58 protein-coding genes, 1 pseudogene and 1 riboswitch (1 of these 60 running past the window's edge) are annotated in these 57671 nt (G+C 37.2%); of the genes and pseudogenes, 22 read left to right on the forward strand and 37 right to left on the reverse strand.

What is annotated here, in order from left to right:
• Window positions 1-433 precede the first annotated feature (433 nt).
• Window positions 434-613 carry a hypothetical protein gene (locus tag MKY49_RS12730; RefSeq protein ID WP_274793339.1) on the forward strand — a complete coding sequence of 60 codons (180 nt, stop codon included), beginning with the start codon at window positions 434-436 and terminating at the stop codon, window positions 611-613.
• 51 nt (window positions 614-664) lie between these two features.
• On the opposite strand, the gene MKY49_RS12735 is transcribed toward MKY49_RS12730, so the two are convergent.
• The 3 genes from MKY49_RS12735 to MKY49_RS12745 all read right to left on the reverse strand — a co-directional run bounded on the left by MKY49_RS12735 (window position 665) and on the right by MKY49_RS12745 (window position 3147).
• A complete protein-coding gene (locus MKY49_RS12735; RefSeq protein WP_312506436.1) occupies window positions 665-2059 on the reverse strand; it encodes a spore germination protein in 1395 nt (464 codons plus the stop codon).
• 248 nt (window positions 2060-2307) lie between these two features.
• On the reverse strand, window positions 2308-2508 hold the full coding sequence (locus MKY49_RS12740) for a cold-shock protein (protein ID WP_004225195.1): 201 nt from the start codon (window positions 2506-2508) through the stop codon (window positions 2308-2310).
• A gap of 474 nt (window positions 2509-2982) precedes the next feature.
• Entirely contained in the window at window positions 2983-3147 is a 165-nt protein-coding gene (locus MKY49_RS12745; protein ID WP_274793341.1) for a hypothetical protein, read from the reverse strand.
• Window positions 3148-3569: 422 nt separating this feature from the next.
• Between MKY49_RS12745 and MKY49_RS12750 the strand changes: the two genes are divergently transcribed.
• The gene (locus MKY49_RS12750) at window positions 3570-4991 is read left to right on the forward strand and encodes a VanZ family protein (RefSeq protein WP_274793342.1); all 1422 of its coding nucleotides are present in this window, start codon (window positions 3570-3572) and stop codon (window positions 4989-4991) included.
• 83 nt (window positions 4992-5074) lie between these two features.
• Here the strand turns inward: MKY49_RS12750 and MKY49_RS12755 are convergent, their stop codons facing one another.
• Together MKY49_RS12755 and MKY49_RS12760 are read right to left on the reverse strand one after the other, a co-directional pair.
• The gene (locus MKY49_RS12755; RefSeq protein ID WP_313470737.1) at window positions 5075-6310 is read right to left on the reverse strand and encodes a Na+/H+ antiporter NhaC family protein; all 1236 of its coding nucleotides are present in this window, start codon (window positions 6308-6310) and stop codon (window positions 5075-5077) included.
• Window positions 6311-6449: 139 nt separating this feature from the next.
• Window positions 6450-6557: riboswitch (SAM riboswitch) on the reverse strand.
• A 626-nt stretch (window positions 6558-7183) separates the two neighbouring features.
• Entirely contained in the window at window positions 7184-8068 is an 885-nt protein-coding gene (locus MKY49_RS12760; protein ID WP_322610666.1) for a LysR family transcriptional regulator, read from the reverse strand.
• Window positions 8069-8198: 130 nt separating this feature from the next.
• Between MKY49_RS12760 and MKY49_RS12765 the strand changes: the two genes are divergently transcribed.
• The 4 genes from MKY49_RS12765 to MKY49_RS12780 all read left to right on the forward strand — a co-directional run bounded on the left by MKY49_RS12765 (window position 8199) and on the right by MKY49_RS12780 (window position 13191).
• A complete protein-coding gene (locus MKY49_RS12765; RefSeq protein ID WP_322610665.1) occupies window positions 8199-8939 on the forward strand; it encodes an acetoacetate decarboxylase in 741 nt (246 codons plus the stop codon).
• Window positions 8940-9080: 141 nt separating this feature from the next.
• Complete coding sequence (locus MKY49_RS12770; RefSeq protein ID WP_341386416.1) at window positions 9081-10112, forward strand: ketopantoate reductase family protein; 1032 nt, start codon at window positions 9081-9083, stop codon at window positions 10110-10112.
• 576 nt (window positions 10113-10688) lie between these two features.
• Window positions 10689-11603 carry a class I SAM-dependent methyltransferase gene (locus MKY49_RS12775; RefSeq protein WP_341386418.1) on the forward strand — a complete coding sequence of 305 codons (915 nt, stop codon included), beginning with the start codon at window positions 10689-10691 and terminating at the stop codon, window positions 11601-11603.
• Window positions 11604-11991: 388 nt separating this feature from the next.
• Window positions 11992-13191 (forward strand): Ger(x)C family spore germination protein, encoded by a 1200-nt coding sequence (locus MKY49_RS12780; RefSeq protein WP_341386419.1) that lies wholly within the window; start codon window positions 11992-11994, stop codon window positions 13189-13191.
• A gap of 31 nt (window positions 13192-13222) precedes the next feature.
• On the opposite strand, the gene MKY49_RS12785 is transcribed toward MKY49_RS12780, so the two are convergent.
• Window positions 13223-13978, reverse strand: a complete 756-nt coding sequence (locus tag MKY49_RS12785) for a class I SAM-dependent methyltransferase (RefSeq protein WP_322606566.1) — start codon at window positions 13976-13978, stop codon at window positions 13223-13225.
• Between the two features lie 261 nt (window positions 13979-14239).
• Between MKY49_RS12785 and MKY49_RS12790 the strand changes: the two genes are divergently transcribed.
• The 3 genes from MKY49_RS12790 (at window position 14240) to MKY49_RS12800 (ending at window position 16239) form a co-directional block, all read left to right on the forward strand.
• Window positions 14240-15115 (forward strand): AraC family transcriptional regulator, encoded by an 876-nt coding sequence (locus MKY49_RS12790; RefSeq protein ID WP_341386420.1) that lies wholly within the window; start codon window positions 14240-14242, stop codon window positions 15113-15115.
• Window positions 15112-15687 (forward strand): GNAT family N-acetyltransferase, encoded by a 576-nt coding sequence (locus tag MKY49_RS12795; RefSeq protein WP_274793349.1) that lies wholly within the window; start codon window positions 15112-15114, stop codon window positions 15685-15687. The genes MKY49_RS12790 and MKY49_RS12795 overlap by 4 nt, the downstream gene beginning before the upstream one ends.
• 123 nt (window positions 15688-15810) lie before the next feature.
• Window positions 15811-16239, forward strand: a complete 429-nt coding sequence (locus MKY49_RS12800; protein WP_274793350.1) for a hypothetical protein — start codon at window positions 15811-15813, stop codon at window positions 16237-16239.
• A gap of 97 nt (window positions 16240-16336) precedes the next feature.
• Here MKY49_RS12800 and MKY49_RS12805 read toward each other — a convergent pair whose 3' ends face one another.
• Complete coding sequence (locus MKY49_RS12805; protein ID WP_341386421.1) at window positions 16337-17182, reverse strand: alpha/beta fold hydrolase; 846 nt, start codon at window positions 17180-17182, stop codon at window positions 16337-16339.
• A gap of 435 nt (window positions 17183-17617) precedes the next feature.
• Here MKY49_RS12805 and MKY49_RS12810 point away from each other — a divergent pair, with 435 nt between their 5' ends.
• Window positions 17618-18103 carry a tetratricopeptide repeat protein gene (locus MKY49_RS12810; protein WP_274793353.1) on the forward strand — a complete coding sequence of 162 codons (486 nt, stop codon included), beginning with the start codon at window positions 17618-17620 and terminating at the stop codon, window positions 18101-18103.
• Window positions 18104-18362: 259 nt separating this feature from the next.
• On the opposite strand, the gene MKY49_RS12815 is transcribed toward MKY49_RS12810, so the two are convergent.
• From MKY49_RS12815 to MKY49_RS12830, 4 genes are all read right to left on the reverse strand, one after another.
• Complete coding sequence (locus tag MKY49_RS12815) at window positions 18363-19406, reverse strand: phosphotransferase family protein (protein ID WP_341386422.1); 1044 nt, start codon at window positions 19404-19406, stop codon at window positions 18363-18365.
• A 13-nt stretch (window positions 19407-19419) separates the two neighbouring features.
• On the reverse strand, window positions 19420-20196 hold the full coding sequence (locus tag MKY49_RS12820; protein ID WP_322606573.1) for an SDR family oxidoreductase: 777 nt from the start codon (window positions 20194-20196) through the stop codon (window positions 19420-19422).
• Window positions 20193-21428, reverse strand: a complete 1236-nt coding sequence (locus MKY49_RS12825; protein ID WP_341386423.1) for an acyl-CoA dehydrogenase family protein — start codon at window positions 21426-21428, stop codon at window positions 20193-20195. Before MKY49_RS12825 ends, MKY49_RS12820 begins: the two co-directional genes overlap by 4 nt.
• A gap of 137 nt (window positions 21429-21565) precedes the next feature.
• Entirely contained in the window at window positions 21566-22459 is an 894-nt protein-coding gene (locus MKY49_RS12830) for a LysR family transcriptional regulator (protein ID WP_274793357.1), read from the reverse strand.
• 140 nt (window positions 22460-22599) lie between these two features.
• Here MKY49_RS12830 and hutG point away from each other — a divergent pair, with 140 nt between their 5' ends.
• Both hutG and gltS read left to right on the forward strand, forming a co-directional pair.
• On the forward strand, window positions 22600-23565 hold the full coding sequence (gene hutG, locus MKY49_RS12835; RefSeq protein ID WP_274793358.1) for a formimidoylglutamase: 966 nt from the start codon (window positions 22600-22602) through the stop codon (window positions 23563-23565).
• Window positions 23562-24746, forward strand: coding sequence for a sodium/glutamate symporter (gene gltS / locus MKY49_RS12840; RefSeq protein ID WP_274793359.1), 1185 nt, complete (start codon window positions 23562-23564; stop codon window positions 24744-24746). The genes hutG and gltS overlap by 4 nt, the downstream gene beginning before the upstream one ends.
• Window positions 24747-24795: 49 nt before the next feature.
• On the opposite strand, the gene MKY49_RS12845 is transcribed toward gltS, so the two are convergent.
• The 7 genes from MKY49_RS12845 to MKY49_RS12875 form a co-directional block, all read right to left on the reverse strand.
• Window positions 24796-26058, reverse strand: a complete 1263-nt coding sequence (locus MKY49_RS12845) for a polysaccharide deacetylase family protein (protein WP_341386425.1) — start codon at window positions 26056-26058, stop codon at window positions 24796-24798.
• Between the two features lie 564 nt (window positions 26059-26622).
• Entirely contained in the window at window positions 26623-26793 is a 171-nt protein-coding gene (locus tag MKY49_RS12850; protein ID WP_341386426.1) for a hypothetical protein, read from the reverse strand.
• A 503-nt stretch (window positions 26794-27296) separates the two neighbouring features.
• Window positions 27297-28133 (reverse strand): D-alanyl-D-alanine carboxypeptidase family protein, encoded by an 837-nt coding sequence (locus MKY49_RS12855; RefSeq protein ID WP_341386427.1) that lies wholly within the window; start codon window positions 28131-28133, stop codon window positions 27297-27299.
• Between the two features lie 77 nt (window positions 28134-28210).
• Window positions 28211-28828 (reverse strand): histidine phosphatase family protein, encoded by a 618-nt coding sequence (locus MKY49_RS12860; RefSeq protein WP_341386428.1) that lies wholly within the window; start codon window positions 28826-28828, stop codon window positions 28211-28213.
• A 45-nt stretch (window positions 28829-28873) separates the two neighbouring features.
• Window positions 28874-29293, reverse strand: coding sequence for a DUF3995 domain-containing protein (locus tag MKY49_RS12865; protein ID WP_396631797.1), 420 nt, complete (start codon window positions 29291-29293; stop codon window positions 28874-28876).
• A 99-nt stretch (window positions 29294-29392) separates the two neighbouring features.
• Complete coding sequence (locus MKY49_RS12870) at window positions 29393-29902, reverse strand: TetR/AcrR family transcriptional regulator (RefSeq protein WP_341386429.1); 510 nt, start codon at window positions 29900-29902, stop codon at window positions 29393-29395.
• Window positions 29903-30098: 196 nt separating this feature from the next.
• Window positions 30099-31787 (reverse strand): AAA family ATPase, encoded by a 1689-nt coding sequence (locus tag MKY49_RS12875; RefSeq protein WP_312506454.1) that lies wholly within the window; start codon window positions 31785-31787, stop codon window positions 30099-30101.
• A gap of 93 nt (window positions 31788-31880) precedes the next feature.
• Between MKY49_RS12875 and MKY49_RS12880 the strand changes: the two genes are divergently transcribed.
• The gene (locus MKY49_RS12880) at window positions 31881-32315 is read left to right on the forward strand and encodes a hypothetical protein (RefSeq protein WP_274793368.1); all 435 of its coding nucleotides are present in this window, start codon (window positions 31881-31883) and stop codon (window positions 32313-32315) included.
• A gap of 28 nt (window positions 32316-32343) precedes the next feature.
• On the opposite strand, the gene MKY49_RS12885 is transcribed toward MKY49_RS12880, so the two are convergent.
• The 4 genes and pseudogenes from MKY49_RS12885 to MKY49_RS12900 form a co-directional block, all read right to left on the reverse strand.
• Window positions 32344-33312, reverse strand: a complete 969-nt coding sequence (locus MKY49_RS12885) for a helix-turn-helix transcriptional regulator (RefSeq protein ID WP_274797340.1) — start codon at window positions 33310-33312, stop codon at window positions 32344-32346.
• A gap of 200 nt (window positions 33313-33512) precedes the next feature.
• Window positions 33513-33828, reverse strand: a pseudogene (locus MKY49_RS12890) (YbjQ family protein).
• Window positions 33829-33830: 2 nt separating this feature from the next.
• Window positions 33831-34319 (reverse strand): nucleoside 2-deoxyribosyltransferase, encoded by a 489-nt coding sequence (locus tag MKY49_RS12895; protein ID WP_274793370.1) that lies wholly within the window; start codon window positions 34317-34319, stop codon window positions 33831-33833.
• Window positions 34320-34332: 13 nt separating this feature from the next.
• Entirely contained in the window at window positions 34333-34764 is a 432-nt protein-coding gene (locus tag MKY49_RS12900; protein ID WP_322606580.1) for a GNAT family N-acetyltransferase, read from the reverse strand.
• 183 nt (window positions 34765-34947) lie between these two features.
• Between MKY49_RS12900 and MKY49_RS12905 the strand changes: the two genes are divergently transcribed.
• Window positions 34948-36120: an immunity 26/phosphotriesterase HocA family protein gene (locus MKY49_RS12905; RefSeq protein WP_341386431.1), complete on the forward strand. Its 1173-nt coding sequence runs from the start codon at window positions 34948-34950 to the stop codon at window positions 36118-36120.
• Window positions 36121-36232: 112 nt separating this feature from the next.
• Window positions 36233-37267 (forward strand): YdcF family protein, encoded by a 1035-nt coding sequence (locus MKY49_RS12910; RefSeq protein ID WP_312506458.1) that lies wholly within the window; start codon window positions 36233-36235, stop codon window positions 37265-37267.
• Between the two features lie 45 nt (window positions 37268-37312).
• Here MKY49_RS12910 and MKY49_RS12915 read toward each other — a convergent pair whose 3' ends face one another.
• The 8 genes from MKY49_RS12915 to MKY49_RS12950 form a co-directional block, all read right to left on the reverse strand.
• Entirely contained in the window at window positions 37313-37795 is a 483-nt protein-coding gene (locus MKY49_RS12915; protein ID WP_341386432.1) for a hypothetical protein, read from the reverse strand.
• Window positions 37786-38268: a DUF4259 domain-containing protein gene (locus MKY49_RS12920; protein WP_322610647.1), complete on the reverse strand. Its 483-nt coding sequence runs from the start codon at window positions 38266-38268 to the stop codon at window positions 37786-37788. Before MKY49_RS12920 ends, MKY49_RS12915 begins: the two co-directional genes overlap by 10 nt.
• 28 nt (window positions 38269-38296) lie before the next feature.
• The gene (locus tag MKY49_RS12925; RefSeq protein WP_341386433.1) at window positions 38297-39121 is read right to left on the reverse strand and encodes a metallophosphoesterase; all 825 of its coding nucleotides are present in this window, start codon (window positions 39119-39121) and stop codon (window positions 38297-38299) included.
• A gap of 17 nt (window positions 39122-39138) precedes the next feature.
• The gene (locus MKY49_RS12930) at window positions 39139-39939 is read right to left on the reverse strand and encodes a hypothetical protein (protein ID WP_312506462.1); all 801 of its coding nucleotides are present in this window, start codon (window positions 39937-39939) and stop codon (window positions 39139-39141) included.
• A gap of 20 nt (window positions 39940-39959) precedes the next feature.
• Window positions 39960-40658 (reverse strand): DUF4274 domain-containing protein, encoded by a 699-nt coding sequence (locus MKY49_RS12935; RefSeq protein WP_322606585.1) that lies wholly within the window; start codon window positions 40656-40658, stop codon window positions 39960-39962.
• A gap of 18 nt (window positions 40659-40676) precedes the next feature.
• Window positions 40677-42332: a DUF6138 family protein gene (locus MKY49_RS12940; protein ID WP_341386434.1), complete on the reverse strand. Its 1656-nt coding sequence runs from the start codon at window positions 42330-42332 to the stop codon at window positions 40677-40679.
• Between the two features lie 67 nt (window positions 42333-42399).
• Window positions 42400-43461, reverse strand: a complete 1062-nt coding sequence (locus MKY49_RS12945) for a suppressor of fused domain protein (protein ID WP_322606587.1) — start codon at window positions 43459-43461, stop codon at window positions 42400-42402.
• 260 nt (window positions 43462-43721) lie between these two features.
• Window positions 43722-44270, reverse strand: coding sequence for a hypothetical protein (locus MKY49_RS12950; RefSeq protein WP_274793380.1), 549 nt, complete (start codon window positions 44268-44270; stop codon window positions 43722-43724).
• 420 nt (window positions 44271-44690) lie between these two features.
• Between MKY49_RS12950 and MKY49_RS12955 the strand changes: the two genes are divergently transcribed.
• Window positions 44691-45200, forward strand: a complete 510-nt coding sequence (locus tag MKY49_RS12955) for a hypothetical protein (protein WP_341386435.1) — start codon at window positions 44691-44693, stop codon at window positions 45198-45200.
• A 103-nt stretch (window positions 45201-45303) separates the two neighbouring features.
• Here MKY49_RS12955 and MKY49_RS12960 read toward each other — a convergent pair whose 3' ends face one another.
• The 3 genes from MKY49_RS12960 to MKY49_RS12970 form a co-directional block, all read right to left on the reverse strand.
• Entirely contained in the window at window positions 45304-45822 is a 519-nt protein-coding gene (locus tag MKY49_RS12960; protein ID WP_274793382.1) for a GNAT family N-acetyltransferase, read from the reverse strand.
• A gap of 580 nt (window positions 45823-46402) precedes the next feature.
• Window positions 46403-47005 (reverse strand): CPBP family intramembrane glutamic endopeptidase, encoded by a 603-nt coding sequence (locus tag MKY49_RS12965; RefSeq protein WP_274793383.1) that lies wholly within the window; start codon window positions 47003-47005, stop codon window positions 46403-46405.
• A gap of 165 nt (window positions 47006-47170) precedes the next feature.
• Window positions 47171-47335, reverse strand: coding sequence for a hypothetical protein (locus MKY49_RS12970; RefSeq protein ID WP_341386436.1), 165 nt, complete (start codon window positions 47333-47335; stop codon window positions 47171-47173).
• Between the two features lie 148 nt (window positions 47336-47483).
• Between MKY49_RS12970 and MKY49_RS12975 the strand changes: the two genes are divergently transcribed.
• Window positions 47484-48425 (forward strand): SDR family oxidoreductase, encoded by a 942-nt coding sequence (locus tag MKY49_RS12975; protein WP_407135934.1) that lies wholly within the window; start codon window positions 47484-47486, stop codon window positions 48423-48425.
• A gap of 2 nt (window positions 48426-48427) precedes the next feature.
• On the opposite strand, the gene MKY49_RS12980 is transcribed toward MKY49_RS12975, so the two are convergent.
• Entirely contained in the window at window positions 48428-49309 is an 882-nt protein-coding gene (locus MKY49_RS12980; RefSeq protein ID WP_312506469.1) for a LysR family transcriptional regulator, read from the reverse strand.
• A 135-nt stretch (window positions 49310-49444) separates the two neighbouring features.
• On the opposite strand from MKY49_RS12980, the gene MKY49_RS12985 reads away from it, so the two are divergent.
• Window positions 49445-50203, forward strand: coding sequence for an SDR family NAD(P)-dependent oxidoreductase (locus MKY49_RS12985; protein WP_274793387.1), 759 nt, complete (start codon window positions 49445-49447; stop codon window positions 50201-50203).
• A gap of 227 nt (window positions 50204-50430) precedes the next feature.
• Here MKY49_RS12985 and MKY49_RS12990 read toward each other — a convergent pair whose 3' ends face one another.
• Entirely contained in the window at window positions 50431-51273 is an 843-nt protein-coding gene (locus tag MKY49_RS12990; RefSeq protein ID WP_341386437.1) for an MBL fold metallo-hydrolase, read from the reverse strand.
• Between the two features lie 270 nt (window positions 51274-51543).
• Here MKY49_RS12990 and MKY49_RS12995 point away from each other — a divergent pair, with 270 nt between their 5' ends.
• On the forward strand, window positions 51544-51768 hold the full coding sequence (locus MKY49_RS12995; RefSeq protein ID WP_312506471.1) for a hypothetical protein: 225 nt from the start codon (window positions 51544-51546) through the stop codon (window positions 51766-51768).
• A gap of 729 nt (window positions 51769-52497) precedes the next feature.
• Window positions 52498-52974: a GNAT family N-acetyltransferase gene (locus tag MKY49_RS13000; RefSeq protein ID WP_341386438.1), complete on the forward strand. Its 477-nt coding sequence runs from the start codon at window positions 52498-52500 to the stop codon at window positions 52972-52974.
• A gap of 334 nt (window positions 52975-53308) precedes the next feature.
• On the opposite strand, the gene MKY49_RS13005 is transcribed toward MKY49_RS13000, so the two are convergent.
• Window positions 53309-53644 carry a YolD-like family protein gene (locus tag MKY49_RS13005; protein ID WP_312506473.1) on the reverse strand — a complete coding sequence of 112 codons (336 nt, stop codon included), beginning with the start codon at window positions 53642-53644 and terminating at the stop codon, window positions 53309-53311.
• A gap of 340 nt (window positions 53645-53984) precedes the next feature.
• Between MKY49_RS13005 and MKY49_RS13010 the strand changes: the two genes are divergently transcribed.
• A complete protein-coding gene (locus tag MKY49_RS13010) occupies window positions 53985-54680 on the forward strand; it encodes a cupin domain-containing protein (protein WP_445928405.1) in 696 nt (231 codons plus the stop codon).
• A gap of 97 nt (window positions 54681-54777) precedes the next feature.
• The gene (locus MKY49_RS13015) at window positions 54778-55254 is read left to right on the forward strand and encodes a DUF3231 family protein (RefSeq protein ID WP_274793395.1); all 477 of its coding nucleotides are present in this window, start codon (window positions 54778-54780) and stop codon (window positions 55252-55254) included.
• Window positions 55255-55302: 48 nt separating this feature from the next.
• Here MKY49_RS13015 and MKY49_RS13020 read toward each other — a convergent pair whose 3' ends face one another.
• On the reverse strand, window positions 55303-57671 hold the 3' portion of the coding sequence (locus tag MKY49_RS13020; RefSeq protein WP_322606594.1) for a cation-translocating P-type ATPase. It continues 238 nt past the right edge of the window; the window shows 2369 of its 2607 coding nt (coding positions 239-2607); the start codon falls outside the window, past its right edge — the gene reads right to left on this strand; it ends in the stop codon at window positions 55303-55305.

Here is a 57671-nt window from a genome sequence, read left to right on the forward strand (position 1 = left end):
AAACCATTTGAGTAAGGGCTTCGATTCCCCTGATTAATTTTCATAAAAAAACCTATATGTTAACTTAAATAATAATTCATGTTAACATATTATATATCATTATTTTGGGGGTGTTTTTTTGTCTGACAAGAATAAATCATTGCTTGGCTCGGTTACTTGTTTGGCTTTACTTACTTTAGGAGGATATCGAATCTTTACAAACAACTTAGAAGCTATGTCCATTCTCGTAGCCTATGTTTTCTTTATTTGCGGACTGATAGGCTTTATTTTTAATGTAATAAAGTTATCTAAAATTCCTAGAACCTAACGTTGTCATATTACAACCTTTCAAATTTAAATCGAGTACCGTTCCCTTTCTTTTTTCTAACAGGCCCAGAAATACTTCATGGGTTTACATATGTTAAGTCTAGAGCACAAAGAAGGGCGGAATGAAATGGATCCACGGTTAGCACAATTGCTTCAAAAAGTAAGTTTATATGGTACGTTAGCGAAATACTATGAACATATTGATCCAGAGAAACATATGTATTTTTACGAACAACATTTTAAGTATGAAACACAACTTGTTCAACTGTATTGGCAACTTCATAGAGAAAATCCATATGCCTATTAATTCAAAAAAGACCAGTAGCTCCTTTTTTAGAGAGCCTGGTCTTTGTTTTGCTCAATTTTTCTTTGTTCCTGAAATACCTTTCTTGTCCCTTATATAGTCTATTGGAGCTCGAATAATACTATCGAATAAATCAGTTGGTTTACGTGGTATAGCAGGTGTCATGAAATTAGTGCCTAAAGATTTTAAGCTTAGTAAATGATGGATTAGCCATGCAAGGGCGAGCATTTGTCCAAACAAGCCAAACAGTCCGGCAGATAAGATAAAAATATATCGTACAAATCGACTTGCATTACTCATTAAAAATATAGGGGGAAGAAAGGATAGTAACGCTGATGTAGCTACTAATACAATAAGAATATTACTTAAAAGACCAGCTTGCACTGCAGCTGTTCCAATAACTATACCGCCAACGATACCGATTGTTTGCCCTACCTTTGTAGGCATTCGAGAACCCGCTTCTCGTAAAACTTCAACAATCAGTTCAATAAACAACACTTCTATAAGAGGCGGAAATGGAACTTTACTCCTCGATTCCTGAAGATTTAATAATAATTCATATGGTAAAATTTCCGGATGAAAAGTTAAGGCTGATATATACATCGGCGTAATCATGATTGTAAGGAAAAAGCCAAAAAAGCGTAACATTCTTAATAATGAAGCCGTCGTCCATCGATTATAATAATCCTCAACCGACACAAACATCTCAAAAAATGATGTTGGACAAACAATCGCAGTTTGGCTATTGTCTAGAAAAACAATAATTCTGCCGTCAATTAAATAGCGACAAACACTATCGGGTCTAACGGTCATGTAATATTGTGGAAATGGTGAAAAAGGATTGTCTTCAATTAGTTGTTTTAAGACTGAGACATCAGTAAATAAAGGATAATCAATTTGATCGATTCGATTTCTTAAATTCTCTAAATTTTTTTCATTGATTATGTTTTCCATATACATAATAGAAATTTTTATATTTGCCTCGGAACCAATAATACGGTTTTCATTTTTTAGCATAGGGCTTTGAATGCGCCTACGAAGTAAAGAAATATTCGTTTCTAACGATTCAGTAAAGGCATCCTGTGGACCAATAACAGTTGATTCTGTTTCTGTGTTAGCAATTGCCCTGGTCGGTGCACTATAAGTATCAACACTTACTAATCCGTTCGTTTCATGAAAATATAAAAGCGTTTGCCCCGCATTTAATTTTTTGACAGCTTCACTAATTTTCTTTGAATCCACATATTCAGAAATTTGATGTATTTGTTTAATATTATTGGCTAAAGGGATATAAACCATCGTTTGAATGGTCATCTTTTCCACTAAAGAAGAAAAGTAAATAACCGTCACATCTCCTTCTTCAGTAGAAGTCATTTTAAATTTAACATCATCTACTTCGTAAGTTTCCTGTTTTAGTTTAGCAATTATTTGCCAAGCTGCTTCGTCCATCCAAACGATCCCCCTTTGCTCAATTTTCTTTTTAGTTTATCTGTTCTTCATGTAATTATGCTAAAAAATGAAAGCTATATATATAAATAAAATAAGAAAACCCATTGCCAATTAAGGCAACGGGCTTGAATTACGATGACATTTAAAATTTAACACATCTTACTAAACAATTTCTGAACAAATTTCTCTGAAATAAAAAAGAAAACCACTCTATAACAAGTGGTTTTCTTTCTTCATTCATTTAAGAATTAAAGTTTTACGATGTTAGCAGCTTGAGGTCCGCGTTGGCCTTCTTCTACTGTGAATTCAACTTTTTGGCCTTCTTCAAGTGATTTGAAACCTTCACCTTGGATTGCTGAGAAGTGAGCGAATACGTCTTGTCCGCCTTCTACTTCGATGAAGCCAAAACCTTTTTCTGCATTAAACCATTTTACTGTACCTTGTGTCATAATCAATGACCTCCATTTTAAACTTATTAAATAAAATCATAATACTTTAAAAAAAAACACATACTACAAAAAGTATTAATCAAAAAACGAATACTCTTTGTAATATGTGAATTCATTGTTTGTTTACGCACGATTTTATTAACTTAACTATATAACAAAAAATTATATTTGTCTAGTCCAAACGTAAATTTTTTTAAAATTGGTCTTGGAAACCAATTTGGTTAAAACCTTTGATCTTGTCTAATTAAAGTGATTTACTAAAAATTCACAACATAAAAGGGACATTTTTTTGTATAAGTAGCCTTTTTTTACACAAATTAATAGGGAGTGTATCGCACGCACTTATTTGGTTGTGACGCTAGTTGACCGTCACAGCCTCCCCATTTGTTACTTAGGGTCACTTTAAAGCCCGGTGACCCTAAATTATTTCTTCACCTGTTGAAGCAAAGAAAAAAGCATCTCTTTTAAAGATGCTTATTGAGACAATTCTTCAGATGAAGTTTTTTCAAACTCTAATATATGTCCATCTATTTTTGCTTTTTCTTGTTCCTCGATAAATTCTTCTTTTAGTTCATCAAGTCTGGAATTATGTGTTTTTTGATAACCCGGAAATAGATTGTAATCTACTGGTTTCCCCATAAGTTCACCTCTTATCTCAGTTTTTATTTTATTATAGGGTATATTGATATTTTCTGACAATTGTTTATACTCTTTTTGATTATATGGACTGACAAGACACTACAACTGAAGCCTTATAAATCATTGATAAATATACATAATGGCCTAGGAAAATATTATTTGAATACTATGATTTCATTAAACCTTTATTAATATAAATGTCACTATTAAAATAAAAACACTCATTTGACGTTTCTATAAAATAGGTGTTCGATTACCCCTCTCCCCTCTCCCCATATATGATGAAAAAATCTTAAGAAATCTTCATAAATATTCTCAATAATTATTAATAATTGCCATTTACAATAATGAAGGTCGACAGTCAACACATGTTTTATGTGTGTGGACCATGAACAGAATCAATTAGTTGGGAGCGTTTTATCTTGGGAGTAACAGAAATTATTATTAATATTCGAATTTTAATGTTGCCCGTCATCATTATTATTGGCATTGAGTTTTTGCTTATTGCCCTCTATTATTTCGTTTATTATAAAAAACAACCATCCGAACGAAAAAAACTAAGTATTACTAAAATGATGCTTGGCGCACTCTTCATTGGGTATATCGTATTTGTATGTGAGCTAACGATTATTGGACGTGGTTCTTCTCATTTCCTAGAGATGAATCTTCAACCATTCAGTGGTTATATCGATGCCTGGAAAAAATACTCGTTACGTGATCTTCAAAATTGTATTTTTAATATATTAATGTTTGTGCCGCTTGGGATTTTCTTACCCTTACTTTTCTCTAAATTTAAAGCTTTTAAGAGGCTTTTCCTTGTAGTCGTATGTGCTACACTTTCAATTGAAACATACCAAACACTTACAGGAGCAGGGATTTTCGAGCTTGATGACTTATTCAACAACTCACTTGGTGGGGTTATCGGATACCAATTATACAGACTAGGGGCTTCTATTGTTCATCACAAAAAAGTAAAAATAAAAAGTCTTGTTGGAACTTTGGCTATCCCTCTTATCATGGGATTGATTTTTATTGGGATGTCATTGGTATATGCTCAACAAGAATTTGGACATCTGCCAATAAACGCTTATACAAAATCCAATATGTCAGGTGTTCATGTATCTACTTCATTGCAATTAGACTCAAACCCTACTGTTGCGCCCGTTTATAAAAAAATTATTTATAATGAAGAAGTTGAAACATTGTTGCAAGATAAATTAGGGTTATCGGAGTTGAGTGCAAAGAATTATAAAGACGACCGAGAAATTTTATTGCAAGACAAAGCAGGTATGCAATATACATTATTTATAAGTTCAATGGGGAATTGGTCGTTAACAGCGAATAATTATTCGCAGCAAGCGACATCGACTGGTCAGGAACACTTGATTGATAAGGCGAAGGCATTGATGGACGAACTTTCTATCCTCCCTCAAGAAGCAGAGTTTTCTGTACTGGAAAACGGGGAATTTGAATGGAATCTTCCAGATCGTCCCGATTTAAATGTCGACTATTGGTATGGGGATGTAGTTCTTGATCTTACACAAGATGGACGTGCATATTCATTAGCCTATAATGTTCAAAGAAATCAATTTACACGGGAAGTAGATATCTTGTCCCCTGCTGAAGTATATGAGCAAATAAAGAATGGAGAATTTCCTCAAATAAAGTATAATGCACTCGTTACAGAAGAAGAGCTGGTTCTAAAAAAAGACGATCAGCTTGAAATTGAATTAATCGAGCTAACGTATATGTATGACACAAAAGGTTTCTATCAGCCAGTATACAACGTTTCTGGAACATTAAACGGAAACAACTGGTTTACACTAATACAGGCAAGAAAGTAATCCTTCTAAATCTAAACCATTACTTTAAGAGATGAAAAAGACCAGCTAAGCTAAAATTTTGCTTTGCTGGTCTTATTTGAGCTTTAGGCTTTCTTTTTTGAAGGGTATCCGATAGAAATAGCTATCATTCCGCAAATACCAATAAGAATGGGATAGATCGAGTATTGCAGCATACTTACTGGTGATATTTTGGCCACGCTTGCGGCAGCAAGGAATTGAGCCCCATACGGCAGAAGCCCTTGGACTGTACAGGAGAAAATATCTAATATACTTGCGGATTTTCTTGGCTCAATGTCATATTGTTCAGCAATATTTTTAGCAAGTGGCCCAGCAATTAATATCGCAATTGTATTATTAGCAGTAGATAAATTCGTTAAACCCACAAGGCTAGCAATGCCGAATTCAGCACCCTTTTTCGATTTAATTCTACTTGTCGCAAGGTGCAGCAAAAAGTCAATGCCTCCGTTAAACTTAATAACCTCTACCATTCCAGCTATTAATATGGCAAGAAAGGCGATTTCATACATACCGGACATGCCTTCTCCAATCGTTTGCAGAAGGCTCATCAAGTGATAGCTACCATCTACTAAGCCAACAGCACCTGCAAGGACAATCCCTAGTGCCAGCACAAGGAAAACATTCATCCCAGATAACGCTAAAATGATCACTAAAACATATGGTACAATTTTAACCCAATTATAGCTTACATGCGCCACTTGTGCTGTTTCACCCATTGAAATGATTGCTAAAATAATGCTCGTTACAATCGCTGCTGGCAATACAATCCAAAAATTAACCTTAAACTTATCCTTCATTTGTGCGCCTTGTGAACGTACGGCAGTAATGGTTGTATCTGAAATAAAGGATAAATTATCACCAAACATTGAGCCACCAACAACAGCCGCCATCACTAAAGCAATAGAAAGGTCTGTAAGATCACTTATTCCAACGCCTATTGGAGCTAATGCAACAATCGTTCCCACGGATGTACCCATTGAGAGGGAAATAAAACAGGCAATGATGAACAAGCCCACAACCAGTAAGTTTTGCGGAACGACCGATAAAGCAAAGTTAACAGTGGAATCTACTGCCCCCATACCTTTTGCAACCTCTGAAAAGGCCCCAGCCAAGAGAAAAATAATAACCATCATCATGACATTTAAATTCCCTGCACCTTGACAAAAAATATCAACTTTTTTCGTAAACGATTCTTTTCGATTCATGGCTAGAGCCACAGCACCTGCAATGGTGATAGCAACAATGACAGGAAAGGCATAAAAATCACCTGTAATAACCCCAGAACCAATAAATAATATCATAAAAACAACAAATGGGATCAGCGCCCATGGATTCTCTTTCTTCACTGTTTTACCTCCAAAAAAATTAAAATCAGCCTTTTTCCATAAAAAAAGGCCTCATCTTGAATGAACAAGAAGAGGCCTTATATTGAAAATACACCTCTTATCTATCAAGTCATTTCTTGCTGGATTTGGCACAGTAACTTAATGACTAAGTTCCGCTGCCGAGATTTCATCGGGCCAGTCCCTCCATCTCTCTTGATAAGAAGAAAAAATATTATTTTTTTGACACAATATTAAAAGATTAAAATAAAAAATTAATATTTGCAACAAGTTTTTTCTTTAACTTCTATACGTACATAGATTTTCCGATTAATCTTAGAAGAAATCTGCTTATTGTAGCTGATTTTGTGTATTACTGAATAACGCCGATAGCGGATATTCCATCTTGCTCCTCGGGTATTCATCCTGCTTCGCGAGTATTTCACCTTACTCCGTGGGTATTTCGCCTTGCTTCGCGGGTATTCAACCTTGCTTCGCGGGTATTCAGCCTTGCTCCGCGGGTATTTCGCCTTGCTTCGCGGGTATTCAACCTTGCTCCGCGGGTATTCAGCCTTGCTCCGCGGGTATTTCACCTTACTCCGCGGGTATTTGCCTGCTAAATAATAGAATATAATCCCAAGTCGCTTATTGTGCAACTAACAAAAAACCAGGTGCTCTTCTAAGAAGAACGCCTGGTTTTATTGTGAAAGTGAATCTTACTAACTTACTTAGTTTTGATTCGTTATAATACTACGCTAAGTTGAGGCAATGAACAAGTTAAAATATTTTCCAACAAAATTTTAGGGAATTTTTATGTTTTTTCGAGCATTTCAGGAACCCGTTTCAAAGGTATTAAATTTTGTAGTGCTCATTATTTTCGTTAAAGTAAGTAATAATAAAGTCCCGTAACTGTTGAACGGCAGCTGACGAAATGGAATTTTTTACCCAGGACAGACCTACTGTATACGTTGGATTCATATTAGCTATTTTTACAAAATGTAAATTGAACTTTCTACAAACCGATATGGGCAACAAGGCTACACCCTGTTCCAGCTGGATAATTTCTGCCAGAAGGGTTGAATCTACTTCATAGTTTTTGATAGGCATAAATCCCGCTCTTTCACAAAGTGACGTTGTAAAACGACTATATTCTGCATTGTTGGCTAAGGAAATAAAGGATTCATTTGCAAACTTAGCTAGAGCAACCTCTGACTGACCAGCCAATGGGTGATTAGAAGGCAACACAAGTACTACATCCTCTGCCACAAGCACACAGGTTTCAATTTCTTCATCAATGATTGGAGGGCCTGCTATGCCCAGATCAATATCCCCTCTCTTTAAATTTATACGTATATCATCCCTTGTCTCAATTCCCTGTTGAATTTTGGCATGAGGAAAATCATTAATATATTGACTAATTAGTCCAACGAGAAATCGTGTATTTGATATGGCTATTTTAACTGTACGAGCATTGATTTCATCAAGTGATTGAATATCCATTTTTGCATTTTCTAGTTCGATAAATACCTTATTAACATGCTTGAGCATAATCTGTCCTGCAGCACTTAATTCAATATTTCTTCCTTTTCTATGAAATAATTTTGTGCCTAGTTCATCCTCCAGACGTTTTATAGTCAAACTTAAGGATGGCTGTGCAATATTTAACTGTTGAGCCGCCTTCGAAATATGCTCTGTATTTGCTACTGTTTGAAAATACTTCAATTGTAAAAGTTCCATTTCGCTTAAGCCCCCTAATTCATTTATCTAAATAAATATATTTATATCTTATTATGTATTAGACACAATGTAAAATCCGCATTAAAGTAGTTATTGTAAGAAGACAAAGTTGAAAGAATGGTGGTTTTTCATGAGAAAAGATGAAGTAATGAGACAATTCACAACACCGTTGGATGCAGGTGCTTATCCCATTGGACCTTATCGCTTTTATAACCGTGAATATTTAAATATCGTCTATAAAACAGATATGGAAAAACTTAAGAAAATTGTTCCAGAACCATTGGAAGTGAAGGAGCCCTTTGTCAAATTTGAAATCATGAAAATGCCAGATGTAACAGGGCTAGGTTCTTATACAGAGTGTGGTCAGGTCATTCCTGTTAGCATGGATGGTGAAGAAGGTGATTATTTACATGCAATGTATGTTGATAGTTTCCCCGCCATTGCCTCTGGTAGAGAAATTGCTGCGTATCCTAAAAAATTAGGTAAGCCTAGTTTATTTGTAGATTCTGATACATTAGTTGGTCTCTTAGATTATGGTTCATTAAGAGTGGCTAATGCAACAATGGGATATAAACATTTCCCACTGGATCATCAAGAGGCACTGAAAGAAATTATCAAACCCAATTATATGTTGAAAAAGATGCCTGGTTATGATGGACGACCAAGAATTTGTGAGCTAGTGAGAAGTGAAATTACCGATATTAAAATACTGGGAGCATGGTCAGGTCCAGCGAGACTTGAACTTTTTGCCCATGCACTTGCCCCAATGGCTGATTTACCAGTGTTAGAAGTTGTATCAGCTTCCCATATTGTCACAGAACTATCGTTGGCATCACCTACTGTTGTCTACGATTATTTAACTGAAAAATAGAAAGAACACTAATCCATACATTATCTAATCAAGCAATGAAGCCGTATGGAACTATGCAGATGAAGCTATTGGAGAAACAACGTGACAAAATACAAATAGCTAAGCTTATTGAATAATTAAATAAACCAAGGAGGCATTTAGATGAGAATCGCCGTTTTAGGAGCAGGATCTTTAGGAACAATCGCTGGTGCATATATTGCTGCCGGTGGACAAGATGTCGAATTAATTGATGTTTATCAAGAACATGTAGACGAATTGAATCAATCAGGGGCAAAAATAACAGGAACTACTGACTTTCAAGTGAAAGTAAAAGCCATTACGCCTAAAAATATGTCAGGAACTTATGATTTAGTTTTACTGTTAACAAAACAATTGTATAATGACTCGGTTTTACAAGGCTTACTACCATTTTTAAATGAAACAAGTGTCGTTCTTTCTTTACAAAATGGGATTCCAGAAGAAAAAGTCGCTGCAATTGTAGGGCGAAATCGTGTGATTGCTGGATCAGTTGAGTTTGGTGCTACATTCATTCAACCGGGCATATCTAGTTTGACAACAGAATATAACCACTTCAAACAATATGCATTTCAAATTGGTGAATTAAATGGAGAAACAACAGAAAGAATTAGACAAATACAAACAATTTTAAATCTTGTAGGTGGCACACACATCTCAGACAATTTAGTTGGCACAAAGTGGTCTAAACTATTAATTAACAATGCTTTTAGTGGTCTTTCTGCCGCGCTCAATACGAATTTTGGTGGCGTTCTTGATCATGAGACGAGTAGTATTAGCGCCGTGCATATTGCGGATGAAACGATAAAAGTGGGGCATGCTGCTGGAGTACAATTTGCCAAAATGAATGGCTTCGATATAGCTTCATTAGAAGTGAAAAAGGCTCATGATATCCCTGAACGTGTCAAAGCCTTCCAACAATTGATGGCATCCTCTAAACTACTTAAAGCAAGTATGCTACAGGATTTAGAGAAAAAACGTAAAACGGAAATAAATTATATTAATGGAGTAGTATCGGAGCTGGGCGAAAAGCTGGGTGTTGCCACACCTTTTAATAACCTTGTCGTTCAATTAGTAAAACAGGCAGAAGATTTACAGACCGTTACTAATTTTGAAACAAACATGCCATTCTTTGCTGAACTAGTTAATCATCATTAAACAAAATGACCAGTCACTCTTCACAGAGTGCTGGTCATTTTGCGTTTAGGTAAAGACTATGAAAATCTTCTTGAATAGACTAACATATTGTTCTGAACAAAATCTGAACAATGATACAAAAAAGACTAGACCCTACAACATGCTGTAAGTCCTAGCCTTTTAAGTGAAAGTGAATCTAACTAAATTTTTGCTTAGTTTTTGATTCACATTATAATACGAATGAACAGCCTAAAGGTTTCATATTTTTTTAATAAAATGGGTCTCCCTACACAAAAAGACCAGGAAATCACGAAAATGTGATCCTGGCCCTTTTGTGAAAAGTGAATATTACTCGTTTACTTTAGTTTTTTTGTATTCTACTAATAAGTTAGACGGCTGTTAGTTAAAAAAGTTACATTTATTTTTAAAATTTTTTATTTAATTTTATAGTATGATCTATCTTCCCCTCTCGTATAATCAAAGTACTGAAAACTTGACAAAAAAATTATTTTATGCTAAAATTTACATTTAAAATATTGTTTTGTATAATAGGATTCTCCTGGCCAGGGGAATCCTATTTTTTTGAGGAGTGTTAATATGAATAAACAGCAATCTAGTATCACTTCATTAATAGCTGCCTTTAGTAGAGCTTATCATAGTCAAATGGATACACCGAAAATTTTTGATGATTATGTAGCAAAAGAGTTAATCTCACCTGAAGAGTTTCAAAGTATTCAAGATCACCTGATACAAGGCATCGACTTCTTTAACAAGGACATGGCTATACCAACTAAAGATAATGTAAAAAATTTAGTAAAATGGATAACGCAAATTCAACTCGCTCCTACTCCCTTGGCACGTGCAGCATACAACGAAAATGTCTTGCATCATGAAATCCGGCTTGGTATCGAGCAATATGTCATTTTAGGCGCTGGCTTGGATACTTTTCCTTATCGTCATCCTCAGTTAGAAACAGTTGTAGAAATTTTTGAGGTTGATCATCCTACAACCCAGGCTTTTAAGAAGAAACGATTACAAGAAGCATCACTTCCACCAATGAAGCATCTTCATTTTGTTTCAATGGATTTTACTAAACAATTTCAATCTCAACCCCTCTTTGAGCAAGGGTTTCAGTATAAAAAGACGTTTTTTAGTCTGTTAGGTGTCTCCTATTATTTAACGAAAGAAGAATTAGCAAGTTTACTCACTCATTTATTTGCTCTTGTTCCATCAGGCAGTTCCATTGTGTTGGATTATGCCGATGAAACTCTCTTTCAGGAAAATGGCCTTTTTAATAGAGTGGACAACATGGTGAAGATGGCTGCTGCAGGTGGCGAGCCGATGAAATCGTGTTTTACTTATAAGGACATGGAGAAGATGTTAGATCCATTGGGTTTACTCATATACGAACATCTTACCCCTCCTGCTATTCAACAGCTTTATTTCCAGAATCGGACGGATTACTTATCAGCTTTTGAAACCATCCATTACATGCATATTGTTAAAAAATAAGTATAGTTAATTTATTTTTATATTATTCTTAATTTTCTTTCTATTTCTCAGGCAATTAACTATTTCAATATATAAATTTAGTATACTATAGTAGTGTAAAGCTAATTAGCCTTACACCTCCTAGATTCGTTACTAGGGTCACTGTGAATGCAGTGGCCCATCTATTATTAACAACAACCCTTAAAAGGGCCCACTTAAAGTTTTTTACTAAAAAATAAGCCTCATCCCAAGTGTATGCACGTTTACTAGCCAGACAAGCGGACATGCTCTGCTTATCCTAATAACAGTTTACAAAAAGAGTTACCTCAATATCACTTTTTGATTATTTTGGCTGTTATTTGCTTATCCTTAATAATGTTGGACTATCTTTGCCCTTTTCCTTGAGGAGGTGCCGATCATCAAGCACACACTGTCATTCATACTATTGCTTTTCATTATTCTTTTGTTAGGTGGATGTTGGAGTAAACGAGAGTTAAACGAATTGGCTATCGTTACGGCCTTTGGGGTCGATAAATCGGACGAGCTTGTTGAAATTTCCGTGCAAATTGTTAACCCTAGTCAGGTAGCCTCAAACAAAGCCTCTAGTTTCCAAGTCCCTGTTTTTACCTACCATGCTAAGGGAAAATCCTTATTTGACGCCATGCGAAAATTAACCACTTTGACGCCAAGGAAACCCTATTATTCCCATGCGCAAATTATAATCATCAGTGAAGAGTTGGCTAAAGAAGGAATGAATAGCATTTTAGATTTACTACAAAGGGATCCAGAGGGTAGAAGCGAATTTAACATTATTATTGCCCATGAATCGACTGCCCAAGAAATTTTGAGTATTTTAACACCATTAGAGGATATTCCAGCTAGTAAATTGTTTAAATCCTTAAAGGATACTGAAGCAACCTGGGGAACGACTGAATCTGTTATTCTCGACGATTTAGTTCAATCTTTGGGTCATATAGATAATAGCGCCGTATTACCTACCATTCAAATTCATGGTGATGCGGATGCTGGAAAATCTAGCAGCAATGTTGAAAAAATTAAGAGCCCCGCACAATTACAATATGGTGGACTGGCTGTTTTTAAAAATTATAAGCTTATTGGCTTTTTGACAGAAGAAGAAAGCAGAAATTATAACTTTTTACACAATAATATTAAGAGTACCTTTGAAACGCTTGCCTGCCCTGAGCAAGGGAAAATATCGACAGAAATTATTCAATCTTCAACAAAAGTGACAGGACGTATTCAGCATGACATTCCCTCGATTACGATTCAACTGGATATTGAACAGAACGTCGCTGAAATAAGCTGCCCTCTAGATTTAACCAAACCCGAAACCATCGATGCTCTAAATAAAGCAACGAGCAAGCAAATTAAGGAAAGTATAGAGCGCACAATCCAAACGATTCAACAAACCTATCAGGCTGATATTTTAAAATTTGGCGAAGTACTACATCGTGAGAATTATAAAGCTTGGAATCGAATAAAAAAAGATTGGTCGACTCTTTATCCAGAGCTAGAGGTTAATCTTGTAGTCGATGTCCAGACAAAAGGAGTAGGTACCGCAACAAAATTAAAACTCAATAAAAAATGACCAGTCGCTACGATGACTGGTCATTTTGTTTTTAGCGAACAGCTTCAAATGTCATGAGTGACGTTTCTTGACTTGGCTGTTTAGTATACATGTAGTTTGCTGAACAAGTGATAGTAGTGAAACCAATACTTTGTAATAGAAATTTAAATTCCTCTACACCATACCAACGCAATGGGAACTTTTGTAGTTCCGTATCCACTAATTTTCCTTGTCGCCATTTTTCATATTTTAATACTGTTAATGTTTTCTGCTCCACCCAGTTCATGGCTATCGATTTTCTTTCAAGTGCAATTCCTTCATCTTCCGAAATTTGAAAATAGGTTGTCGCCATTTCTCCCGTTTTCCAGTCTGTCGGAAATAATAAATCAATGATAATCCGTCCACCAGGAACTAGATGCTGATACATACACGTTAACGCAGAAACAGCCTCCCGATAACTTTCGATTAAACAGAACGAGCCAGTAGGCATAACAATCGCCTCGTATAGCCTACTTAATGAAAAATTACTGACATTGCCCTCATAAAGCACTGGTGTCAGCCCTCTTTCTAGACATTGTTTTCGACAGGAAGCTAGCATTTCCGGAGAATAATCAATCCCCTCTATATCAATGCCTTTTTCCTTAAAAGGAATATAGAATCGACCAGAGCCAACTCCAGCTTCAAGTACCTTACCTGTAATACCCTGCAATCGTTCTAGATAATATTCAATATCCCCACCAAGGGAGTATCCTACTGGTTTTGTAAAATCATAAAGTTCTGTGCTTAACGGTCCGTAATTTTTGTACATTTTTTCTCCTCCGATTGTTGCGGAAGAATCAAATTTTTAATCCCCCCACACCTTCATGTTATTTAGTGTAAATACAGAGCTGACTTTCATTATATATCACTCACTTTCTTGTAAATTTAGTTAAATTATACATTTATTAATTAATTTTCTCAATGTTACTATTGATTTCTAGTTGATGACAATTTAATGTACGAAATAGCACAAATTATCAAAAGCTCATCCACCATAAACGGTAATATAGAGGCAAGAAAGGATGATGGTATGGATTATTTTGAAAGAATTCAAAACGCCATAGAGTTTATTGAGGAAAACCTTCAGGAAAAGTTAATGATTACAGCTATTTCTTCCCAATCTTACTTTTCACCATTTCATTTCCAAAGACTTTTTCAGGCCATTACAGGTTTTTCGGTGCAGCAGTATATTCGGAATAGGAGGCTTTCAGAAGCGGCTTTCCTCTTAAAAACAACCTCACAAACTATACTTGAAATTGCAATCAACTTTCAATATGGTTCTCAAGAGGCATTCACAAGGGCATTTGTACAGTATTTCGGTATTACACCTGCTAAATATCGAAAAGGGGCCTACTCCATACCACTTCAAGCCAAAATGAACTTTTTGGACTATAAATTGGAAGGAGAACTCCCTATGCAGCGACCAGAAATACTTCAATTATCTAAAAAACTAATCGTGGGCTATGAATACAAAACAACATTACAAGACGATCACTATTATGGAGATATTCCAGGCTTTTATTTGAATTTTGGTCAACAAAAATATTATGAGCGCATTTCCTATAAAGTTGCTCCTAATATAGCATATGGAATTTCTTCACACTTTCAGGAGGATGGGCAATTTTCCTTTATTGTTGGAGAGGAAGTTAAAGCATTTAAAGATCATGTAGAGGAAGGTTTTATTCATCTTGAAATTCCAGCTGGTAAATATGCTGAGTTTTCATTGACTAGTACTGCAGAGGGAATACAAAATACGAGACGTTACATTTATGGAGTATGGCTTCCCCATTCTCATTATGAGCGAGATACTGGTCCTGACTTTGAAGTAACTGACGTCATGCACTCTACCTATCCACATGCTTTAAACATGAAAATTTATATTCCCTTAAAGGAGCAACCATCATGATAATTGAAAAAGTATTTAATGAGTTCCCAATCTTAGACTCAACAAATCTAGAACTCAAAAAAATAGAAGACATTCATATACAAGAGATATTCGCTATTTATGATAATGATAAGGTTTTTGAGTACTGTGGAATTATCCCCAAACACAACCTGCAAACTGTTCAAAAAATGATAGGCCATTTTGAACGAGATTATATGAAGAAAAGCAGAATAAAATGGGGAATTTTTGAAAAATCTCAACGCGAAAAATTAGTTGGCATTATCGAAGCAATGGATTTTAATCAAAAAGTAAATATGGTGACAATCGGTTACTATTTAGCTGAAACATCTTGGGGAAAAGGTATTGCAACAGAGGCACTTCAAATCGTTGTAAAATTTTTATTGGAGGAAGTTCATGTTCATCGAATCCAGGCAGAGGTTATGCCTTTAAACGAGCCTTCGAAAAAGGTGCTGCTAAAAAATGGCTTTATAAAAGAAGGTCTATTACGACAAGCTACAGTGTGGTCCGGTAAAGGGGTTGTTGATTTAGAAATATATGGACTATTGAAAGATGATTATAGTAAAAATGACTAGACTCTATTTGTGAGTCTGGTCTTTTCTTTTAATCTTCAGATAAATGGACGTTTTACCATCTTCCAGAAGGCTCTATGACATAGATTAGAAATAGATAAATGACATAAAGGAGCGTTGTATGAAATGGATGACAATAGATATTTAACACGAATAAATTGGGAATTTAATAATTATCATAAATTTGCTAAATGCTATTGTGAATCAAAGAACTATTACTTAGGCCAATATGATGGCAATGATCATTTGGCTGAAGAAGATTCCTATAAAATCAAATATTATAATAGCCCTCAATTTGAAAAAACAGTCCAGGAGAAAGGTCAGAGCAAAAAGCATTGTGAAAATTGTATCTGTCATCATTTAGAATGTTTCGAACCAGGGACATTAGTAGATGTTTTCCTATCTGATGGCACAAGATTTTTACGTATTTATTTCCTCTACTTCGATTCCCAAAACTGCTGTGGGAATTTCCTTCAAATCGAAGGAAATAGACTGCCTGTCATCATTGATTGCCGTAAAATTGAAGCGATTCGTAAAAGCTGTACAGCAAAATAACTCTTTGGCTCTTCCCTTTTTGGAAGTAGCCTTTTTTGCAAAACATAATAAGGAATAAGGCCGGTTATACGCCATATAGCGTAACCAGCCCTCATAATTATTCTTTTTTGATCCATTGTATAAGTTGTTCATCGAAATACGCAGGTTCTTCAAACATTGAATTATGACCGCTTTTTTCAAAAATGACTTTCGTTACGTGGGGAACTTGATCTACTGTTTCCCATAAGGCTACAGGTGCAACTAAGTAATCATACTTGCCTAAACCTACAAAGATTGGCTTATGGAATTGGTGTACAAGTTGACTTAGATTCTGCTGGGCAAAAGCCACACCCCAAAGATAATCAATGATTTCCATATTCGTATCAACGTCTTCCCACATGGATGCGGCATTAAAAGTATAATCATAGAAGCTATGTGCCCCCATACGAATACACATATGAACAAAGCGTCGTTTGGGGTCCTGTTCAATATCCTGCTCCAACAAAGCAATATCTTGCTCAAATTGTTTTTTACGCGCTGCATTTGCATGTGTTTCAAAATAGGAAATGCTTTGCTGCTGTCTCTCTTGGCTATTTGTTGGGGCTGTATTCAATAGGATGACTTTTTCAACATGCTGGGGATAGGCTATAGCATACGCCATCGCCATAAATGCGTGACCTGAGTGTCCTAAAATAATCACATTATCCAGCTTTAGTATTTGCCTAGCTTGTTCAATATCTTCAACTATTTTATCTAAAGTATAATCTTCTTGTTTCATAGGTCGTTTTGTTGATTTCCCAAATCCTCGATGATCTAAAAAAATAAGTTGAAAATGTTGGGATAATTCCTGTGAAAACAGACGTGGATAATAAATACTACTACCCACAATTAAAATGGGCTGACCATGCCCCTTTATACAATAGTTCAATTCAAATCCATCACAAACCATTTTATTATATGTCATATTGGTATCCTCTTTTCTTTTTTGTGCTATCACTCCCTTTCCTCTTGGTGTTCCCATGTCTTTTCCATTGAACGATCTAGCATTCTATTCACCTCAAAGATGGTACTTTTACACAAACAATACCATTTGTAGCGCTTTCTAGCAATTAGTATCATGTATAATGAACAAAAGGAGGAAGTATATGAAGGAAAGTCTAATGGTGCGACTGAAAGCATTCCTTCTCATACTAATTATGTAGAGTTCATCACAACATTGGGGGGCGCCTATGCCGGAATAGCGGTCCATGCTTTTTCTAATGGTTCCAGTATCGGAAATGAAACCGTTGTCTATTTAGCGCTAGATTTTCATCAACAATTCCTCGCGATTATCTACCTCCAAATATTCTGGCTACTAGCTATGTTTATGAATGGGAAAACAACAAAGGGGTTAAATAAAATGGATAAACAATTAGAACCTATTATTACGTTAAGAAAAAATGGCCAGCTTGAGGAAGCTAATCAATTAATGGTAGCTCTACTAAAGGGAAACCCTGAAAATGGCTACTATCAATTTCAATGTGCCTGGACATACGATTCTTTAGGAAAAGAAAAGGAAGCAGTTCCACACTATGAAAAGGCGATTGCATTAGGACTTGAACCTGATGTTTTAGTTGATGCCTACCTCGGATTAGGTAGTACCTATCGTACTCTAGGGCAATATGAACAAGCAAAACAGATACTTGAACAAGCCATGCACGAATTTCCGGAAGCTGAGCATGTCAAAGTCTTTTACGCCATGACACTCTATAATCTTGGCGAGCATAGTAAATCAATGGAAACATTGCTAAATACATTAGTACGGACAACCAGTCATCAAGGTATAATCGATTATAAAAAAGCTATTCACTTCTACAGCGATAAGCTTGATCAAATATGGTCATAATATTAAACGGGTTCTCGAATGAACCTGTTTTTGTTTTGCCACCGCCTTTCTCATAGCCCTTTATAAGTGAGAAAATGTATGATAAAATAAGAACACACATTCGCTCTCTCTTATTTTTTTACGGGCGATGTTAGGTTATGTAAATGGGTCTTCGTGCGAGAAGTCATACATAGATAAAAAACATAGTGTCGGATAATCTGCTATAAATGCCTATAAAAAAACAGCTACTTTTGGTGAAAAGTAACCGTTTTTCTATTCTTTATATCGATTCTGAGGCTTGTTGAATTAATGCAGCCACCATTTTATCCATTCGGGCAAAGCGATCATCCTGTGTTTGCCCTTTCACATAGCGGTAATAAATTTGCTGACAAATGACGGCTAATTTGAAATAAGCAAATGTACAGTAATATTGAATGTTTGAAACGTCTCGCCCGCTTTTCTCTGCGTAGCGTTCAATAAATTGCTGTCGTGTATAAAAACCTGGCATGATGGTTACAGGTGGTTCACCAAGTGCATGTAACAGCATTTTCGGGTCATCCGCCTGCATCCAGTAACTCATCGCCACGCCGACATCTGCTAGTGGATCCCCTACCGTCGTCATTTCCCAATCGAATAGACCAATCATTTCAGCATAATCATTAGAGAACATGGCATTATTCAATTTATAATCATAATGAATAATTGTTGCCTCTTTATTATTTGGAACATGTTTCTTTAACCATTCTGTCAAAGTAGCTACTTCGGCAATCTCTGCCGTTTTCGCCCTTTCATAGCGCTCGATCCAGCCATGGACTTGTCTTTCCATAAATCCATCAGGCTTCACCATATCCTTTAATGATGTATCTTGATAAGGGATGGCATGAAGTGCAACTAAAGAGTCGACCATCATTTCAGACAACTGGCAAGCTAGTTCCTCTGAAGGTACTGTACCTGTTGGAAAATGTGTATCCAGGACAACACCTCTTTTGCGCTCCATTAAAAAGAAATCACTGCCAATAATATCGGAATCCTTCACATAAACATACGGCTGTGGAACCGCTTTGAAGAAAGGATGCAATGCCGATAATATTGTAAATTCTCGCTTCATATCATGTGCCTTCTTGGCAACTGGTCCAAGTGGTGGTCTACGAAGAACGACTTCAAAATCAGCTATTTTTAAACAATACGTTAAATTAGAATGTCCAGCACTAAACTGTGTTATTTCCAGTTTCCCCTTTGGAAGTTCAGGAAAATGATTTGCTAAAAAGGCTTGTAATTTAACAGCATCTAGACGCTCACTTGCCCTTACTTGCATTGTATCCATTTTATTTTCCCCCTTATATAATGGAACTCATGCCTCCATCTACTACAATGACATCACCTGTTACATAGTCTGAAGCTGGGGCCGCTAAAAATAATGCTACTCCCTTAAGATCATTTTCTGAGCCTAAACGTTTTAAAGGTGTAACCCCCATCAAATAGTCTTGTCCACGTTCAATTAAAACATTGGACATTTTTGTTGGGAAAAACCCAGGCGCAATGGCATTGACATGAACACCGTGTGGTCCCCATTTGACCGCTAAATCCTTCGTTAATGTGATAACAGCCCCTTTACTCGCATTATAGGCAATGGTATCCATAAAGGCCGGTAAGGTACCACCCAGTCCTGCAATCGAAGCAATATTAATGATTTTGCCGCTTTTTTGCTCTAACATAATTTTGCCAACTGCTTGACTCATCAAAAAGGTCCCATTAACATTGACATCAAATACTTTTTGCCAGGCTTCATAAGGCATATCAATAGCAGGTGTGCCCCAAGATGCCCCACTGTTATTGACTAAAATATCAATCTTACCGAATGTTGTGATCGTTTTAGCCACTATATTAGCAATATCCTCAGGCTTTGTGACATCACAAGCTAACGCTAATGTTTGGACACCTAATGTTTCAAGTGCTGCTGCAACTTCCTCACAGGCTTCTACTTTTCGTGAGCATAGAACTACATTGGCCCCTGCCTCTGCAAATCCTTGGGCAATTTGCGCACCAAGACCACGGCCACCACCTGTTACAATAGCTGTTTTACCTTGTAAGCTAAATAACTCAAGTACTGTCATTTCACCAGCTCCTCTTGTTTAGTCGCATGTTTTTTTAATTCCAGCTTAGCAATAGTATTTCGATGTACTTCATCTGGTCCGTCTGCTAAGCGCAATGTGCGAGAATTCGCCCACTGTGCCGCAAGCGTTGTATCGGGTCCGACCCCTGCCGCGCCAAATGCTTGGATAGCCCGATCAATGACGCGCAGTGCCATATTAGGTGCAACCACCTTAATCATCGCAATTTCTGCTTTCGCTTCTTTATTCCCCACCGTATCCATCATATAAGCTGCCTTTAAGGTTAAAAGTCTTGCCTGTTCAATATCGATGCGAGATTCAGCAATACGCTCACGCATTACCCCTTGATCTGCTAATGGGCGATGAAAGGCATGTCGCTGTTGTACCCTTCTACACATTTCCTCCAATGCACGTTCAGCTGCGCCAATTAGACGCATACAATGATGTATTCTTCCTGGACCAAGACGACCTTGAGCAATAGCAAAGCCTTTGCCTTCTCCCCACAAAATATTGTCTACTGGTACACGCACATTCGTAAATGTCACCTCACCATGACCCTCTGGCGCATGATCGTAACCAAAAGCCGTCAGCATCCGCTCTACTTTTACCCCTGGTGTGTCCATTGGTACTAGAATCATAGACTGCTGCTCATGGATTGGTGCTGTTGTATCTTTATGCTTTCCCATAAAAATGGCCACTTTACAGCGCGGGTCACCAGCACCTGTTGTCCACCATTTATGGCCATTTAAAATGTATTCATCCCCATCTCGCTCAATGCTTGCCTCAATATTCGTAGCATCACTGGATGCAACAGCAGGCTCGGTCATCGCAAAGCAAGAGCGCATTTCTCCTTTTAGTAACGGTTCAAGCCATTGCTTTTTTTGTTGGGCAGAGCCGTACCGTACAAGCACCTCCATGTTACCTGTGTCAGGCGCATTACAATTGAAAACTTCTGGTGCCAGAAGGGAACGCCCCATAATTTCACATAAAGGCGCGTATTCTAAATTTGTTAAACCTGCCCCATATTCGCTATCTGGTAAAAATAAATTCCATAATCCTGCCTGCTGTGCCTTCTGCTTTAGCTCGTCCATAATCGGTGGAATCGCTCCCCAACGATCCTCCATTGCTTCAACCTGTGCCGTATAAACTTCTTCATTTGGATAAATGTATTGCTCCATAAAATTCGTCAGCTTGTCTTGTAACTCCACCACTTTTTCACTATAAGAAAAATTCATGGAAGATACCCCCTTTGCTTGAATTTTGATAAAATGAATGAATGTTCATTTTCATTCTTACATTAAATGTTACCGCTATATTTTTGGTAAAGCAATGCTTTATTTCGTGAATTTTCTAATATAACAGAAAATTATTTCTATATTGTCTTTGTTTCAAAATACTGCAAAATGTCTTGCAACAATTGACGAATGGCCAAAGGTAAATGACGCTTTTTTAAATACACCAAATAAACATTTCGACTAAGATTTGCCCCTTCAATTTCTTTTTTTATAATGGTTTTAGCTGTCGGGCCTTGTAAATAATTTTCCGGTAAAATAGTTACTCCTAAATTTTCTCGGACAAGGGAAACAGCTGTTTCAAAGCGTTCAATTTCAAATTGAATATGAATATTTTTACCTGCCTGTTCAAAGGTATCTAAAATATCACGTCTTGTTTGAAAGCCTTCCGTACTAATAATAAATGGCTCTTCACTTATATCAGAAATAGTTACTTTTTCTTTTTTGGCTAATGGGTGGTGTAATGGTAACACTGCAACCAATCTCTCTTCATATAAGGTTTTGACTTCCAACTCTGGATCATCCATCAACTGATTGGTAATGATTAAATGAGTTTTATAGCTCTTTAAGGATTTTTTCACACGCTTACTGCCTAAAATGTCAACTAAATGGATGATCATTTCTGGATAATCTTTTTTATAATTGGCAATAACTTTAGGCAACCAATGCTTAATAGATTCCATGACACCTATAGTGATTTCCCTCGTACCGTGGATAATGACTTCATCCATTTCAATTTTTAGCACTTCCATATTTTTTACAATAACTTTTGCACGTTCAAATAACACCTCACCCGCTTCTGTTAACTGCAAATTTCTCGTATTTCTCTCCAATAAAGGTGATCCTATCTCCTCTTCTAATTTTTTGATGGCATTACTTAATGATGGCTGTGAAATATGCAGTCTTTCCGCGGCTTTTGAGAAATTCATATGTTCTGAAACGGCAATAAAATAGTGTAATTGTTTAATATCCAAAAGCAAAATCCCCCTTCATTTATAGCTAAAAGCTATAGATTAATATTAATTATATATTAGTAATTATAATTATGTGAATATATAATGAATTACAACAATACTTTTTCTACAATAATATTAGCAATGGGGTTGATAAGGTTATGTATACACTAACAGATCAAAAACAATGGAAAGGCCGTATAGATTCTACGACAAATAAAAGTAGCTTTCGTTTACATCAAAAAGTACAAAGATTAGCGATTAATGATGTAAGCGCTTCAGCGAAGAAAAGTGCTGCACTAGTTGGGTTTATCTGTGATGAAGGGGTACGTCGAAATCAAGGTCGTGTAGGAGCTGCAAATGGCCCAAATGCACTGCGAGAAGGGCTATCTAGCTTACCGTGGACGTTTGAGGACGAGCAGCAAATTATCGATGTCGGCAATGTCGTTTGTCTCAATCATGCTTTAGAGGAAGCACAGCATGAGCTTGGCGAAGTTGTCGGAACCGTATTGCAAAAGAACTTACAATGTGTGGTGCTTGGTGGTGGACATGAAACACTGTATGGCCATTATTTAGGCGTTCGCTCTGCCTTACCAAAGGAGGCTAAGGTTGGTATCATCAATATCGATGCCCACTTTGATTTACGACCATACGATGAACAACCTTCTTCAGGTACCATGTTCCGTCAAATTTTAGAGCAGGATCCACATACCGATTATTTTGTCGTTGGTATCCAACGCTACGGCAATACAAGAGAATTATTCGAAAAAGCAGATGAATTAAATGTGAAGTATATTTACGAAGATCAAATGACCGTAGCCAACCAACAGCAATTAATGGATGACCTACAACACTATATGGATCAGCATGATTATATTCTTTTAACATTATGTATGGATGTCTTGAATGCAGCATTTGCTCCAGGTGTAAGTGCTCCTTCACCATTTGGACTTGATCCATCCACTGTACGTTCACTACTACAAAAAGTAACGGCACATCCTCATACACACTCATTTGATATTTGTGAGGTCAATCCGTTACTAGATGAAAATGGTCGCACTGTAAAACTAGGGGCATATTTTGTCTATGAAGCATTAAACAACTTACTTGGGGGGCAAGGCTCATGATCGAAATAAATCAAATTACAACTGTGTTTTTAGCCGTTGCACTCTTTGCATTGGGTAGCTTTCTCATTAATAAAATAGGATTTTTAAAACGTTTCTGTATTCCAGCACCAGTTGTGGGTGGCTTGCTATTTGCCGCCCTTGCAACGATTTTAAAGACAACAGGTGTTATAGAAATTTCACTTGATACTTCATTACAAAGCTTATTTATGATTACATTCTTCACTACAATTGGATTAGGGGCAAGCTTTAAACTAGTGAAGCTCGGTGGTAAATTACTTATTATTTACTGGCTAGCATGTGGCTTCCTCGCTTTAATGCAAAATGTGATTGGTGTTTCTCTTGCCTCACTCATGGGCATACATCCTTTAATCGGAATGATGGCTGGCGCAGTTTCAATGGAAGGTGGTCATGGGGCTGCCGCTGCATTTGGACAAACATTAGAGGATTTAGGTATTTCTTCTGCCATGACAATAGGTGCCGCTGCCGCAACATGTGGTTTAGTTGCCGGTGGTTTAATCGGAGGTCCAATTGTAAAATACCTAGTAGGTAAATACAATTTAACACCGGATGAACAAGAGTCTGAAGAAATCGACTATGAAAATAAACAGGAACAAATTACTTCTGAATCGTTCTTTACACAAGTATTATTAATTACTTTCTGTATGGCTGTTGGGACATATGTTGGGACATTATTCTCAGAAGCAACAGGGTTCGTCCTACCAGGTTATGTCGGAGCTATGTTTGTCGCTGTATTAGTGCGTAATATTATGGATAAATTCAAACCTGAAGCCATTAATATGAAAAGTATTTCCTTAATCGGGGACGTGACATTAGGTATTTTCCTTTCAATGGCGCTAATGAGTATCAAATTATGGGAAATTGCTGATTTAGCTCTTCCTTTATTCATCATCGTCTTTGCACAAGTATTCTTTATCGTTGTATTTAGTACTTTCGTGTTGTTTAAATTACTCGGCAAAAATTACGATGCCGCTGTAATGGTTGCCGGTTTTGCAGGACATGGCTTAGGAGCAACCCCAAATGCCATGGCTAATATGTCAGCCGTTGTACAACGTTTTGGTCCATCTAAAAAGGCCTTTCTCGTGGTACCAATTGTCGGCGCATTTTTAATCGATGTGTTTGGTATTCCTATTATTATTACAACGATTAATTTATTTAAATAAACAACAAGCCGTGTATAGGTCTCTACAAGACTATTACACGGCTTTACTATTATTGTAAAATCTCACTTACCGTTACAAAGTCGTAGCCTTGTTTTTGTAAGTATTGCATAACATTTTCTAAACCATTCGCTGTCGTTTGATGAATATCATGCATTAAAATAATGCTACCATCTTTAACAGATGCTTTAACAGAAGCTAAAATCTTATCTGGATTGTGGTGCTTCCAATCCAGCGTATCAATCGACCATAAAATGGACGGAATAGTTATGACGGACCGGACTTGCTCATTCGTCGCTCCATAAGGTGGTCGAAAAACGGTAGGATACTGCCCAATGGCCGAATAAATGGCATTACTTGAGCCATTGACTTCTTGTTTAACACCCGCTATTGATAAAGTCGTTAATTTCTTATGGCTTAACGTATGACTACCAATTTCGTGTCCAGCCTCATAAACCTGCTTGACGATCGTTGCATTTTTTGAGACATTTTTCCCTACCATAAAGAACGTAGCCTTCGCATCATATTTTTCTAAAGTCGCTAAAATTTGTGGTGTCACTTTGGCATCAGGCCCATCATCGAACGTTAAAGCTACACGTTTTTTCGCACCTTTTGCTGCTGGAATTCCTTTATTATATACTTTATTATTCGTTAGTTGAATATTGGCTAGCTCTGAAGCTTTGACATACCCCTTTTGGTCACCCGCTTCCACATAGGACCAGCCAGCAAGTGTTATGTAATACTGAACAGTCGTTTTATTGGCAAGTATACCAAGGACCTCTCCACTTGGGCTAGCTGTTAAACGTAATTCAGCACCATTCACTGCATTAATTCGTTTCTTTGTTGGGACAGGTTTTTTTAAAGCGTTCGTCGCAACATAGCCTGTATCTTCACCATATTGGACGAATGACCAGCCACCCGGTGCTGTACCATATACAAAAACCACGCGTCCTTCATATAACTGTCCAACCTTTTGTGCGTTTTGCCTTGGCGCTGTAAATAACGTCGTGCCACCCTTTTGCATTACTACATAACCCTCAGACTTCAACTTGACTAAAACATCAGACGGCACATAGCCCATCTGCTCTGGCGTTTGAATATGTGTCCAGCCTTTGCTTGCTGCTAGCACAGTAACAAAGCTTCCCTTCGTTAGTTCACCAATTTCTGCACTATTCGAGGAAGGCTCTTCATAGATGATAGTATCCTTGGTAACTTTCTGAATGACCACGGACCCTTCAGCATTGGTAGTTAATGGTCCAATCAATAATGCCAATATAAACGTCAAAAATATAGTATAGGGTAATAATTTTTTCATTGTTCTACACCGCCCTTAGATGTCTTTCCATGTCGTTTGCTAAAAAAATACGAAGATTTAACTTTAATTATAGAGTAATCGTTCATGCCAGAAAATAGTAATAATCAACTAGATTCCATTCTATAAGACCGTTCACATCTGCGCGTTTGTAAACCTTTATACACTGCTTGTTCCCGTTTTTCTACGAACCACAGCATAAAAAACGTTATATAAAGATTTCACCTCCTTTTGCGGGTAATGCTTGGAATGAATGGCGGACCTATTTCTGTGGGGGAATTTCTTTGGGAATGTAGCGCCTTCTTCATCATGATGAGCGACTTTCTCAAGGATTGGAGCATCTCCTTTGCTTTGGTCAGCGCTTTGCTCCCGGAATGGGAGCATTTTTCACTTTGGTGAGCACTTTGATCCTTAATTGGAGCGCTTCCTTCACTTTTATGATCACTTTACTACCTAATTGGAGCGACTCCATTACTTTTATGATCACTTTTCTCCTTATTTGGAGCGACTCCACTACTTTTATGATCAATTTTCTCCTTATTTGGAGCGCCTTCTTCTCCTTTATGATCACTTTACTTCTAATTGGAGCGCTTCCTTCACTTTTATGATCACTTTACTACCTAATTGGAGCGACTCCATTACTTTTATGATCACTTTTCTCCTTATTTGGAGCGACTCCATTACTTTTATGATCACTTTACTCTTTATTTGGAGCGCTTCACTCTCTTTTATGATCACTTTTCTCCTTATTCGGAGCGCTTCACTCACTTTATGATCACTTTACTTCTAATTGGAGCGCTTCCTTCACTTTTATGATCACTTAGAACCTTAATTGGAGCGCTTCCTTCTCCTTTATGATCACTTTACTACCTAATTGGAGCGACTCCATTACTTTTATGATCACTTAGAACCTTAATTAGAGCGCTTCCTTCACTTTTATGATCACCTTTTTATCTAATTGGATCGACTCCATTACTTTTATGATCACTTTACTCTTTATTTGGAGCGCCTTCTTCTCCTTTATGATCACTTTTCTCCTTATTTGGAGCGACTCCATTACTTTTATGATCACTTAGAACCTTAATTAGAGCGCTTCCTTCACTTTTATGATCACTTTACTCTTTATTTGGAGCGCCCACTTTACTCCTTAATTAAAACTTCATCGAATCTCATAGAACAGCCCGCACTATTAAGACGTTTCAGGCTATGAAAAAGTTGAGATGTTTTCATAGATTTCCCATCTACAGGGCATTGTAGGCAGTTAAAGCATCTTCAATATGCGGGGGTGGTGTCCGAACATCGCTTGGGGCATTGGTTGTTATGAATAGAAATGATTTGCCTTCTTTTTCGATGATGGACGCGAGACATAATCCGGCTTCAGGTGTATACCCCGTTTTTCCGCCTAATATGGGTCCATCTAAACCAGGCATTTTTGTAAACAACGAGTTTGTGATAATTAGCTCATTAGGTACATGGGTTGTATAGCTTTTTGAAGTAAATATGTGATAAAAGGTAGGGTTCTCTAACGCATAACGTAGAAGTTTACTAATGTCCCGAACGCTTGATACGTGTGCCTCGTCATGTAGACCACTTGTATTAACGAAATGGGTATCATTCATGCCTATTTCCTGTGCTTTGTTATTCATATAAGTGACGAATTTTTCCTCACTGCCTGCAATTGCCTCAGCAAGTGTTCCCGTTGCATCAGCGCCTGAGGCAAGCAAAGTACCATATAATAAATCCTCAATTGTCACAAAATCACCAGCATGAAAGCCTGCCATTGAGGCATTCTGAGCAGTATAGATAGCAATCGTTTGTGGTTCTACAATGGTCTGTTTTTGTAGATCTTCTGTTAATTCAATTGCCACTATGGCTGTCATGATCTTTGTTAAGGATGCAGGATAAATAATGGCATCAGCATTTTTTTCAAATAATACTTCGCCTTGTGTATTGAGTAACAAAGCATTTTGACTATGTAATGATGGCAGTTCTAGTTGAACCTTTTCATATGTTTTGTTTGTATAATACAAAGCGAACACCACGATACCAATACAGCAAAGCAACACCAAATTTTTCATAAAAAAACGCCTCCTACACAATATAATAAGAGGCATTTCTGAATATTCCTTCCTAAATAAAAGCAATTAAAAACGTTTTATAGATAATAGTCATCTTCAAAATTAGAACAAATTCTTGTTATTTTTTTATTAGCTAATTTAAAAAAGATATCTTGAGAAACTTCTAATTTGAGAGCATCCTCCTTCTGAAGACCCGCGTAAATTCCTCGTAAGATCCGACTAGTTAGCCCATGTGAGACAACAATTAGCTTTGAGTATTGTTGTATATCCTCCAGCCATGAGGTTAACCTGCTTACTACAGCTTCGTAGCTTTCCCCACCTGGCGCACGGAAATACCAATTAAAAACATCCGTGTCGGCTAACAAGTCTGGCCAGGTGTGCTGTATTTCTGCCATGGTTAAGCCAGCCCATTGCCCTACAGCAACTTCTGTCAAGCGATGATCCTGTTCCACATCTTTCACATCATAACCGATTGTTTCACAAAGCAGGGCAGTGCTTTGCATAGCTCTCCCCAGTGGACTTGTAACGATTTTCCAATCGGTTGCATCACCAATTAGCGTTTTTAGCATGCGTGCATGTTGTTGAACCTGTTCTCGACCAAGTTCGGTTAATGGTGAATCGAGCTGTCCCTGATATCTTCCTTCTCTATTATAGTTCGTCTCACCATGACGAAGTAAATAAATCTTTTGCTGCATATTTTTCCCCCTATCCCTTGCTTTCATGTTAGAGGATGATTGCTGTTAAAACAATAGCTCGAGATAAATGAAGCCTAAAAACAAACATAACGGACTATAAAATCTCGTATCGTTTTTGGCAAATTGTGAATGTTTGATGCTTTTAAAAAACCCAACATATTTAAAATCACCAATAGCCCTTGCAATAAATACACATGCACAAACTGAACTTCCTACTTTAGAAAAACTAGAGGGTTGAAAATACGCCACAAATCCTTGCTGAATGAGGATAATTAGGCTTGCCAGTAGTATAAGGGTAGCAACACAGAGCGTTCCCCATTTTCTTGGCACGAAAACTGCTTGTTGTCCCCCTCCTTTGACTGGAATCACTGCACCAATTCCCCATCGTCCCCCAAAAGCCCAATAAATATGAATGATACTAATCATCCATAAAAGGACAATCGCCATAATTGATAAACTATACATAATAGGTTCCTCCCTCGCACTCAAAACATACGATATCGTATGTTTTAGCGATAAATAGAGTCCCAAGAAGCATACTGCTGCTTTCAAGGGACATCAGTTCTACTGTAATAGTAGTTTAATCATTTTTTCTAAATCAAAATGAGGATTAGCTTCAAATCGTGTCATCCAGCCTATATAGGTTAAATAAGCTAATCTCGCACGATCTTTGGAGACCTCTTTCGTCATCCCCTTTTTTTGATAGAGCTTTGCTACACAGGCAATGCGTTGTTCCTCAATTTGAACAATACGTGTTGCGACATGGGCATCATATTTAGCCCAAGCATATATGCCGATTTCTATCTTTTTATCTTTATAAAAGCTTATGCGTAACAGCTGTTCTAAAGTTGCATCCTCCTGCTCCATACTTTGAATGATGGCATTTGTTGCATGTGTTTCCCAATAGTCAAGCATGGCATCTAATAGCTGCTGATGATCACGGAAATAATGATAAAAGCTACCTTTGCTAATTTTTAACGACCGAGCTAATGCCTCGATGCGTACCTTATGGATGCCGTCTTCTGCTAATTGTTGTAGGCCCGCCTTAATCCAGTCATCTTTTGTTACTTGCATATGAACCCCCGAAAAAAATACGTTAGCGTATGTTTTGTATTATATTACCATTTTATTCATTGACTATCAACTCTCTTTCTTATGACGGACATTAATATTATTATTGATTGTAAAATTAATCGTCATGACACGCGGTAAAATACATGCACACACTAAAATAATTGCAATTAGCTTTTTCATTCTTCTACTCCTTGCTTTAAAAAGTATTATCAAATAAATTTTCTGAAATACCTTGTATAATATCTTGCTCCTCAAAGGTCATCAGTTCTTCCTTTGTAATCATTGCTTGCTGTATCAATCGATTGGATTGGATCGTTACTAGTTTTTCAAACAAGTTTCGGATATAACGTCCATTAGAAAAATTAGGAATCGTTTCAATAGGTATTTGGTGGAGTTGAGCTTTCATACGCTGGGCAAATGCTGCCCCAAATTGGTAATCATTTGTTTGACAAAGCATAGCAAAAATATCATAGAGCTCATCCGTACTAAAATTATCAAACTGCACAAAATGATTAAAGCGTGATTTAAAGCCTGGATTTGATTGTAAAAATTCCTCCATAAGCTCTGTGTAGCCAGCAACAATAATGACTAAGTCATCTCGTAAATCCTCCATAGCTTTTAATAAACTATCAATTGCTTCCTTACCAAATGCATCCTGTTTATCATTAATCAATGAATAAGCCTCATCAATAAACAAGACACCCCCCTTTGCTTTATTGACGACCTCCTGAACCTTTAGGGCTGTCTGACCAACATATCCTGCAACTAACCCTGCACGGTCTGTTTCAACAAAATGTCCACTCGATAATACGCCTAAATGCTTATAAATTTGCCCAATAATACGTGCCACTGTTGTTTTGCCTGTGCCTGGATTACCTGTGAAAACAAGGTGGTAGGTAATAGGAAAGCTTGTTAAACCATGGTCTACACGTAAGCTTTGAATTTTAATAAAGTTAATTAAATTATGTAATTCTTTCTTTGCATTTGGAAGACCTACAAGACCATCCAATTGCTTTTGAAGTTTGTTAATTTCCTGTTCAATTTCGGGCGTAATACGTAATCGTTCGTCATTTATAAATTCTCCGCTATAAATAATTTTGCCCTCTTCATTATAATAATCGCCTCGTCCATGTTTTTTCCCCTGCACAAGATCTCCAATATAAGAAGCCTGTCCATTATCATAATAAAGCGTTCCATGACCCGTCATTGCATCCTCTTTAAAATGTCCTTCCGCTTCCAGTACACCTTCTCTAGAATAGACCTTTCCTTTGCCATGCTTCAGATCCTCAAAGAAATAACCTTCATAATAGAGTGTAGTCACTCCACGGTCAAGCTCCTCTCCTGTTGGAGACTCTGCAGGATAATATAATTTCCCAGCTCCCTGCATATGATGCCAAATAAAATCACCCTCGTACTGTAAAAATCCGGTCGGATAATATTGCTTGCCTTTTCCTTTTTTCATACCATGGACAAAATCACCCTCATATTGTGGTTGATTTAAATGTGGATACATTGATCGTAGTTCTTGATACGGTGCAATTACATCTTCTTCATAATATAAAATGCCATAGCCATCCATTAAATCATTACGAAAATGGCCTTCATAATGAATTTGACCATCTTTATACAAAATACCATTACCTTGTTTTTTATTTTGAATAAATTCACCTTGATAAATGAGTTGTCCTTTTAAATACATGATGCCATTGCCTTGCTTCATATGATTGATGAATTCACCCTCGTATAATGGTTGGCCTTCTTGATCAAATAGTGTGCCTTTGCCATCATAAATATCGTGACCAAAATCGTTTTTTTTGACGCCACCTCGATACATGATTGTACCATCTGGATAAAATAATTCTTTTTCTTCATAATTATGTGTCATTTGATTGCCTTCCTTTATCATTTCAGTATATGCTCAATTATAGCGTGGAAAAGAATACATATGTGTGAATTTTTAGAATTTAAGGAGACGAGCATGAAAAAACGATACAAACTACTACTAGGCATTTTACTCCCACTACTTATTCTGTATATCTCGACAATGCTGTTAACAAGGGACACAGATTTTACAACAGAGGTAACAGAGCGTCTCGATCTAGAGGAAATTCATGAAATTGAAATTATTCGTTCTTCAGATGAAAAAACAATCACTTTAACAGATACAGCCAAAATCAATCAGATGATGGAGCCATTTAAAGACCTGCCGTTAAAAAAAATATGGTTTGCTAAATCCGATTTCAAGGAAGCTTATTGGATAACTTTATCAACTAATAATGACAGAGAAATTGGCTTACGTTTAGATGATGACAAGCATTTATTTGTTTATTTATATGAAGAAAACTACATGAAAGATTACAAACTTACCCAGGATTTTGATATGACATTCATTGAGCAGCATTTTCAGAAATAGAAAAACCCGTGCACTTAAGCACGGGTTTTCAAATACAACGATAATTTTGCTGTATAGCTTGGATTGTTGCAATAATCTCTTCTCTTAGCTCAATTGGCTCTAATACCTCGATAGTCGCACCTTGACTCAGCAGCCACATTTTGATGCCTATTCCAAATACCTCTGCCTCGAAAAAGTATTCGCTATCGTTTTGTGAAAGTAATTTAGCTGAGGGTAATCGATTGAAGATGGTCTTAGGTGATTTTCCTTTGTAGAGAAATCGAATAGGTAAAAGTTCACCCGCATCCATAAACGGCTTGCGCTTGTGAAGTTCTTCCACTTGAAAATGGTCAGTAAATGGCTTGTAAAATTTATTCGTTAGTTCACGACTATCTTGAATGTGATCCATTCGATAGGCAATGGGTACATCCTTTTTGGAATGATAGTCATAAGCAATTAAGTAAAAGTCATACTCTGAAAAGATAATAGTAAGAGGCTGTAACATTATTTCCGTTGGGGTTATGTCATCCTCATGAAGATAATCGATTTGAATGATTATTTTTTTGGATATGGCTTCTGAAATACGCCAAATTAGTGGAATGAGAGATTGTTTACGATATGTATCTACATCAAAATGATTTTCATTTAAAACCATTTGTTCCCGTTTATTTGCCTGCACATTGGAAGCAAGCTTTTCAATAATAGTACTCAACTCTGATTTTACAAGCGCCTTAGATGCTATCAAAATTTTAATAATCGTCAATACTTGCTCTTTCGATAAACGGTTGTTATTTGTATGGATTAGCTTGTACACCTTTTCTGAACGCGCATATTGCAAATGGCAATCGAGCTTCGCCTTGGCAATATATGCTCGTATTTGATCGATGTCTCGTTGTATAGTTTTTTCACCAACCTGATGTGTTAATGCTTCCTGCTTCTTGTTGATCCCATGGCCATCCATTAGTCGATTAAACATCGACAGAACCCGATAGCCTTTGCTTTGCTGTGAATCCACCATATATCCCACTCTTTCTTCCTTCTATCAATTCTAGATATTTCTATATCTTATTGGTACTATACGCCTCCTACAATAAAACACCATTCAAAGAACGAAATAAACGTTATTCTCGACATAATTAACTAAAATTTTACAATTAATTAGCTAATAATAGCTATAAAAAAGGACTTTAATAAAATGCATTAAAGTCCTCACACCCATTATCTTAATTTTACAGCTGTTCCGTACACTAACACTTCTGATGTACCATCCATGACAGATGAAGTTGCATAACGAACCCCAACTATTGCATCTGCGCCCAATTGTCGTGCTTCCTCCTCCATGGCTTGTGTGGCGATTTCACGAGAACGAACGAGCATTTCAGCATATTCTTTCATCTCGCCACCCACAATATTACGAAGTCCAGCTAACATGTCACGACCAATGTTTCGGGATTGAACAGAATTTCCTTTCACTAAGCCTAATGTTTTCGATAATGTCTTTGCCTGCGACAATATCTGATGTAGCTAATAACATGATTATGCCTCCTTGTTTGACAATTTTTGTACTGCTTCCACCGTCTCTTGAATGGAAGATGTAATGATTCCATTACGTTTAATTAAACCAATAACAAATAAATTACGGTAAACAAACTGATTTTCTAGTCCATCTCGGACAAGTGCCTCGATTTTTTTCATATTATCTCGCCCTTGCTGACGAACATCTGTCAGTACACCAACAATAGGACGATTGAGCATAGCAAACGCACCAATTTCAGCGGCTACCCCTGAGTCAATTTCAACCCCATCTAATACAGCGATTAATACATCACTCTTTTCTAACATCTCTAAATCAGCTTGCGCGATTGCCAAACTATCTGCATAGGCAGACTTATCATTAATGGCATCGTTCTCCTGTGGTACGTATAAAGCGATGCCTGGCACTGCCTCACGAATAGCTGCAGCTAGCTGCTCGTTGACTAAACGATCTCCTAACGAAAATAATCCATTTGCTAAATATGCTTTCATGTTTTTGAACTCCTTAAAGTGGTTTTTCTAATATAATTTTATGTCTGTCTTTCTCGTCAACAAATGTGGACACGATATCAAACCCATGTTTGAGATTGGCGATAAGCATTGCTTTGAATGCATTTCTGCCATATGTACGAACTTTCTGAAAGCCTAATGTTTTGATATGTGCGTGCTGTTGTTTCATTAATTCACTTGCAATCCCCAGCCCTCGTTTCGTTTCATGAACGCCACCCAACCAACTATAAAATACATCATCTGGATGTGGATAGCCTAGTTTAAAGCCAATTAAAGTGTCATTTTCAACTGCTAATAGACAAAGAAGACCTTCTTTCTTTTCTAGCTTTTCGAGTGGCAAATAATCGCCGTCAAAGACATGCGCATGGACTTCCTGTAGTTGCTCCAACCAAGCATAGGGTATGCCTTCCGTCATCACAATATGCATGTTCATCACCTCTGTCTATCATTATAGCAGTTCTATAGCCCGAAGAAAAAGGTGATCATCTAATCCAAAAGCAATCATGATCATTGCACAAAAGTAACTATTTTCGGCTTGAGCTATTTTCGACACCTATCTAATTCAGTATACTTGACGAAAATAGGAAACGATAGGTAGGAGGAAGTTTAGATGACACCATTTACTAGTTGGTTAACCAATTCATTGCGCCCTTATTTCGGCCTTGACACACTAGAAGAACACTGGGACATATTTCAAATTAGAGAGGATTATTTTATTTGCCTCGATGGAGATGTCATTAAAAAAAGAATTTTCGTTAATGAGCATAGCTACCAAGAAGCAGATGTCGACATTTCAACACGTAATCGTGAAGTCATTGTCCCTCAAACCGCACGTGGAAAAGAAAAAAAATTGAATTACACAAATATTTCTGCAGTGAAAGCTACAGGCGTTGTTTTTTCGGCTGGTTTAGGCAATCAAAATCATCCATCTAGCTATATTACAGCTCGTAATACCAAAACATATTATCAGTTACCACTAACAGGCTTTGAGCATTTAACGACTAAAACAGCTCTCTTGAATTGGCTACAGCAATTTCCATCCCTACTTCCTGTAGATTACCCTGACAAGCTAGCTAAGCTAACAAAGATGAAAAGTTTACGCTATAAGACTGTGCCAGGCGATATTTTTCGTGTAGAAATTGATTTATTTGAAGATGGCTATGTGCTTGTAATCGGTGATTTACGTCAAATGCAGAAAGATCATTTATTTGCAGAGGATAGTATTTGGCATAATGTTATGACGATGCCTTTATTTGTCCGTCCCTACTTGTTGACAACGACAGAGCGCTCGCCTTCTCTTGAGGAAATCCAATCCGCTCCATTGGCCGCCCAAACCTATATTGTTATGGACGATCATTTTATGCGTGGGTGCTATGAAAAGGTGGGTCACAAAATGCTAATAGAATCAGATATTGTCTTCCCAATGGGATATGGCGTGACACTAGACTATGGTAAAGAGCCTCGATATCGTCTTTCCTGGGGCTCAGGAACAATTAGCAAACCTGCACCTTTAACCTCATTTCAAACAGCTAGTCGTTTTACCAATCATGGCGTCTATGCAGGCGTAGCAAGTGATTGGTTGAAGCCAGAAGAAGGAATTGTAGAGGAGTCACTAGATCACCTTGACTATCGCGAGGAACGACAACAGGCGTTAGCTGAATTCGGCTTGCCGGAAGACATCACTTATGATGATTTTAATCGCCAAACTGGTGGATTGACGCGCGAGAAATATATTCATTATGTCAATAAAACGTATAGTCGCAGTCGCTCTCACAAAAAATAGAGGGAGTATGCTCATGCTCTCTCTATTTTTTATTGATGGTTGATTTCATCCAATAATTACTTATAATATAAAGATATCATTAACCCACTCCATCACTAGAGGTGCTTTTTTTATGTATTTTGGCATTATACCACTTATTTTTTTCATCATTTTTCTTATATCATATTTAAAAGACCCGAGAAAAATGATCAACGGACTATTATTTAATGTATTTGTCTGCTCATTTCTATTATTCTGCGTCATTCTATCTTTAGCATCTGACCATTACTTTATAAGGCTCATTGTCATTATTCCATTAATTGCCTTATTCATCTTAATTCCTTTTGGCATTGTTGCTTTAATGTTTGGTTTATTTTTAAATGCAAGAGTATTAATGCAGCGAGAGGGCAGGCGTTTAGCTAATTCTTTAACTTTGCTTGTGGCTATAGGCATTTTACTTTTTATGCTATTACCGATTATTAGTCCTGCTAGCTTGTTTTCAAGTCATCTTCAACCGATATTTGGAGCGATCTCACTGATTACGTTTTATTTCTTTATCCACCTATCCAATTTTTTATCAGCCTATTTTCTCTATCAATTCAATCGACCACGATTAAATCAGGATTTTATCATCGTGTTAGGTAGTGGGCTAATCAATGATAAAGTACCACCGCTGTTAGCAAGTAGAATTCAAAAAGCGATCGATTTTTATCATAAGCAGGCAGCTGTTTCCACACCACCGACCATCATTTTATCTGGTGGACAAGGGCCTGATGAAAATCTTCCAGAGGCTGAGGCGATGCAACGTTATGCCATTGAAAAGGGAATACCTATCGAGCATACATTACAAGAAAATCGCTCTGTTAATACTTATCAAAATATGCTGTTTTCGAAGCAACTCATGGATGAAATAACACAAGGTAAAGCTTACAATAGCATTTTTACAACAAATAATTTTCACCTATTTCGTGCGGGTATTTATGCAAGACTTGCTGGCTTAAACAGTCAAGGCATTGGCTCAAAGACGGCCTTTTATTACTGGCCAAACGCTATGATTCGTGAATATGTTGCAATTGTAGTTATGGAGCGAAAGCGTCATATGAAATTAATTGCACCTATTCTCGGTATTGCCATCATTTTATCTGTTGTTAGTTATTTCATCCTATAACATAGTACTGATTCGTGCACTTTTTAAGGTGTCACGGATCTTTTTTTACACCAAGTACTGTTTTATTTGTTGCTCATAGACCGTCTCATAGTAATATTTGCGAGGATAGCACTCCTTTTGGAGTACCTGATAAAGGATGGATTGCCCTTCCTCGTAACGAATGGAAAAATCGCAATGATCATATAGTTCTCGTGACAACTGTTTGATTATACGAACATCTTTTGCAGTCACCCTCCAGCCGAACTGAATTAGATCCTGTTGATCAAGTGGATCACGATACGTATCAAACACAATACAGGCATGTGGCAGATGCTTATTGGTAAATACTAAAACATCCCCTGTATGGATGGATTGATCAAAAAAACGTTCGTAAATCTCTTTTATAGGCACTTGGATATCCAGCACATCCATAATTTCCTGAAAAGTTGGGTGAGGGAAATAGTCATCATTTGTTTCATCTGGATATTCAACTAATTCCAAAATGGAAGCCATTATCCAAAAATCATAGGTCATTTCATTCACTTCCATTTTTCCATTGCTGCTAAATGGCTAATTTCTTGTTCCATTCTCTCAATAAGATTGGCAAGGTTGGCTTGCCATTCAGGCCAACTTTGGGATTCAGACCATAATTCAACAAGCTCTCTACTCCCATGTTGGTCACGAACATCGTCTTTAATATCTTTTAAATATCTTAAAATAAATGTCAAAGAGCTTTTATCTGCCGTCATGTGTATGTTTGGATCATTGCTGTCTTTACCGTAAAATTGACCAGTATTGAGATAGTGGATGTAGAATTCCGCTAGTGCCATTGCACTCATATCATAGAAAAAATCGATATCTTCAAAGGTCTCCCCGAAAAAGCCTTGATTTTTCATTGCCTGGATACTATTCCTTAATAGTAACTGTTTTGATTCATTGTGTTGGTTGATAAAATCCTGTAAAAAGCCCACAACATCTAATCCTTCATCACTTTCCAACGCTTTATAACCCCAAGTCCCCATTTCATGCTCCTCCCTTTCTTAACTTCCTTTAATCTAATGAAGCTTTCGTAAAAATAAAAGCTCGGCCATCTGTATTTAAAATTTGCAACCCATTATCACACTCTACCATCTCCGTATCCCAATGAACGTGTCCACAGCAAACAATTAAATTAGAAGCTTGCTGTAGCTCATTCCAAATACTTGCGTTTCCAGGTTGCCTATGTAGCCTCACTTCAGGACTTTCATGTAGCAATAAAATTGCAGGGTTTTGCCTTAATAACTGACGTAAATGGGTTAAATAATCAGCTTCGCTCATACGATTCGATTTATCAGCCCTACCAATAACTCCCCCTAATGCTGCAATCGTCATTTCACCGCAGTGCAGCTTGCCAGCCTTAGGGAAAAAATGAATACCTGCTGTAGCGTCCAATATAGCTCTTGCCTCACATGAGAAAACATCATGATTCCCCGCAATACCCGCCACAACACCAAATTTACTTTGGAAAGCTTGCCATACCGACAATGGATTGCCACTGGACCCCCTCTTTAACGGATCTACATACAAATCTCCACATAAGCAAACCACCACTTTGGATGGATTCAAATCAGAAAAGTGCGTTTCAAACAATTGTGCTAATGTATCAGCAAGCCCTTCTCCCAGCAATTTTTGCTCGTGGTCAATAACTCCCTGTAAATCAGAGGTAACGACCAACGCATCTAGCTCCTTAGGTAGCACCATCTCTCCCCAATAAATAGGAAGCACTTTATAGGCTATGCCTTTTCCATTAGGGGCGGCTGTTTGGTATGGTAGTCTCTTTAATGGTTCCTTTGCAATATCGACAATTTTAATTGAACGATGGACTGGTTTCTTCATCCGTGAACGCTCCTTTCTTACAGATAGGAGCCAAAGTAGAACTTCAACTTTTCTTGTGAATAGCCGTCTTGCCCCCTCCAAGTAGCCATTGACATGAAATCTGTTCCTCGTCCTCGCTCCTTCCGAAAGTCATTCTTTGATACAAGTATTCCTGCATAGCCCCATATTTCCATGACAACATCTCGTTCATATTGATTGGACTTAAAAACATCTTTCCACCGTTTCTCAAGCTGTCTAGCTGCATCCGTGTCTTGACAGGATCCAATCGCCTCTACCATCTTTTTCAAAATAGCTACATCTTCCTCGCAAACAGTAAATGCCTGTTGTTCTTTCACTAAGCATTCTAAATCCAGCAAACAATACAATAGCCAATTTAGACGAATACCTCCCCACTTGATTCGTTCAAAATTCAGCACATTTAAGTCTTCATTTACATACAATTCTTTTGGCATTATTTTTTGTTCATTACAGTAGCCACACGCACTATAGGCTACCGAAGCTACAGGTCGTTCGTGATAGGCATGATTCGGTAGATCATAGGTAAGGGCCCAGCTAGATAGGGCACTGCGCAAATGAACTTTGCGAGTTGACAAACTATGCAAAAATGCTTGGATCACCAGTTCTTTTGTTAAGACTTCATCATGGAGTTGTCTGAGCCTTTTAATACATTCATCATGGGATATCGTTAAGCGATCAAACATCAACCCTTTATCTTTCGCATACTGAAAGTCTTCAACTGTATAGGTAGCCCCTTCAGCTCTCCATCTACCCGATTGCCAATAGGTTTGCATTAAAATTTTCTTGGCTTTTTGATCCATTATAAATCCCCTTATCTCTGTCATGAATAATCTATTTGTGCTGCTAATTTTTCGGCCATCTCTTTCCATGGACGTTTCCACTGTGAACCCGCAATTTCTTCTTCTGTTTGTTCTAGCCAATAATCACCTTCCATTAGCTCAAACATCTCCATTAATGTAATAGGAGCACAAATTGGATTGGTCATTGCCGCGAGCATAGGCTCTGGTCCATCATCCCAGTTATAGCTAATAACAATGGCGTGTAAAATGATAGCCGACGATATCTTACTAATGCGGCTGCACATTATTTCAATAGATTCCTCATATAAAATGGCGTTCACCTGTTGCTGTTCTTCTTCGCTCAAAGTCAGTCTAATTGCGCCAGGAGTATCCAGCAATAAATCTGCTATCCCTTTATGCTCTCTTGCCGCATACCAAGCCGTTGCCCTAATCCCTTCTGAAGCGTTTAACGCTACACCCCTAGTAAGTAGGTAGGAAATAACATCTCTTTGCTTAAACTTCACCGCTTTTTTCAGCGCACTATCTCCTAGCTTATCTTGAGCTTCTAAGTCTATGTTTTCTGTTAGTAGAAGCTTAATACCTTCAAGTGGCATACGATGGGTAATAAACAGCATTAACGGTGTTCTTCCCCGCTCATCGCGTTCATTTACATCAAGCTTGGTCACAGCCTCTCGTACCCTCTCAAGGTCTTTAGATTTACTAACCTCTAGCCAATCCATTTCGATTACCTCCATTATTTAATTCATCCATTGTAATATTTTATCTAGCTCCTTACTCGATGTTTCTTCTTGCTTCCTACGCTGGGCTAGCTTCTTTGGATTACCAAATAGTCGGTATAACACAACTTCTCGCTCGTAGTCCTTCTTATTTTCTAACTCTTGCACAAGAGCCCCAAGTAAGTTTGGCTGCCACATATCAATGCCTTTTAGTGGCTTAGCCGATTCATTCGAACCCATTAATATGGCTACCAAAACAGGCATTAGCTCTACTGAGAGGCCATGAGCTTCTATAAAGGCCTCTGCATAACCATCTTGCACAGACTGATGCTCTATATCAACGAGCGCCATGTAGGTTTGGATAAGCGAGAAATAGGCATCACTAGAAAGGCCTAATCCAAATACTGCATAGGTGCCCGGCATTGCTGATTTTTCACTTGGCTCCACATCCTGATACCAAGCAAATTCTTCCATAGCTACTTGTGCATAGTCCGCTATTAAAGGGAAAAGGGTAGGAAATGCTAGGCAATTGGCAAAAAACTGATGAAGCTTTGATTTAGCCAATTTTTTTATAGGAAGATAATTTTTTACTTTAGACTTCAATGACAACTTGTAGCCTTTAGGAAAGCCTTCCTTTAGAAGATCAATGATATAATGAAGTGCTTCTCGATAAGCCGCTTCCTCTTCTGCTATGATTCGTATATCAATTGTTTGCAATATATCATTCGCTTGTCCTTGAAAAACATCGCGCTTTCGCGTGCTTTCAAAACGACCGCTCCCTGTTTGCAAATAATCAACTGCCTGCTGAGAGCCGAGCTGCTTGGCAAGCTCAAGGTATTTTAGGCAAGTAGCAGGCTCTTTCTGACCTATTTTTAACGCCACATACAGGAAAAAATCTATATGTTCCTGCTCAAGTTGTGGAGGGAGATCAGTAGTTTTAAGCACCCACTCTTTAATATACTCTCCTGTTTGTTCAAAATAGTGCGTTAAAAAATGCTCCTCTGTCCACTGCTTAAATGCTGAAGTATAATAATAAATCCATTTATCTAAACGTTCTTTGTTGGCAAGATGCTTCTCTTGTAGTCGACGAATTAGTGGTTCGATTTGATCAGCTACTGGATGAAAAAAATGCGGATTGACCAAATATTGTGCGAAGAAAAATTCATCATTATCACTTGGACGCACAGGTAGCTCAGCCATCACTTTTGTTTCAATAAATGTTGTCAGCGCTTCTTTTGTCAACTCTAGTTTGCGATTATTCAACAGCTTCTCTTGATAATGGAACACCGTATTATCCTGTTCGAATTCAAGCACGATTTGAAAGTGGTAATCAAAAAATCGAGGGCCGTATTGTTCTGATAGAAAAATCGTTTCCACTTTTGTAGATAATGCCGTAAAAAGTTCTACTATATAGCTTTTTTCTGTAAACTCTTGTATGTATGGACCCGCCTCCACCTTATAGGCACTATCACTCCAACTAAAGGGCTCATAGACATCAATAAAAATAGTACCGTTATGCGTTTTTCCTTTTTTCCAAGTAACTTTTAAATAATTAAAAATGCCTGCTTGTAGTCGACTTTGACCTTTCAATGAACGTATTCTCTTACTTTCTTGTTGATAAATGGACGTAAGCTGCTCCCATACATCTGCTAGAAAATGTTCTACACATTGCTCCAAACATACAACCTCCTTTTCCATGCTTAGCGAAAAATCTCCCGCTAAAAAGCCTAGCGAGAGATCCACCTTATCCGATTGTTTTCACAACCGCTCCTTCTTGATTTTTAATATGCGTTTTCAAAATTTGAAAGCTCACTCCTGCTAACGTAGATATAGTAAATTGGCCTTCTTGCGGCACAAGATTTTGACTTAGTTCCTCCACCGCGTCCTTGTTTAATGTTATGGTAATTTCCTGTTCAGTCTCATGATAGCCCACCTGATCATCCGCTTTAAAAAGGATTGTAGTTTGTTGACCAACTAAGCTAAGATTCTTATTTTTTAATAGACGTCCTCGTAATAATTTACTTATAACCTCCGCTTGCTTGGCTCCTAGTTGCATAATATTGGATTGTTTATGAAACCAACCCTTTTTCCCCTCTTCCCAAGCGAGTTGATCGACAAAAAGAAAGCCTGTATTGGACCCCTCTTCCTCTATTCCTCGCTCAACTGCCTCTTGTACTTTGGGATTTTGTAGTAGAGAAGGTCGTGTTAAATCAGTAATATAGCTTGGTATTTGCTCAATCCCCGCCTCTAACACCCCTAATGTATTCCATGTCTGCATCGCTTCAAGCTCATCCTCTGAAATACCAACCATTTGAATAAACTCCATCTTGCCATTAGGTGTATCCATTTCTGCAAGCTCTGGGTCATGTGTAAAGGCCAGTGCGGTTAATTGCGTATCAGAATCAAGACAAATAGGACCATTGGCATCCAAATAATCGCCTTTTCTAAAAACATTGCCACTATTAAAAACATATCTGCCCATATTTTGAAGTAAGTTTAAGGCCCAAGCAGGTGGCTCCTCCTCGTCCTCGTGACGCACTAATCGAAATGTCAATTCAAATCCATACCCACTGTATTCCTTATTTTCCAATTCCTTTTCATATAATTCCGAGAATCCATATGTAACAAAATGCCAATGTGGAATGGGTGATTCACTTTTATAGGCACTTATCCCATCTAAAGGGTCTTGTCCGCCTAGTGAATAAGGGATCATCGTTCCATAATGCATAGGCTCCTGGTCGCCATATACTTTTGCTAAGGACTGATCAATTGCATCCCATCCAACTGCTGTTACTTCTTCGCTCATTTCTAAGTCCTCCTTAGGTGATCATTCAATCGTTGCACATACATACCTAATAGTTATAATACCAATTTTATGGTAGCTCTTTTAACAGGAATAGGACTCATTTTCTGTTTTTCAGTACCTAGGTTTATTTTCATTCGGAACAAGGTAAATATGACTAATGACAGTAAACAGGCTATCTTTTCGTACTAAACAAAAAGATAGCCTGAGTATTATGCAATTTTCAACGTATTGAATAACATGGTGAAAAGAAAACGGATGACTTAGCCATACATCATGGCAGGCTCACGTACAGCATGTAAATAGTCTGCTAGTTTCCCTGCGTATACTTTTTCTAAATACGGTAATTGTGCTAGGCAATGAGGCGTCATTAATGCTGGATTTTGGACTATCTTTAAACCGCCCACTTTTAATAGCGTCGCTACAAATTGGGAACAAAAATAAGCACGCTCACGTCTCACTTCCTTTTGCATCACTACCCCAAAAAGACCGATAAAATTATATTTATAGCGATCTCGATTCCAATACATATATCGAACAATTTTCATCATCTCTAAATATTGATAATGAGATATCCGACAACGATAAATAACACAATCAGCGGATTCAAATAGTCCTCTTTCCGCATCCTCTCGTAAAAAACCTCCACTTAATGGATTATTTAATTGTCTTCTACCAAAGCTATACATTTCAAATAGCCCCTCATCAAAGGCTATGGATGCATGATTCATCTCTTTGCCTGTATACATGCCAATTGCTTTCGATAATAATGTGCCTGTTTTGGTTAATACTATGTAAATCGTATGTGCCATATCTTCACCTACTCCAATGTTCTCTCCTACTACCAATACGTTTTAAATCTTCAAATGGTTTCGTGAATTTCCTTTTTTTATAAGTATACACAGCTAATCTTAAATTTTTCCTTAGTAGAACCTGAAGATTTCCTTAAGATTTCACTTTATGAGGGTGTATTTACAATGTAACAGATCCCTTAAACTCAACGTTTCTACGATGCTTATTTTTCTACTACCTTTATTTATATGTATGTATTTGTATTCTTATGTGGGGTACATTTGGGTGCAGATACTTTTTTTCTGGGGTACTTGTGGTGCAAAAAACGGCTAATAGATAACTACTTATTAGTTTATATGAGTGATTATTTATGCCAATCCACACTTACAAAATTAAACATTTTTGATATAATTTTACCGAAGGCCGGAAAGGAGGAAAATATGAGGAAACGACTCTTCATAACAATTAGTGTTCTTGCCGTCGTAATTGGCTTAATGGTATGGGATGTGTACGAAAATAAAGAGTTAAAAAAACATGAAGCCATTGCTAAAGCTGAATTTGAAAAAATTTATACAGTAGCAGATATTTTTGAAGATGCCATTTTAAATAAAAAACCAACTTCTTTAAACATCCTTATAATTGAATCAGAACCGCTAAATCCTGAAAGAGTAAATGTCACAAACGAAAAACAACAAAAACAAATTATGGATGCGATAAACAACTTGCAAGTACAAAAAACACTCGGTGCAACTCCTTATGAAGATATGGATTATTCTATTAACATCGAATCAAATAAAAGCTATGGATTGCACGTATCCGAAAAGAAAAAACAAATTGCATTTCTAGATTTAGATAACGATTCAACTAAAACAGAAAATAAATTTCTTTATGAATACAAGATTCTAAAAGGTGCTAATGAATTTTTCAATGCTTTAAAGGATATTCAATAACACAATATACAAGCAGGTTTCAGCTCAGACTATCGCCAAAAGGAATCGACAAGAAATATCGATTCCTTTTTGTTATGAAATGGTACCAATTTTTATTCCTCACCTATAAGTTCTTTTGAAATAAAGTATGCCCATCTCCAATGCCGACTTGTTCAAAACCATTGCTACGATAAAAATCATTTAATTTATTATTTTTCTCTACGCAATCCAATCGTAACGTATTTTTTCCTTCCTTTTTAAGATACTGTTCAAGCCATTGTAATAATTCTTTTCCTAAACCAGAGCCCATATTAGAACGAGATACAGCTAATCGATGAAGATAGACGGCTTCATCATTTACATGTCCCCAAGTATGTTTGTCCCAAGAGCTTGGTGTGTCATACAGCGTAAATGTTGCTACAATCTCTTCATGTCGTTTAACAATAAAAGTGTCCTTATTACTGATCGCCTGCCTTATTTCATCATCTTCTCCTCCAGCAGCTAAAAATCCCCATTGATCGATTTCTTGTTCCTTTAGCCATTTTGCTACATCCTTTAAAAGATGAACTATTTGGTCTGCTTCTTTACTCGTTGCAAAGGTCACTTCATAATCCGCCAATAAAGAACCTACGTTATTTGACATGTTCTATTCCCCTATCTTTCAATATTTTGATAACCGCAAAAATGAATATAACTGTTTAATACGACTCCTTTTTATTAATATCCTTCCTTTTTACATATAAAATCTCTTTCCCCTAGAAGTTTCACATTTTTTACCGTTAATAATTTTTTTCAATCTCTCATTATCTCGTATAAAAAAACCCATAATAGCTAACAATAACTATACTTCTGTTTGCCTATTTTTAAATTTTTGGCTTCTACTTCTTCCACGACAATCAAAATAATGCCTTCCAATAGGTCTTTTACTAGTGAATCGACAATTTAACATACATTACAAATAGAGGTGCTTGCATTGACTACATTCGGAAAATGTTTATATATCGTGTTCTTTGTAACACTGTTTTTATTTACAACGATTTATGATCATCTCACTCATGGGGATTGGGCCTTACTTGAAAATTTTTTCTTTTCTTTTTGGGTAGCAACTTTTTTATTCATGACGTTACTACTTAGAAGTAAAAAAGGTGAAGCAGAAAAAGGTTAGTTCATTTTAAAAGCTCAACAAACATAACCCCGTTCTCATTTGAGAATGGGGTTAGTTGTCAGTTGGATTTTTTAACACGTAAAACATTATATTTAAATAAAAGTGTTATCCCTAAGTTCATCAGAAAATGGACGATAATGGGGACCAAAATATTGTATGTATTAAAATAAAGCCAGCTAAACGTCAGACTTGGAATACTAATATTCAGGAGCATGATTGGCTTTTTAAAGTATTGAACATGAATGGCTAAAAACAAGCATGTAGTGATGAGTATGGCCATCCACTGATGATCCAGCCAAATGTAAAGAACATTTTGGATAATTCCTCTGAACAGAAGCTCTTCAAACACAGCACCTAACAACATAAAGGCGAAAATCTCGTGTAATGAATACATTTGATAACTCTTATTTGTATCATCAATATCATTCGAGGGTACAACATACGTTAAAATCACGCCATATAAGACTAAAGCAAAGGAAGCAATGATGACATACATAAGTAATTGAGCAGGATGATTAAATGTTAAGTATTGCTCAATGTTAACTACCTCGTACACGATTAACATAAACATAATAGCTAAACAAATGAATGAAAAGGAGGTAAACACTACAATAGCATCTTTCGGGTTAGCTTCCTTTTTTATGATTTTTTTATTTTCCATATAAAACCTTCTCTTCTTTTTTTCTATTGCTATCCTAGCAAAATCCATGAAATTTAATCTCAGGATCTCCTTATTTCAACTATTTTTTCTAATAAGAAAAGGAAAAAAAGCCTACTTTAAAAAGAGTTCGGCATAACACCGAACTCAATCTACAGTTGCATCATACTATACTATTGGATAATACGGCTCGTAAATGGGTTGACTATAATAAGGTGGTCTAACACCAATGGTCGGTGTGAGCCAAGTATAATTCAAATAATGAATGTTTAATGAGTATGCTGCTTCGTTTTCTAATAACCGCATAACCTCTGGAAAAAATTCAATTTCCATTTGACACTCCCCCTGTTGCATTCATAGCTATTTTCTATGCTTTAACATAAAAAGGTAAGCATTCATAGTATATGATGAAAAGGAGGGATTGGTTATCAACAATCCAAATGACTGGAATTCAAAAGACTACGAGGAATTAGTACAACAAATTCAATTTTATCAACAATGGTTTGAGGACAATAAAAAAGACGATCCGTACCCACACTACCCTATTTATGGTAAAATTACACAATACAAAGAGGTGCCTCTAACACAACCCGAACAAAGACAATTACGCCAGCCTGGTCTAGAAAGCTTAATGGTACCAAAGCCTATCATTGAAAACCCTCATTATAAAGGGAGTGGCAAGTTAAAGGGGAAAGTTGCTCTTATCACTGGGGGTGATAGTGGGATGGGCGCTGCCGCTGCCATTGCCTTTGCAAAGGAAGAGGCCGATGTCGCCATTGCCTATTTAGATGAGCATGAGGATGCTAATAGAACGAAAAAAAGAATTGAGGAGCTAGGCAAAAAGTGTTTGTTACTTCCTGGGGATCTACGTCATAAAAAACAATGTGTTGACATTGTTTTAGAAACGATTAACACTTTTGGCCGTTTAGATATTTTATGTAACCATGTCGGTATTCAATTCCAACAAAATGATCTTACAGACATCACAGATGAACAATTTGATGAAACATTTAAGCTTAACGTTTATTCTCATTTCTATACGACAAGAGCAGCCCTTCCCTATTTAAAAGCAGGAAGCTCTATTATTGGTACTGCTTCCGTTGTGGCTTATGCAGGTGAACCTTTATTAATTGATTACACTGCTACAAAAGCAGCTATTGTTGGCTGGACTCGCTCCTTGGCAAAAAGCGTTGCGAACAAGCAAATTCGCGTAAACGCGATAGCCCCAGGCCGTATTTGGACACCACTTATTCCTTCCAGCTTCTCTTCAGATGAAAACGCCCTACATGGAACTAATTTATTTAACCGTATGGCACAGCCTTTTGAAGTGGCTCCTACATTTGTGTATTTAGCATCGGATGATTCTAGACATGTTACAGGGCAAGTATTACATGTAGATGGTGGTGAATCGACCCAATCTTAATTCTATTTCTTATCACTTAAAAAGTTGATCGCAAAATCACGAAAACTATTGACAACAAATGAACTCTTTCTGTTTTTATTCCAAGCAATGCCTACCGTTTGAAAGCATTCAGGATCTGAAATTTTCAATATCTTGGCATTATCTAAATACTGATCTAAAAAAGAATTTTTAAAAATAAAAGAGATGCCTTTCCCTTCATTCACTAATTGTAAAATGATTGACAAATCTTCTCCTTCAAATGCAATTTGCGGAGTAAAGCCTGCCTTTTCAAATAGTTGGTTTTCAGTTGCTCTGAAATTTTGCTCTGTTTCGGATAATATAAATAGCTCGTCCTTGGTTTCAATTAGTGAAACACTTTCTTTTACAGCAAGAGGATGATTTTTTGGAACGACTAAAAAAATCTCTTCTGTAAATAGTGGAACCCATTCTATTCTTCGATCAGCAATCGGATTGATAACAATCATTAAATCTATTTCACCATAAATTAATTTTTGTTGGGCTAATTTATCTGGTAATACATATTGTCGGATTTTAACGTTCGGACGCTTTTTATAAAAATTAAAAAACAGTTTGGGTAATAGTTTTGAATTCATGACATTTATGGCGACACTATCTTCTCTAATATTAGCTAGCTCTTGAATCTCTGTCTTTGCCTCATATAAATCATCTAGCGCTTTTTCCGCCTTCTCATAAAACATTCGCCCGTATTCATTTAAGCGAATCGATTTCCCTTTTCGATCAAAGAGTGGTACGCCAATATTTTCTTCTAAACGCGCAATCGTTTTGCTTAAGGAAGACTGTGATATTTCTAGTTCCAAAGCTGCTTTGGACATATGCTCTAGGCGGGCTACCATTAAAAAATATTCTATTTGTGTTAGTTGCATTTTTTGTCCTCCCTCTAATGCTTATTACTATAAAGGAATAAGCTCATTCTTACAAAATTATTGAATACAATTTTTAAGGAACGCTATACTACACATGTTAACAAGAAGCTCTTTAAATAATAGGAGGCAGGAAATATGAACTTACAAGATTTCGAAGGTCGTGTTGTTTTAATAACTGGAGCAGCTACTGGTATTGGTCGTGCTACAGCACTTGCTTTTGCTCGCCGAGGTGCGAAAGTAGCCATTGGAGATGTCGATGATCGTGCACAAGAAACGGTTGAGCTAATCCAACAAGAAGGTGGAGAAGCTGTATTTTTTAAAACGGATGTAACAAACGCTGATCAATTGAAATTATTAGTACAACAAACAGTAGAAAAATTTGGTGGACTCCATCACGCTTTCAACAATGCAGGTGTTTTAAATAAGCCAGCCAAATTCGTTGATATTGAAGAAGAGGCTTTTGATAAAGTAATGGCAGTGGATGTTAAAGGTGTATTTTTTGCTGTAAAACATGAGCTTGAATACATGATCAAAAATGGTGGTGGTACAATTGTAAACACTGCATCTGTAGCAGGTTTAATTGCCGATCCAAATATGGCCCCATACGTTACTGCCAAACATGCAGTTACTGGCTTAACGAAAGCGGCCGCTATTGACCATGCAGAAGATGGTATCCGTGTAAATGCTGTAGCACCGGGATTAACAGAAACACCAATGACACAAATGTGGAAAGATAGTCCTGAAGTATGGAACGAGGTTGTTTCTAATGTGCCAATGCGTCGCTCTGCTAAACCAGAAGAGATTGCTGAAGTAGTTGTCTTCCTTTCTTCAGATGCTGCAAGCTTCTGTAACGGTTATGTATACGGAGTAGATGGCGGGCAAGTTGCTCACTAAGTACCATTCTCTACTTTAATAAGTAAACAGTGTGGGTAGTTTTTACCCCACTGTTTTTTCCTGTTCCTATCTATTACTTCTAGCTTTTAATCTATATTTCAATTACTTTTCAATTTATTTACAGTGGTTATGTTCATTACTATACAAACATACATTAATGGCGGGATAGCACCTTTAACATCGCCCCCAAGATGTTTTTGTACTGTGCTATCCCGCCCTTTTTACAGCTAATTGAGGTACTTACCGTGATTAGGTAAAGCAATTTGGTCAAAATCATCCACAAGCTTCTGAAGATTTTCTGTCAATTCTTCTCCTTCCATTGCTAAACCATGTCCTGTAATGGCAACAGAAGGTCTTAATTCCTTTAATTTTTTCACTGACTCATAAGCTGCTTGCCAATCCGTTGTCAAATATCTAGGTGGACCACTAATTTCTTTTGTCTGGGTCAATACTTTATAGAGAGATTCTTGTTTCACCGTTACAAAGGCATCTCCAACAATTAATGCACCATCTTCGCTTCTAAATAAAGAAATATGTCCTGGTGAATGCCCTGGCGTATGAATCCAATGGAATCCTGGCATATGGGGGACAGAACCATCTGAAGGAAGAGCACTCACGTTACTCCCTAATTGAATTGATTCATGCGGAAAAATAGGTGACATTTTAGCAATCAAACCACCGTTAACTGTAGAATCAGGTTGTGGATAATTTTGTTCTCCCGTTACATAGGGTAATTCCAAAGAATGCACATAGACAGGGACATTCCAATGTTTGATTAATTCAATAATGGCTCCCACATGATCAAAATGACCGTGAGTCAATATAATGGCCTTGGGACGAGCATTGGCTCCAAAACGATTTTCCGCTACAGCAATGATTTCTTCCGCACTTTTCGGCATACCTGCATCTATTAACACAAATTCATTGGCATTTTGACCGTACAGCACAATATTGACGATCTGTATTGTATATTGATATAAATCAGGTCGTACTTCTACGCCAATACCGCTCCCTACAGATGTCGCCGGTATAAATTTATAATCATCACCGTAATGTAGATCCTTGTCCATTTCCAAACCTACTTTCGCTTCATATTTTATCAAGACAAACCTATTTTTCCTTTCTTCAGTAAAATTAATGCATGCAAAAATTGTGATTAAAAACTGCATAAACCAAATACACTAAAGTGCCAAAAGTCTTCCATTGACTGTTAATACAATTGGAAGAGTATATTGTTTAATCGTTATAAGCTACTGACAAAACGACTCCCATTTTTAGGTATTTGACCTCCACACCTATTACCACTTCTTTCATATATTACAATAAAAGGAGTGGTAATTGTGCCTTGGCAACACGAGATCCCCTATTTAATCGGGCGGCCAGTCGGTGTTTCTTTTACAAATGGGCAGGGTACTTCTGGTGTCCTCTGCGGCGTTTCAGGTGGAAAGCTTCTTGTCCTCGAATATTTGTATCAAAGCCAATTTGCCTTAAAACAATACGATTTTCATATGATTCAAGATGTAAATGGCTTTCCACCTTGTCAGATGCAGCAGCCATTATACTAAAGACATCCATCTAGGATGTTTTTTTATTGGCACTCCTTAGTTGACATACAAGTTATCTATTGTCCTTTTTAATTGGAGTTTTTCTCACAGCGTTTTTTCAATACTTAAAGTATTTAGTTGAAATTAAAAGCTAGCGCTTAAGATAGATAACTATCTTAAAACGCTAGCTCATCATAATAATAGTAGTGTAAAGTTCTTTCAACTTTACGTACACTCCTTTTATTGGTATTTGGGGTCACTTTCGTCCAAGTGACCTCTTTTTGTCATTCCATGTTTCGCTGTTTTATCCTTTACCCTATCAAACGGTATCATTGGAACATTCATACGACAAATTCGTTCTATAGGAGGGAGGAAAACAATGGGAATTAATTTAAATTTCTGGTCATTTGTTTTATCTTTAGGCTGCATCCTACTATTTTTTCTTTCAGGCACAATGAAAGACTTTTTTGTTACACAACTTCATTTTCATCCATTGACATTGACTCTACTCTTGTCCATTGCCTGTTTCTACCTCAGCTTTGTTGGAATGAAAGATGTAAAAAATTTAGCAACATTGCTACGAGGGATCATAACAATGTTGATCACACTTATCCTAATAATCAGTATCTCCTTCATTTTATTTTTTGGTAATTTTTTAAGTTAAACTATCCTAGCTGACATTATTTTTATACAAGCCTCCTTGACGAACATCTGTTCTGTAGTTAGAATAATAAAAAAGGAGGCTTTTTTATGCAAAAAACAGCGAACATTGAATTAGTACATTTTTCAGAAGATTATGTGGAGCAGTTACATAGTTTTGAACTACCGGAAGACCAACACCAATTTACAGCGCTTCCAAAAGAAATTTCCATAGAGACGGTTGGACAATATCCTATCGTCATATTAAGTGATCATGTGCCAGTTGGCTTTTTTGTTCTTCATGCAACTGACAGGGTAAAGGAATATTCTACAAACCCTAATGCTATGTTGTTAACTGCCTTATCCATCGATCATCAACAACAAGGTAAGGGCTATGCTAAAAAAGCAATGTTTGCACTTGCTGACTTTGTGAAGCAACATTTTAATGAATGTAATGAAGTGGTGTTAGTCGTCAATCACAAAAATATCGCCGCACAGCATCTTTATCAAAAAGTGGGCTTTGTAGATAACGGAGAAAGAAGAATGGGGCCTATTGGTGAACAAATTGTTATGCAGTTACCACTTTAAAGAAACCGTCACTCATTTGTTTTTTCAAATGAGTGATGTTAAATTGTTTTAAAACAAGCTCTTCCAACTCGTTTTTTAACGAACACCTCATCATTTCCTACCGCAACATTCCGCGCATCGATAAAATAATGGTCTATAAAATGCCAGTATAAAGAATATGCTGTTTGGCGAGCTGACGTTTAATGTGAACATAATCCTTCTATAAAAACGTTAACAATGGAAGGGAACAATACACGCTTCATCTTAAAATGCTCTGACATTGTTAGATATGCTGCAATAATTTCACTGCAAAGTCGAGCTGTAAACATTGAGGTCTAATAGTCGATGCTCTCTATTATTCAAGACCATCATCTTCTATATGGGCAGCATAAATATACTTTAAGGGAATATGCTTCGTTGTGGTGATAGTTTCTAGTAATAACTCCTCCTCATGCATCGCCTGAATGAAGCCTCCCCATTGAACATAATGAGCCTGATCCCATATAGTTAACATAATATAGTTATGTTGAACAATTGCTCGCGAGATCGTTTGCTGTAATTCTTCAAGCTCCCATTCAGTGCGTTCACGAGGTGGCTCTGTAAACACCTCTTGTTTCCATTCTTTCAAAAGCATTAAATGCTCTGGTAACATCATCGCTGTCCACTTCATTGTTCCTCTATCTTTTATCATTTTCTCCACTCCTTAAGCAAGTGTCCGCCATATAAGCCATTGCGTGAAACACCGTGCCCACTTTTGTATAGGAAGCAACTCGTAATAAAGCTAGCATTCCATATTTTCTAGGTATCCATTACATGACCATTGATGATAATAATGTTGAATGCTCCTTTACTTACTGTAGTTCGTAAACATAGCTCTCTGAAGAAGAACGAATGTTCGTTTTTTATTATACGTATGTACTTTCTTAAATAGAAGTGGTAATTTTAGGTAACTTTAAAAAGGCAGATGAAGCAGGAGTTCCCACTGAGAGCTAGGCATTTGTGTAAGCCTAGCAATAATAGAAACATACTCTATGGTGATAATGAAGAGTACAATTGAAGTGAGAAAGGATGTAACTATAAACACAAATATTGATTATTCCTCCCCGTCTGCGGAATTCACTTTTGATGTCAACAAAAGTACGCTTTTTAAAAAGGATTCACGAAATTATATTAATGTGCTTGGCGTGGAACAATTAAATACATTAGAAAATGTATCTTTACTCGATATTTTTTTAAGTGAAGATAATGTTGTTGAGCCACATTACCATCAAAATGCAGCTGAGCTTGTCTATTGTATTACTGGGGCGGCGACAGTTTCCCTATTGAATCCCTTTACGAAGAAAATTCAAAACTATCCGATCAAGCCTGGGCAAGTCGCTAATGTACCACAGGGCTGGTGGCATTATGAAATAGCGACAGAAGATGACACCCATTTACTCGCTATTTTCGATGCGCCAACACCAGAAGTCATTTTAGGCTCTGATATATTGAAATTTACTCCAGCTAATATTATGGCTCACACGTATTGTTTAGATGAGGAACAATGGAAGAAAACCATTGCACCGGTTGTTCCAACAACTTATATTGGTCCAGCAAAAGGCTGTAATCATGTCAAATCAGCAAGCGATAAACAAACGAAGCCAAAGCACTATATGAAACCATGTCCTTATCCGTATCCATATCGTTACCCTTATCCACATCCGTATCCCTATGGCACATATTATTAGTACGTTCTCTTAGTAAACTTTTATTGTAAAAGATGAATAGAATGTCATTTCTTGTCCATCCTAATCTTAGATAACCTAAGAGTTAGGAAGTGTCTCAATGTTAAAAGACAATCTAGCATCATTACGATTTAAGGAGATTTTTAAGCTTTGGTCACAGCTTGGTGTCAATCAAGGATATATTGCTTCAAGCCATGCCTTTTTTAAGCATACGCGTGATAAACAATTAAAGATAATGATCCTGGAGTTTATTCAATGTTTAAAAGAGGAAAATAAGCACCTGACATTGTTACTTAAGGAAAATGGCGTCTTGGCACCTACTACATCCATCGAGTATAATACGATGAAAATAACAGACCTTCGCGGCAAATCGATGATTAATGATGGTGAAATTAGTGCGATTTTATCCATGAATATCGCCTCCTCTTTAATTTCCGTAAGTCAAGCACTCGATCTGTCAGTGAAGAAGCTCCATTTAACAAAATATGGTGAACTTCATATGCGTTATTCACTACTGGGATCAAAATTGATTGACTATAGTCAGCGTAAAGGTTGGTTAGAGGCTCGTCCACGCTAAAAAGAAGCATCCGTTTCATCCATAACGGAAGCTTCTTTTTTTAACTTACTATCGTCTCCTAACGAACAGAAGCTTATACCATTGATTTACGAGGAATGGTAATACAGATAAGCTATAAATGAAGCCTAGCTGTGCAATCGTCAATGGGGCAACCTCAAAGACTGTTGTGAGCATTGGCATAAACAAGACAAAGTGTAGGCTGAGCACACCGATTAAGAAAGCGAGCCATGTATATTTATTCGAGAATACACCAATAGCGAAAATCGACTCTTTGGATCTGGAGTTGAAACCATGCACTAATCTGGATAAACACAGTGTTGTAAAGGCCATTGTGCTAGCTGTTAACGTATCGCCTGTCGATAGACCAATTTGAAAAGCAATAATGGTGGAGATGGCAATTAAAATACCTTCTAATACTACTTGTGTCGTAAAGGCTTTATTTAATAAAGGTGTATGAATATTTCTAGGCTTGTCCTTCATCGTTTTCTTATTATTGGGCTCTAACCCAATGGCGATAGCTGGCAAACTATCCGTTAATAAGTTGATGAATAATAGATGGACAGGCGCAAAAGGAACAGGTAGGCCTAACACCGTTGCATATAACACAACAAAAATAGCTCCAGCATTACCAGATAATAAGAATAGAATAGCATTTTTTATATTCGTATAAATACTACGACCATTAGCGATTGCCTTAACAATCGTCGAAAAATTATCATCGGTTAAAATCATCGATGAGGCATCTTTTGCAACCTCTGTACCTGTTACCCCCATTGCGACACCAATATCTGCTTGTTTCAAGGCAGGTCCATCATTGACACCATCCCCTGTCATAGCAACAACATGACCTTTATCCTGCCAGGCTTTTACAATTCGAATTTTTTGTGCAGGTGTAACACGAGCATAGACAGAATAATCATCAATTTTATCTTGTAACTCTTGATCTGTTAAACCATCAAGGGCGTGTCCTTCAATCGCTTCTTCTGGATTTTGTAAAATACCAATTTGTTGGGCAATCGCCGTAGCTGTAATTTTATGGTCACCGGTAATCATAACGGGCTTAATGCCTGCATTTATACAGCTTTCCACTGCTTCTTTCGATTCTTTTCTTGGAGGATCCATCATCGCAACTAAGCCGACAAAGATTAAGTCACGTTCAGCTCTTGTATCAACGCTTTGCTGAGGGAAAACATCTTTATACGCAATGGCCAGCACACGTAAACCATTCATTGAAAAGTCACGATTGACCGCTTCAATTTTCTGACGATGCTGTGCGGTCATTTCAAAAATGCCTGTGGATGTTTTGATTCTCGTTACTTTGGGCAAAAGTACATCCAATGCCCCTTTCGTAATCATCACCGTTTGCTTGTCCATCTGATTTACCGTGCTCATAAGCTTTCTTGCCGAATCAAATGGAATTTCAGCCAAGCGTTTATATTGCTCTCGAATTTTCAGTTCATCAAGGCCGTACTGCTTTCCTAATTTCACAAGAGCAATTTCGGTAGGGTCGCCGATTTCTTTCTGATCTCGCTCTACAGCATCACTACATAAAAGTGCCTTGATCATCAGCTCTTTTTCCACTGGATTTGTTGGATTAAGCCAATCATGTGGTATCTTTTTCTGGTCGACAAAGACTTCTTGTACCACCATTTTATTTTCTGTTAAGGTCCCTGTTTTATCAGAACAAATAACTGAAACACTTCCTAAGCTTTCCACCGCATAAAGCTTACGGATAATCGCATTTTCCTTCGCCATCTTCTGCGTGCCAAAAGCTAATACGATAGTCACAATGGAACTTAGCGCCTCTGGGATTGCTGCAACAGCAAGGGAGACTGCAAACATAAATGATTCAACTAAGGCTCGTCCTCGAATAAGGTCAATTGTAAAAATAGCTAAACAAATGAGTGTAATCCCTAATGCTAATTTTTCACCGAATTGATCAAGACTAATTTGTAGGGGCGTTTTCTTCTCCTTGGCTGTATCGAGTAAATTCGCAATTTTGCCGATTTCTGTCTGCATGCCGATTGCCGTCACCATTACAATACCACGGCCATTAGTTACAAAGCTTCCTGAATACACCATGTTCTTCTTATCAGCAATGGTCACATTATTTTTTCGTATAGGATCTGTACTTTTGGCTACAGCAATCGATTCACCTGTTAGGGAACTTTCATTAATGTGTAAATTATGACATTCTAGTAGTCTGCCATCTGCATTGATGTAATCGCCCGCCTCCAATATCAGAAGATCTCCTATCACAATTTCCTCCGAAGGAATCTGCATTAGTTGATTGTTACGCATGACTTTGGCAATGGGAGAGGTCAACGCTTTCAGATTGTCTAGAGATTGTTCTGCTTTTACATGTTGTACAGTACCTAAAATAGCATTTAAAATCACTACAATCATAATAACAATCG

It is taken from the genome of Lysinibacillus sp. FSL M8-0134 (genome assembly GCF_038069745.1).
GTDB lineage: Bacteria > Bacillota > Bacilli > Bacillales_A > Planococcaceae > Lysinibacillus > Lysinibacillus irui.

Coding starts and splice junctions, on each gene's coding strand:
- MKY49_RS12960 (WP_274793382.1), bottom strand. CDS start 45,822: ATGTCAAATAACGTAGGTTCTTTATTGGCGGATTATGAAGTGACCTTT.
- MKY49_RS12760 (WP_322610666.1), bottom strand. CDS start 8,068: ATGGAACTTTTACAATTGAAGTATTTTCAAACAGTAGCAAATACAGAG.
- MKY49_RS12815 (WP_341386422.1), bottom strand. CDS start 19,406: ATGGATACAATGCAAGTAAGGGCAAGTGAGCGTCTAGATGCTGTTAAA.
- gltS (WP_274793359.1), top strand. CDS start 23,562: ATGATCGAAATAAATCAAATTACAACTGTGTTTTTAGCCGTTGCACTC.
- MKY49_RS12745 (WP_274793341.1), bottom strand. CDS start 3,147: ATGGGGAAACCAGTAGATTACAATCTATTTCCGGGTTATCAAAAAACA.
- MKY49_RS12905 (WP_341386431.1), top strand. CDS start 34,948: ATGACACCATTTACTAGTTGGTTAACCAATTCATTGCGCCCTTATTTC.
- MKY49_RS12740 (WP_004225195.1), bottom strand. CDS start 2,508: ATGACACAAGGTACAGTAAAATGGTTTAATGCAGAAAAAGGTTTTGGC.
- MKY49_RS12950 (WP_274793380.1), bottom strand. CDS start 44,270: ATGGCACATACGATTTACATAGTATTAACCAAAACAGGCACATTATTA.
- MKY49_RS13010 (WP_445928405.1), top strand. CDS start 53,985: ATGGTGATAATGAAGAGTACAATTGAAGTGAGAAAGGATGTAACTATA.
- MKY49_RS12880 (WP_274793368.1), top strand. CDS start 31,881: ATGAAAAAACGATACAAACTACTACTAGGCATTTTACTCCCACTACTT.
- MKY49_RS12860 (WP_341386428.1), bottom strand. CDS start 28,828: ATGCAGCAAAAGATTTATTTACTTCGTCATGGTGAGACGAACTATAAT.
- MKY49_RS12915 (WP_341386432.1), bottom strand. CDS start 37,795: ATGGAAGTGAATGAAATGACCTATGATTTTTGGATAATGGCTTCCATT.
- MKY49_RS12845 (WP_341386425.1), bottom strand. CDS start 26,058: ATGAAAAAATTATTACCCTATACTATATTTTTGACGTTTATATTGGCA.
- MKY49_RS12855 (WP_341386427.1), bottom strand. CDS start 28,133: ATGAAAAATTTGGTGTTGCTTTGCTGTATTGGTATCGTGGTGTTCGCT.
- MKY49_RS12865 (WP_396631797.1), bottom strand. CDS start 29,293: ATGTATAGTTTATCAATTATGGCGATTGTCCTTTTATGGATGATTAGT.
- MKY49_RS12900 (WP_322606580.1), bottom strand. CDS start 34,764: ATGCATATTGTGATGACGGAAGGCATACCCTATGCTTGGTTGGAGCAA.
- MKY49_RS12825 (WP_341386423.1), bottom strand. CDS start 21,428: ATGAATTTTTCTTATAGTGAAAAAGTGGTGGAGTTACAAGACAAGCTG.
- MKY49_RS12955 (WP_341386435.1), top strand. CDS start 44,691: ATGAGGAAACGACTCTTCATAACAATTAGTGTTCTTGCCGTCGTAATT.
- MKY49_RS12910 (WP_312506458.1), top strand. CDS start 36,233: ATGTATTTTGGCATTATACCACTTATTTTTTTCATCATTTTTCTTATA.
- MKY49_RS12820 (WP_322606573.1), bottom strand. CDS start 20,196: ATGACAGTACTTGAGTTATTTAGCTTACAAGGTAAAACAGCTATTGTA.
- MKY49_RS12870 (WP_341386429.1), bottom strand. CDS start 29,902: ATGCAAGTAACAAAAGATGACTGGATTAAGGCGGGCCTACAACAATTA.
- MKY49_RS12980 (WP_312506469.1), bottom strand. CDS start 49,309: ATGCAACTAACACAAATAGAATATTTTTTAATGGTAGCCCGCCTAGAG.
- MKY49_RS12875 (WP_312506454.1), bottom strand. CDS start 31,787: ATGACACATAATTATGAAGAAAAAGAATTATTTTATCCAGATGGTACA.
- MKY49_RS12965 (WP_274793383.1), bottom strand. CDS start 47,005: ATGGAAAATAAAAAAATCATAAAAAAGGAAGCTAACCCGAAAGATGCT.
- MKY49_RS12810 (WP_274793353.1), top strand. CDS start 17,618: ATGGATAAACAATTAGAACCTATTATTACGTTAAGAAAAAATGGCCAG.
- MKY49_RS12795 (WP_274793349.1), top strand. CDS start 15,112: ATGATAATTGAAAAAGTATTTAATGAGTTCCCAATCTTAGACTCAACA.
- MKY49_RS12735 (WP_312506436.1), bottom strand. CDS start 2,059: ATGGACGAAGCAGCTTGGCAAATAATTGCTAAACTAAAACAGGAAACT.
- MKY49_RS12885 (WP_274797340.1), bottom strand. CDS start 33,312: ATGGTGGATTCACAGCAAAGCAAAGGCTATCGGGTTCTGTCGATGTTT.
- hutG (WP_274793358.1), top strand. CDS start 22,600: ATGTATACACTAACAGATCAAAAACAATGGAAAGGCCGTATAGATTCT.
- MKY49_RS13005 (WP_312506473.1), bottom strand. CDS start 53,644: ATGATAAAAGATAGAGGAACAATGAAGTGGACAGCGATGATGTTACCA.
- MKY49_RS12800 (WP_274793350.1), top strand. CDS start 15,811: ATGGATGACAATAGATATTTAACACGAATAAATTGGGAATTTAATAAT.
- MKY49_RS13000 (WP_341386438.1), top strand. CDS start 52,498: ATGCAAAAAACAGCGAACATTGAATTAGTACATTTTTCAGAAGATTAT.
- MKY49_RS12755 (WP_313470737.1), bottom strand. CDS start 6,310: ATGATATTATTTATTGGTTCTGGGGTTATTACAGGTGATTTTTATGCC.
- MKY49_RS12930 (WP_312506462.1), bottom strand. CDS start 39,939: ATGGATCAAAAAGCCAAGAAAATTTTAATGCAAACCTATTGGCAATCG.
- MKY49_RS12775 (WP_341386418.1), top strand. CDS start 10,689: ATGAATAAACAGCAATCTAGTATCACTTCATTAATAGCTGCCTTTAGT.
- MKY49_RS12730 (WP_274793339.1), top strand. CDS start 434: ATGGATCCACGGTTAGCACAATTGCTTCAAAAAGTAAGTTTATATGGT.
- MKY49_RS12895 (WP_274793370.1), bottom strand. CDS start 34,319: ATGAAAGCATATTTAGCAAATGGATTATTTTCGTTAGGAGATCGTTTA.
- MKY49_RS12790 (WP_341386420.1), top strand. CDS start 14,240: ATGGATTATTTTGAAAGAATTCAAAACGCCATAGAGTTTATTGAGGAA.
- MKY49_RS12765 (WP_322610665.1), top strand. CDS start 8,199: ATGAGAAAAGATGAAGTAATGAGACAATTCACAACACCGTTGGATGCA.
- MKY49_RS12990 (WP_341386437.1), bottom strand. CDS start 51,273: ATGGACAAGGATCTACATTACGGTGATGATTATAAATTTATACCGGCG.
- MKY49_RS12770 (WP_341386416.1), top strand. CDS start 9,081: ATGAGAATCGCCGTTTTAGGAGCAGGATCTTTAGGAACAATCGCTGGT.
- MKY49_RS12945 (WP_322606587.1), bottom strand. CDS start 43,461: ATGAGCGAAGAAGTAACAGCAGTTGGATGGGATGCAATTGATCAGTCC.
- MKY49_RS12920 (WP_322610647.1), bottom strand. CDS start 38,268: ATGGGGACTTGGGGTTATAAAGCGTTGGAAAGTGATGAAGGATTAGAT.
- MKY49_RS12970 (WP_341386436.1), bottom strand. CDS start 47,335: ATGGAAATTGAATTTTTTCCAGAGGTTATGCGGTTATTAGAAAACGAA.
- MKY49_RS12785 (WP_322606566.1), bottom strand. CDS start 13,978: ATGTACAAAAATTACGGACCGTTAAGCACAGAACTTTATGATTTTACA.
- MKY49_RS12935 (WP_322606585.1), bottom strand. CDS start 40,658: ATGGATTGGCTAGAGGTTAGTAAATCTAAAGACCTTGAGAGGGTACGA.
- MKY49_RS12985 (WP_274793387.1), top strand. CDS start 49,445: ATGAACTTACAAGATTTCGAAGGTCGTGTTGTTTTAATAACTGGAGCA.
- MKY49_RS12925 (WP_341386433.1), bottom strand. CDS start 39,121: ATGAAGAAACCAGTCCATCGTTCAATTAAAATTGTCGATATTGCAAAG.
- MKY49_RS12805 (WP_341386421.1), bottom strand. CDS start 17,182: ATGACATATAATAAAATGGTTTGTGATGGATTTGAATTGAACTATTGT.
- MKY49_RS13015 (WP_274793395.1), top strand. CDS start 54,778: ATGTTAAAAGACAATCTAGCATCATTACGATTTAAGGAGATTTTTAAG.